A 55971-nucleotide genomic window follows, 5' to 3' on the forward strand; every position below is an offset into this window, starting at 1 on the left:
GGGTGTCCGGACTGCGAGCTTCCCTTCGCTTCGCTCGGGAAGGTCGCCGCCACGTCCGGACACCCCCACCCCCGCTCCGGCCCCGCACCCCTCCCGCCGCCGGACACCTCACGCCAGCCCCAGGGCGAAGACCGCGAACCCCGCCGCCAGGACCCCCGCGGCGGCCCGGCGGACCGTACCGGCCCGGGTCCACGGGGACTCGAAGCTCCGCGCGTACCGCCCGATCAGGACGAGCAGCCCGGCGAAGAGCGGCATCCAGGCCAGTCGAGCCAGGATCCAGCCGACCGAGTCCGGCGCCCCCACCAGGCCCGGGACCCCGCCCAGATACGAGGCGGGGACCGCGGCCGCCAGCATGGCCGTCTGGTGCCAGCACAGGACTGTCATCGCCGACAGGTTGATCACGACCACCGGCGCCCACAGCGCGGGCCGCCGCAGCAGTCGGCCGAGCCGCTCCCGCAGCAGGATCGCGGCGCCGCTCTGCGCGGCGGCGAGGGCCAGGACCAGCAGCGACGGCGGGTGCGAGTTGGTACGGGCCTCGCCGGGGACCCCCACCATCGACATCGGGTAACCGCACCACACCAGCAGGGCCGCGAAGAGCGCGGCGCCGCCGAGCAGCAGCCCCCAGGCGTGCCGTCGGCCCACCCGGCCCTCGCCCCAGGACACACCCAGCTGATACGCGAAGAGCCAGCCCGGCAGGATGTTGAGGACGCTCAGCCAGGACGGCACGGCGTCGGCGTACGGCCCGTAGCGGAGGAAGTCGACGACGGCGACCGAACCGAGCAGCGGGGCCGCCGCCCACACGCCGAGCCGGCGGGCTGCGCGCACGCAGAACGGGGTGAGTGCGGTGACGACGGCGTAGACGCCGACGAACCACAGCGGCTGGATCACCAGCGTCGACGCCGTCCGCAGCGTGTCGCCCGGCACCCCGAGGCCGTAGTGGAGCAGCGGCAGCAGCGCCGCCCACACGGCGGTCACCCCGAGCACCGGCCGGCCGAGCCGGGCCAGCCGACCCTTGAGCCACTCGCCCGCGGGCCCCTCGTGGCGGCGGAAGGACAGGACGGAGGCGTAGCCGCCGACCAGGAAGAAGATCCCCAGCATCTGGAGGATCCAGCTGACCGGCGCGAAGCCCCCGAAGGCGGACAGCGGGCTGGCGTTGTGGAGCGCGCCGTCGGCCGAGAGCGTGAACCCGCCGAGCAGCCAGTGCCCGGTGGGCACGGCGAGCAGCGCGAGCGCGCGCAGTCCGTCGATCGCGCGGTCACGGTGGGCGGGAGTACGCGCCTCGATCTTCCGGACCAGCGTCCGCGCCTGCGTGCTCATCGGACGTCCCCCTCGGCGATCGCGGCGAAGGCGCGCAGCGACGCGGTGCCCGGCGTGAAGTAGCCGTCGTGGCCCTGCGCGTCGGCGGCCGGCACACTGCGGGCGCCGAACTCCGGCGCGGCCGGGTCGGTGCCGTGGCCCAGGCCCGCGAACTCGATGTAGGGCACCCGGTCGATCCAGTCGGTCGGGTCCTTCGCCGCCCACACCCGCGCCGACGTGTTCAGCGCGGCCACGTCGTCGGCGCGCATCCCGGGGGAGGCGATGGCCACCAGGTCCTTGGCCTTGAGCTCGTGCGCGGCGAGCCCGCAGACCACCGATCCGTAGCTGTGGCAGAAGAGCGCGGGCTCGGCGGAGCCGACGGCCCGCAGACCCTCCGTGAAGCGGGTGAGCCGGTCCGCCCCGGCCTCGGCGAGATCGCCGGTGGCGGCGTCGAGACCGACCCCGACGGGGGTGGTGTACCCGGCCCAGGCGACGACGGCCGTCCGGTCGCCGGTCGCGGCCCGCAAGGCGGCCGCCTTGCGGGCGAGCGGCGCGAAGTTCCGCGCGTCCACGTCGGAGCCGGGCACGATCACTGCCACGTGGGCGGCCCGCCCGAGGTCCCCGTAGACGAGCACGGCCTGACCGCGGCCCCGGGGGTCGTACGCGAGGACCTGCTGCCCGGCGAACCGGGCGCCCGCGGCACGGGCATTGGCGGCATAGCGCAGGGCGAGCGGGGCGCCGTCCAGGTTGCCGACGACGCCAGGGTGCTCGCGCAGCAGCTGCGTCCGCCGGCTCTCGCTCAACCCGGTGAAGTACGCAGTGACCTGAGCGGGCGTCATGCCCTCCGGGTCGGGCAGGCCGTCGGCCCGCCAGGCCGCGGTGCCGACCGGCGCGCCGGTCACGGGCTGCTGGGTGGTCCCGGACGCCCAGCCGGCGGTCCCCGCCACAACGGTGGCGGTGAGCGCTGCGGCCACCAGGGTCCTCGTGAACCGGCGCATGCGGTCCTCCGTTCCTGTCTCTCTCGGCGATCTCGTCGCTGGCGAGAGGAAGGTAGGAACGGAGTGGGTGACGGCACGTCACACCGGGGCGCCAACCGTGAGGTGATACCTGGGTAGGGGCGGGACGAGCAGCCAACCCGAGGGCGGGGGGTGGGGTTTTCCCCCGGATGCGGGGCCCGGACGCCGGCCGACCGGAGCGCGGACGCGGTCGCGGTCGCGGTCGCAGTCGTCCGAGGACTGGGAGTGCGGTCGACCAGGCCCCGGCCGGTGGGTCATCGGACTGGCTCGCGGGCGGGGTGGGGACGGGGTCGGGCTCGCGGTGGTCCCGGGGACCGGTTCGCGGGTGATCGGGCCGGGTTGGTGGGTGTTCGGACGGGGCTCGGGGCCGGTCGGACCGGGTTGGCGGGGATGCCGGGTCCGGGCCGGTGGGTGTGCGGACGGGGTTCGGGGCCGGTCGGACCGGGTTGGCGGGGATGCCGGATCCGGGCCGGTGGGTGTGCGGACGGGGCTCGGGGAGGGGCGGATCGGGTTGGCGGGGGATGCCGGTCGGACCGGGTCGGCGGGGATGCCGGGTCCGGGGCGGTGGGTGTTCGGACGGGGCTCGGGGCCGGTCGGAACGGGTGGCGGGGGCCAGGGACGGGCTCGCGGGCGTCTAGCGCCCGCTGCCGCCCGGCGTGACCAGGCCCGACTCGTACGCGAAGATCACCGCCTGCGCCCGGTCGCGCAGGTCCAGCTTGGCGAGGACCCGCCCGATGTGCGTCTTCACGGTCTGCTCCGCGAGGATCAGATGGTCGGCGATCTCCTGGTTCGACAGCCCCTGCGCGATCAGCTCCAGGACCTCCGTCTCCCGGGGCGTCAGCCCGTTGAGCCGCAGGGCGGCCCGATCGGCGCGGGGCGCCGGCCGTGACGCGGCGAAGTCGGCGATCAGGCGCTTGGTCACCGAAGGCGCCAGCAGCGCCTCGCCCGCCGCGACCACACGTACCGCGGCGATCAGATCGGCCGGCGGCGCGTCCTTCAGCAGGAAGCCCGAGGCGCCCGCCCGCAGCGCCTCGTAGACGTAGTCGTCCACGTCGAAGGTGGTGAGCATCAGCACCTTGGGCCGGTGCACCACGCCCGGCGGCGGGTCGAGGATCTGCCGCGCCGCCGCGAGCCCGTCCAGCTCGGGCATCCGCACGTCCATGAGTACGACGTCCGGGTGAACGGCCCGGGCCACCTCCACGCCCTGCCGCCCGTCCGGGGCCTCGCCCACCACGTCGATGTCGGGCTGCGCCGACAGGAGGGCGGCGAAACCGGCCCGCACCATGGCCTGGTCGTCGACGATGATCACGCGGATGGTCACAGGGCGCCCTTCGTCAGGGGTTCGTCAGCGGAAGCCGGGCGGCGACCCGGAAGCCCCCGTCCGGCAGCGGCCCGGTGTCGAGCGAGCCGCCGGTCAACCGTACGCGCTCGCGCATGCCGACCAGCCCGTGCCCCGTGCCCGAGCCGCCCTCCAGCGGCGAAGTCCGCTGCTCTGCAGGACCGTTGACGACCAGGACGTTCAGCCAGCCCTCCCCGTCGCCCCGTACGGACACCCGGGTGGCGGCGCCGGGTGCGTGCCGGACGACATTGGCCAGCGCCTCCTGCACGATCCGGTACGCCGACAGGTCCACCGCCTGCGGCACGTCCCCCAGGTCGGCGGCCATCGACAACTCGGCCGGGACGCCCGCCCGTACCGTCGCCTCGACCAGCTGCTGCACCCGGTCCAGACCCGGCTGCGGCGCCCGCTCGCCCTCCGACCCGTCGCTGCGCAGCACCGCGAGCAGCCGCCGCATCTCGGCGAGCGACTCACGCGCCCCGGACGCGATCGACGCGAACTCCTCCCGGGCGGCGTCCGGCAGCTCCGGGATGCGGTACGGGGCGGAGTCCGCCTGCACCGTGATCACCGACATGTGGTGGGCGACCACGTCGTGCAGCTCGCGGGCGATCCGGGCCCGCTCCTCCAGGAGCGTGCGGTGGGCCCGTTCGGCCTCGCTGATGGTCGCCTGCTCGACGAGCCGTCGCTCGGCCTCGCCCCGCCCGCGCAGGGTCGCGGTGAGCAGCAGCACGACACCGCTGAGTACGAAGAGCAGGACGACGACCCCGTCGCCGGGCCGGTCGGGCGCCAGGAGATGGAAGACGGCCCCGGCGACACCCGTCACCAGCCACACCCCGAGCAGGGCGCGCCGGGACTCGCGGAGCCCGAGCGCGAGCATCAGGAACAGGTAGCCGACCACGACCATGGGCGTCCACGGCCAGGGGAGTTCGTCGGAACGGTCGGCGGCGAGCAGCACGAGGCCGCCGGCGACGTCCGCCGTGAAGATCACCCACCAGGCCTGGAGCGGCCGCGTGACGGCGAGCAGCAGCGGCGCGGTCTGGGCGGTGGCGAGGGCGCCGGCGAGGGCGCCGTTGACGTGGTAGTCGTTCACGAGCACGGCGACGGTGACGGGCAGCAGGGCCGAGACGAGGGCGAGGGCGACTCCGTACGGCAGCAGCCGCACCCAGCGTGAGGACGCCCGCCCGAGCAAGGCCTCACCGGGGCCGGTGGGCGTGGCGAGCGCGATCCCGAAACTCCGCACGAGCGCCTGCGCCCGTGCCCCGACCCGTGGCATTCGCGGCCGACGCCGCTGTTCATCCTTCATGGCCCGCCCAGGGTAGGCAGGACGGGCGGGGCGGGACGTCATACCGGGGTCTCGGCCGGGGGGTCATACCTGGGTACGGGGCGGGCGCGGGTTCGCGCCCGGGCGGGCCGCGTCCGGGCGGGCCGCGTCCGGGCGGGCGGGCTGCGTCCGGGTGGGCGGGTCGCGTCCGGGCGGGCGGGTCGCGTCCGGTGGGCGGCGTCCGTAGGGGCGGGGCCGTGCCCGCCCCGTCCGCTACAGCTCCGCGAGCAGTTCCGCCTTCTTCGTGGCGAACTCCTCGTCCGTCACCAGCCCGGCCCGGTGCAGATCGCCGAGGTGGCGGATCCTTTCTGCGACGCCGGCGGGATCACGGCGAGACACCGCCGCGGCGGGGACCCGCACGGAGGCGCCGCGGATCGCGGCCAGGACCGCCGCGGCGAACGGCAGGGACTCGTGGACCAGACCGTAGCCCAGGCCGAAGACCACGGACGCGGGGTCGTGGTCGGGCTGCTCGGGCCGGGTGTCGTGCCCGTCCCGGGGCACCAGCCGCAGATAACCGTCCAGGATCTCCGGCGAGCGCCACTCGACACCGCTGAGCTCGCTCACCCGGAAGGTCCGGTCGCCGGCCTTCCACTTCTCCGAGGACGCCCCCGTCCAGAACCACCGGAACGCCACCTCGCTCTTCCCGTCGAAGCTCGCCTTCCCGTCGTACGCCTTGAAGGACTGCGGTCCCTCCGGCGGCGCCACCAGGAAGCGGTCCGCGGGCTCGGAGGCCTCGTACGGCCTGAGCACCGAGCGCAGTTCGTCGCGGTAGTACTCGGCGAGCGTCTCGCGATCGGCGGGCAGCACGAGCCGGTACGGGTCGGACCCGTCCTTCAACTGCCCGCCCGCCGCCTCCATCAGGGGATCGGCGCCCGGCCTCGGCTCGGCGTGCAGCACGACGGTGCCCCGCTTGCCCGGGGCGAGCGTCACCGACGCCAGCGCCTCGTACGGGACACGTCGTTCGCGCAGCGCGTGGAACAGCCTCGGTGTGCGGATCCCCCGGTCGAAGCGGATGACGACGGCGTCGCTCTCGAACTCCCAGGTGGCATGAATTCCGGCCAGCACATCACCCATACGCCTCATCGTATGCGGCGTATGCCCCGACGTCGCCCCTCCGCAACCACGGTAAATTCGCCGTGATCTACGCGCGTCGGACAGGTCACGCGCCGGAGATTCCTCCGAGGCAAGCGCTGTCCGCGCCCGCACAGGTCAGATCGGCGTACGCGCCCACCCCTATCGCGGCGAAGTTCTCGACGCTCGTGGTGTCCGGCTCGAAATAACCGGCATGTCCGCTCGCGCCGGCCGCCGAGAGCAGCCGGGCACCGAACTCCGGGGCCACCGGGTCGGTCCCGTGCCCCACCCCGCCGAGCTCCATGTGGGGCACGTCGGCGATCCAGTCGTCGGCGTCCCGCATGGCCCAGATCCGGGCCGAGGTGCCCAGGTCGGCGGCGCGTTCGGCGCGCATGCCGGGGCTGCCGGCGACGACCACGTCGGTGACCCGTGCGGGCAGCCGGGGCGCCGCGACCCCGCACAGCACGGAGCCGTAGCTGTGGCAGAAGAGGCTCACCGGCGCGTCGCCGGGCAGGGCGTCGGTCAGGCCGACGAGCCGCACGGCGCCGCTCTCGGCCAGCCGTCCGATGGCCGCCTCGATGCCGACGCCGACGGGCGCGGTGTAGTCGGCCCAGGCGATGACGGCGGTACGCGCCTCGGGGTCGGCCCGGTGCTCGGCGGCGTACAGGGACGCGGCCATCCCGGCCGGCGCCGAGAAGCGGCGTGCGGACTTCTGGAAGGTCAGCAGGTTGGTGTCGACCCCGGGGACGATCACCGACACCCGGCGGGCCCGGTCCAGATCGCCCAGGACCTCCGCCGTCCGGCCGGCGCCCCTGGGGTCGAAGGCCAGGATCTGACGGCCCGGGCTCATCAGGCTGGTGAAGCGGTGCACCCTGCGCAGCGCCTCGTGACGCCCGTCCGCAGTGAGCCGCGGATCGTCCACCCGGCCCCGCTCGGCGGCCAGGGCGCGCGACAGGGATCTGCGGTTGGCCCGGTAGCGCAGGGTCACCGGGACGCCGTTGAGGTTGCCCATGACGAAGGGGTGGGCGTCGGCGAGCCGGGCGCCCTGCGCGGGCCCTATTGCGGCGAAGAAGGCGGCGATCGTACGGGCCGGACCCTTCGGGTCGGGCAGGGCGCGGCCGCCGATCCTGTCGTGCGCCCAGGCGGCCAGCGCCTGCTCCCGGGTCTCCCCTGGCGTGCGCTGATGCCGGATCGTGGTCCATCCGGTGGTCGCGAGGAGCACGAACACCACGCCGAGCGCGAGCAGGATCCGCCAGACGGAGAGGGTGGGGGAGGAGTCGAAGGAAGGCATTGGGGGTCACCCTAGGGGGCGCCCTACTACGCCCGGACAGGCGAGTGACGCGGATCACCTCGGGGGGAGGGGCGCGGTGACGGTACGTGCGCGCGGTCGCACGCGGAGCTTGCGCGGTGGCGCACGGAGCTCGGGCGGTGGCGCACGAAGCTCGGGCGGGGGGCGCACGGAGCTCGGGCGGTGGCGACGGAGCTCGGGCGGGTTGGGTGGAGGTGGCCGGCGGCTCGGGTGGCGGTGGCTGCCGGGTCGGGTGGCGTTGGCGGGTCGGGTGGCGGTCGCTGCCGGGTCGGGTGGCGTTGACCGGTCGGGTGGCGGTGGTCGCGGGCCCGGGTGGCGTTGACCGGCTGGTTTGGCGTGGGCCGTTGGCCCGGGTACCTCGCGTACGGCTCAGAGGGCTTCGTACGGCTCACGCACCTCGTACGGCTCAGGCGGCTTCGTACGGCTCACGCACCTCGTACGGCTCAAGGCCGCCAGTGCGGCTCCAAGGCCGACGTCAGGTGGTCCAGGTAGTGCTCGGTGAGCGCGCGGATGGCCTCCAGGGTGGGGTCGGCGCTCCGGCCCCACAGCTGTCCGGTCACCCGCATCACCCCGCTGAACGCGGCGACCGCGATCCGCGGGCGCGGGTCCTCGTCCACGTCCAGCCCCTCGCGTTCGGCGATCAGGCGGGCGATGGACTCCTCCATCTCCGTGGAGCGGCGCAGGTGGACGGCGAGGAGGGCCGGCGTCGACTCGATGACCTGGAAGGAGCGGACGTACAGCTCGACGGGCACGACCTCGGCGATCGCCTCGCCGATGGTGTCCCAGGCGCTGAGGACCGCGTTGCGCATCGCGTCGAGCGGGCCCTCCTCGGGCGGCCGCCCGGCCAGCGCCTGCATGAACCGCTGCTCCACCATCTGCTGGACGGCGAAGGCCACGTCCTCCTTGGTGGCGAAGTAGCGGAAGAAGGTGCGCTGGGAGACGTCCACGGCGTCGACGATCTCGTCGACCGTGGTCCGCTCGTATCCCTGGGAGGTGAAGAGCTCCAGGGCGGCCCTGATCAGCGCGTCGCGGGTGCGCTGCTTCTTGCGCTCGCGCAGACCGGGAACGGTCACGTCTCCATCCCCATTTCCGCGTTTTCCCGCCACTTCTTCCGGGCCAGGCTACCTGTGAGCTACGTGACAGTTACCGCCGTGTGAAACGCTTTGTCAATTGTCAGTGACTGTCATTAGCCTGCTCGCATGACTAGTCAGACCACCGTGGAAAAGGCCCCGCAGGGTCAGGGGGGCGACCGGGTGCCCGTGGCGGCCCCGGCGAAGGGACTGCGCGGGCACCCGTGGCTGACCCTCTTCAGCGTTGCCGTGGGCGTCATGATGGTTGCGCTCGACGGCACGATCGTCGCGATCGCCAACCCCGCCATCAAGGAGGACCTGCAGGCCTCGCTCGCCCAGGTCCAGTGGATCACCAACGGATACCTCCTCGCGCTGGCCGTCGCGCTGATCACCGCGGGCAAGCTCGGTGACCGCTTCGGCCACCGGCAGACCTTCCTCATCGGCATAGCCGGCTTCGCCGCCGCCTCCGGCGCGATCGGCCTGTCGGGCTCGATCGGCCTCGTCATCGCCTTCCGCGTCCTGCAGGGCCTCTTCGGCGCCCTGCTCATGCCGGCCGCGCTCGGTCTGCTGCGCGCCACCTTCCCGGCCGAGAAGCTCAACATGGCCATCGGCATCTGGGGCATGGTCATCGGCGCCTCGACCGCGGGCGGCCCGATCGTCGGCGGCCTGCTCGTCGAGAAGGTCAGCTGGCAGTCCGTCTTCTTCATCAACGTGCCGGTCGGCGTCCTCGCGCTCGTCCTCGGCCTGGTGATCCTCAAGGACCACCGTGCCGAGAACGCCCCGCGCTCCTTCGACGTCCTCGGCATCCTGCTGCTCTCCGCCGCGATGGCCTCCCTCATCTGGGGCATCATCAAGGCCGGCGAGTCCTGGGGCTGGGGCAGCGGCAAGACCTGGGGCTGCCTGATCGGCGCGGTGCTGCTCTTCGCCGTCTTCGCCGTCTGGGAGACCAAGGTCAGGGAACCGCTCATCCCGCTGCAGATGTTCCGCTCCGTGCCGCTCTCGGCCGGTGTGGTCCTCATGGTCCTCATGGCCTTCGCCTTCATGGGCGGCCTGTTCTTCGTGACCTTCTACCTCCAGGGCGTGAAGGGGCTCAGCCCCGTCGACAGCGGTCTCGCCCTGCTGCCACTGACCGGCATGATGATCGTCTCCTCGCCGCTGGCCGGCGTGCTGATCACCAAGCTCGGCCCGCGCGTCCCGCTGGTCGGCGGCATGGTCTGCACGGCGACCGCGATGTTCGGCATGCTCACGCTCACCCCGGACACCGGCGCGCTCGCGATGTCGCTCTGGTTCGCCCTCCTCGGCCTGGGCCTCGCCCCGGTCATGGTCGGCGCGACCGAGGTCATCGTCGGCAACGCGCCGCTCGAGCTCTCGGGCGTGGCCGGCGGTCTGCAGCAGGCCGCCATGCAGGTCGGCGGCGCTCTCGGTACGGCGGTGCTCGGCGCGGTCATGTCGTCCAAGGTGTCCAGCGCCTTCGCCGACAACTGGAAGGACGCCGGCATCCCGGTGCCCGCCGACCCGCGCCTGGAGCAGGCGGCCGAGTTCGGCATGGTGCCGCCGGAGCTGGCCAAGGCGCCCGGCATGACGCCGGACCTGACCGCCGCGATCGGCAAGGTCATCCACGACACGTTCATGGAGGGCATGGGCCTCGCGTTCACCGTGGCCGGTGTCGTCGCCGTCGGCGCGGCCCTCGTCGCCATGCTCACCAAGCGCGGCGAGAACGCGGAGGCGGGCGCGGGCGCGGCCCATATCTGAGGCTGGTGGGCCGGCCGGGGGCTGGTGGGCCGGTCCGGGAGGCTGCTGGGCCGCCGGTCCGGAGGCTGCTGGCCGGTCCCGGAGGCTGCTGGGCCGCCGGTCCGGGAGGCTGGGCCGCCGGTCCGGGAGGCTGCCGGGGCGGTCCCGGAGGCTCGGGGCCTCCCGGGCGCGGCGGGCCTCTCAGGGTTCCCGTAGGGGGCCGTCACCCGTTCGTGTGAACGGGGGCGGCCCCTCTTCCGTTCGTGGGGTGGGCTCCGCCATGCTCTTGGTTACAGAGAGTGACGAAACGGGGGTTCACCAGCATGAACACGAAGACCGTCCTGGCCCTTGCGGCCGTCCTGACCGCCCTCCTCGCGGCGCCCGCGAGCGCCGCGCCCTCCGGCACGGCCCTCGGCGCCTGCGGGCCGGGTCAGCTCTGCCTGTGGCCCAAGGCCGACTTCAAGGGTCGCGCGCAGAACCAGGAGCTGGCCTCGGTGGACGTCGAGAGCTGCGTCGCCCTGCCGGCCGGGACGAGCGCCCAGTCGCTCGCCAACCGCACCGGGCGGCCGGTCACGACGTACCAGTCGGCGGTGTGCGCGGAGACCGGCGAGTTCGAGACCTATCCGGGCAGAGGGGTGTGGGTGCCCCAGACGCCGTATCAGATCCGGGCCTTCAAGATCTGGGAGAGGTAGGGGCCGGGACCTCGGGTCCGTCCGGGGTGCCCGACGGCGGGGCCGAGAGACGCGCGACCTCGGCCCGCAGCTCGCGCACCTCCACGGTCAGCGCCTCCAGGAGTTCGAGCTGCCGGCGCTCGGCCTCGTCGTCCCGGTCGAAGCGGGAGATGAACCAGGCGGCGATGTTCGCCGTGACCACACCCAGCAGGGCGATCCCGGACAGCATCAGGCCCACCGCGAGCACCCGGCCCAGGCCGGTGGTGGGGGCGTGGTCGCCGTAGCCGACGGTGGTCATCGTGGTGAAGGACCACCAGACCGCGTCCCCGAGCGTCTTGATGTTCCCGTTCGGGGCGTCCCGCTCCACGTGCAGCACCGCGAGCGAGCCGAACATCATCAGCCCGATCACCGCGCCCGCCACATACATGGTGAGCGTTATCTGCGGGGCCATCCGGGCCCGACGACCCACGAGGAGGAGCGTGGCGACCACCCTGAGCAGCCGCAGCGGCTGCACCATCGGCAGTATCACCGCGAGCAGATCCAGCGGATGCCCGCGCACGAAGGCCCATCGGGACGGCGCGACGGCCAGGCGTACGAGGTAGTCCAGGGCGAAGGCCGCCCAGACCGCCCACTCCACATGGGTGCACAGCCGGTGCACCCATGGCGCGGCGTCCGGCGCCACGATGGGTACGGCGTAGGCGATCCCGAACGCCACGGCCAGCACCAGCAGCGGCATCTGGGTGCGCTCTTCCCAGCGATCCTTCATATGCCGCATCGTAAGGAACGCCGAAGGGCGGCAGGACCATCGGTCCCACCGCCCTCACCAGCGGATATGGCCTGAGCGCCATTCCGCCCGCGCTGTCGGGTCCGGGCCGTCAAGCCCGCGCTGTCAGGCCCGGGCCGTCAAGCCCGCGCTGTCGGGCCCGTGCTGTCAGGCCCGCGCTGTCAGGTCCGGGCAGCCAAGCCCGCGCTGTCAGCTCCGAGCCGTCAAGCCCGCCCTGTCGGGCCCGCGCTGCCAGGTCCGGGCCGTCATGGCCGCTCCCACGGCCGGACGGCCAGGCCCGTAGGGCCCGGCCGGGTGGCCGCGCCCGTACGGCCGCGCCGCACCGTCACGCGTCGCCGCCCGCGGCGCCGGGGTCGGCGGCCGAGACGTCGAGCAGCTGGTAGCGGTCCACGGCCTGCTTCAGGGCCGAGCGGTCGACCTTGCCCTCGCGGGCCAGCTCCGTGAGGACCGCGAGCACGATCGACTGCGCGTCGATGTGGAAATAGCGACGGGCCGCGCCCCGGGTGTCCGCGAAGCCGAAGCCGTCCGCGCCCAGGGAGGTGTAGGGGCCCGGCACCCAGCGGGAGATCTGGTCCGGCACCGAGCGCATCCAGTCGGAGACCGCCACGAACGGGCCCTGGGCGGACTGGAGCTTGCGGGTCACGTACGGGACGCGCTGCTCCTCGTCCGGGTGGAGCAGGTTGTGCTCCTCGACGGCCACGGCCTCGCGGCGCAGCTCGTTCCAGGACGTGGCGGACCAGACGTCGGCGCGGACGTTCCACTCCTCGGCGAGGATCCGCTGGGCCTCCAGGGCCCACGGCACGCCCACGCCGGAGGCCATGATCTGCGCGGGGATCGCCCCGGCCTCGCCGCGCCGGTAGAGGTGGATGCCCTTGAGGATGCCGTCGACGTCCACGTCCGCCGGCTCGGCCGGGTGCTGGATCGGCTCGTTGTAGACGGTCAGGTAGTAGAAGACGTCCTCGGCCTGGGGGCCGTACATGCGGCGCAGACCGTCCTGGACGATGTGCGCGATCTCGAAGCCGAAGGCCGGGTCGTAGGCGACACAGGCCGGGTTGGTCGAGGCCAGCAGGTGCGAGTGGCCGTCGGCGTGCTGGAGGCCCTCGCCGGTCAGCGTGGTGCGGCCGGCGGTGGCGCCGAGCACGAAGCCGCGGGCGAGCTGGTCGGCCATCTGCCAGAACTGGTCGCCGGTGCGCTGGAATCCGAACATCGAGTAGAAGACGTAGACCGGGATGAGCGGTTCGCCGTGCGTGGCGTACGCCGAGCCGGCGGCGATCAGCGAGGCGGTGCAGCCCGCCTCGGAGATGCCGTCGTGCAGCATCTGGCCGGTCGGGGACTCCTTGTAGGAGAGCAGCAGTTCGCGGTCCACCGCCTCGTACTGCTGGCCGAGCGGGTTGTAGATCTTGGCGCTCGGGAAGAACGAGTCCATGCCGAAGGTGCGGTACTCGTCGGGCGCGATCAGCACGAAGCGCTTCCCGATCTCCTTGTCCCGCATCAGGTCCTTCAGGAGCCGGACGAAGGCCATCGTGGTGGCGATCGACTGCTGCCCCGAGCCCTTCTTCACCGCGGCGTAGGTCTGGTCACCGGGCAGGACCAGCGGCTTGGCGCGCACCACGCGGGTCGGCACGTACCCGCCGAGCGCCTTGCGGCGGTCGTGCATGTACTGGATCTCCTCGGAGTCCCGGCCCGGGTGGTAGTACGGCGGCAGGCCCTCCTCCAGCTGCTTGTCCGTGATCGGGATGTGCAGCCGGTCGCGGAAGCGCTTGAGGTCGTCGACCGTCAGCTTCTTCATCTGGTGGGTCGCGTTGCGGCCCTCGAAGTTGGGGCCGAGGGTCCAGCCCTTGACGGTCTTGGCGAGGATCACCGTCGGCTGGCCCTTGTGCGCCTTGGCCGCCGAGAACGCCGCGAAGATCTTCTTGTGGTCGTGACCGCCACGGCCCAGGTGCAGGATCTGGTCGTCGGTCATGTTCTCGACCATGGCCCGGAGCCGCTGGTCGTCGCCGAAGAAGTGGTCGCGGATGTACGCGCCGGTCTCCGTCGCGTACGTCTGGAACTGCCCGTCCGGCGTCGTGTTCATCCTGTTGACGAGGATGCCGTCGCGGTCCTGCGCGAGCAGCGGGTCCCAGGAGCGGTCCCAGATCAGCTTGATGACGTTCCAGCCGGCGCCGCGGAAGACCGACTCCAGCTCCTGGATGACCTTGCCGTTGCCGCGCACCGGGCCGTCGAGCCGCTGCAGGTTGCAGTTGACGACGAAGGTCAGGTTGTCGAGGTTCTCGCGGGCCGCGAGGGTCAGCTGGCCCAGCGACTCCGGCTCGTCCATCTCGCCGTCGCCGAGGAAGGCCCACACGTGCGACGCGGAGGTGTCGGCGATGCCGCGCGCCTCCATGTAGCGGTTCATCCGGGCCTGGTAGATCGCGCCGAGCGGGCCGAGGCCCATCGACACCGTGGGGAACTCCCAGAAGTCCGGCATGAGCCGCGGGTGCGGGTAGGAGGACAGGCCGTGGGGGTACTTCGACTTCTCCTGGCGGAAGGCGTCGAGCTGCGTCTCGTTCAGCCGGTCCAGGAGGAAGGCGCGGGCGTAGATACCGGGGGAGGCGTGTCCCTGGAAGAAGATCTGGTCGCCGCCGTCGCCCTCGTCCTTGCCGCGGAAGAAGTGGTTGAAGCCGACGTCGTACAGCGAGGCGGAGGAGGCGAAGGTCGCGATGTGGCCGCCGACGCCGATGCCCGGGCGCTGGGCGCGCGAGACCATCACGGCCGCGTTCCAGCGGGTGGCGTTGAGGACCTTGCGCTCGATCTCCTCGTTGCCGGGGAAGAAGGGCTCGTCCCGCGTGGCGATGGTGTTCACGTAGTCCGTGCTGCGCATCTCGGGCACCGCGACGCGCTTCTCACGGGCCCGTTCGATCAGCCGCAGCATGAGGTAGCGGGCCCGCTCCCGGCCCCGCTCGTCGACGGCGGCGTCGAGGGAGTCGAGCCATTCCAGGGTCTCTTCGGGATCGAAGTCCGGGACCTGGCTGGGAAGGCCGCCAATGATGATCGGGTTGCGATCGGATGCGGAAGCCACGCTGTTCCTTCGCTGGTCGGTGGAGCCCGCGGGGGACCGGAGCCCCGTGGAGGTCGGGATGTCCATCGTGTACCCCGCCGACGTCAAACGTCATCTTTACCGAGGGGTAACCCCCGCGGGGTGCCTTGTTCGGTCAAATCGCAACCTTACGCCCATCCCGCGCATGCGTTCCGGCAGCATGTTCGGCAGACTGAAGCCGCAGAGGCCCACAATGCGGGGCGAAGAGTGCACGAATCGTCACGGAGCGCGACGGTCGTCCGCCGGAAGTTGCGGCGAGACGGCCCCAAACGTCACCGTTTCGGCGGTCTCATGGGCCGGGTACTTGCGCGATCCGCCCCGGCACGTGTGGACTACGGCCAGCGCCGCGCGTACGCGCGTGGCCCAAGCATTTTCCGATACATGATCAGGAGGCAAGCCGTGAGCGCGACCGCGGACCACGCGGAGGAGCGGACCAACCCGGCAGCGAGGCTGGGGTTCGAGCCCGGACAGGTGGTCCAGGAGATCGGCTACGACGAAGACGTCGACCAGGATCTCCGTGAGGGCATCGAGTCCATCATTGGCCAGGATCTCGTCGACGAGGACTACGACGACGTCGCCGACGCCGTACTGCTGTGGTTCCGCGACGAGGACGGTGACCTCACCGACGCCCTGGTGGATGCCATCGGTCTTCTGGAGGACGGCGGCAACATCTGGCTGCTGACGCCGAAGACCGGCCGCGACGGCTACATCGAGCCGAGCGACATCCAGGATGCCGCGCAGACCGCTGGTCTCTCCCAGACCAAGAGCATCAGCGTCGCCAAGGACTGGGTCGGCACCCGCCTGGCAGCCCCCAAGCGCTGATCCCCCAACGCCGCATGGAGCCCCCGCCGGTCACGCCGGCGGGGGCTCCGCGCATCCCGGACGCCTCCGCCCCCGGCGGCCCCCTTAGGGTGGGTTCCACCGATCGGTCCAAGGGCTGGGCCGCCGGCGAAGGGATGCGTACGCGATGGCGATCGAGATCGGCGCCGAGGCCCCGGACTTCGAACTGAAGGACAACCACGGCCGCGCCGTCCGGCTGTCCGCCTTCCGCGGCGACAAGAACGTGCTGCTGTTCTTCTACCCCTTCGCCTTCACCGGGGTGTGCACCGGCGAACTGCGCGTGCTGCGCGACCGCCTCGACACCTTCGTCAACGACGACACCCAGCTGCTCGCCGTCTCCAACGACTCCGTCCCCACCCTGCGCGTCTTCGCCGAGCAGGAGGACCTCGAGTTCCCGCTGCTCTCCGACTTCTGGCCCCACGGCGCGGCCTCCCGCGCGTACGGGGTCCTCGACGAGGACAAGGGCTGCGCCGTGCGCGGCACCTTCGTCATCGACAAGGCGGGCGTGGTCCGCTGGTCGGTCGTCAACGCCCTGCCGGACGCCCGGGATGCCGACGCGTACGCCGAGGCGCTGGCGGCCCTCTGAGAACCTCGCGGACGCTTCCGGCGTCTTCCCGGGCGATCGCCCGCCAACACTCGGGCGAAACGTCTGTTTCGACTGGGAACCCGTCACTAGGATCCAGACGTTGATCCGATGCCAACGCACGACTGGGGGCGCTGCCCCTGGAAACCAATGGAGGGACTCGTGGGAGTCAGCCTCAGCAAGGGCGGCAACGTCTCGCTGACCAAGGAGGCCCCTGGCCTGACCGCCGTGACCGTCGGTCTGGGCTGGGACGTCCGCACCACCACCGGTACGGACTTCGACCTCGACGCCAGTGCCATCCTGGTGAACGAGGAGGGCAAGGTCCGCAACGACGGGGACTTCGTCTTCTTCAACAATCTGAAGAGCGCCGACGGCTCCGTCGAGCACACCGGTGACAACCTGACGGGTGAGGGCGAGGGCGACGACGAGCAGGTCAAGGTCAACCTGGCCACCGTCCCGGCCGATGTCGCCAAGATCGTCTTCCCGGTCTCGATCTACGACGCCGACAACCGCCAGCAGTCCTTCGGCCAGGTCCGCAACGCGTTCATCCGCGTCGTGAACCAGGCCGGCGGCGCCGAGATCGCGCGGTACGACCTGTCCGAGGACGCCTCGACCGAGACCGCCATGGTCTTCGGCGAGCTGTACCGCAACGGCGCGGAGTGGAAGTTCCGCGCGGTCGGTCAGGGCTACGCCTCGGGTCTGCGCGGCATCGCGCAGGACTTCGGCGTCAACGTCTGAGCCGACGCACCGCATCCCGTCCGGCGCCGCACCTCCGTGCGGCGCCGGACGTGCCTCATCACGCGACCGGCCCGGCACGCCGCCGCCGTCCCGCGCATTCGCAGAACCCTCGGGGAGGAACCACCGTCATGGGCGTCACGCTCGCCAAGGGAGGCAATGTCTCCCTCTCCAAGGCCGCACCCAACCTCACCCAGGTGCTCGTGGGGCTCGGCTGGGACGCGCGCTCCACCACCGGAGCCCCCTTCGACCTCGACGCCAGCGCCCTGCTGTGCCAGTCGGGCCGCGTGCTCGGCGACGAGTACTTCGTCTTCTACAACAACCTCAAGAGCCCCGAGGGGTCCGTCGAACACACCGGGGACAACCTCACCGGCGAGGGTGAAGGTGACGACGAGTCGCTCATCGTGAACCTCGCCAAGGTGCCGGCCCAGTGCGACAAGATCATCTTTCCGGTCTCGATCCACGAGGCCGACAACCGCGGCCAGACCTTCGGCCAGGTCAGCAATGCCTTCATCCGCGTGGTGAACCAGGCGGACGGTCAGGAACTCGCCCGCTACGACCTTTCCGAGGACGCCTCCACCGAGACCGCGATGATCTTCGGTGAGCTCTACCGCTACAGCGGCGAATGGAAGTTCCGGGCGGTGGGACAGGGGTACGCGTCCGGCCTTCGGGGCATCGCTCTAGACTTCGGGGTCAACGTTTCGTAAAGCCGCGTAAATATCACGATGGGGTAGACAGTGGTTCTGAAAACCTTCGGCTGGTCGTTCGCGATCACCGCCCTCGGCCTGGTCGCCGCGGTGCTCTACGGGGGGTGGGAGGCTTTCGGGGTCGTCGCGATCCTCTGCATCCTCGAGATCTCGCTCTCCTTCGACAACGCGGTGGTCAACGCCGGAATCCTGAAGAAGATGAATGCCTTCTGGCAGAAGATCTTCCTCACGGTCGGTGTGCTCATCGCCGTCTTCGGCATGCGACTCGTCTTCCCCGTCGTGATCGTCGCGATCAGCGCCAAGATCGGCCCGATCGACGCCGTCGACCTGGCCTTCAACAACCCCGACCGCTACGAGGAACTGGTCACCGACGCGCACCCGTCGATCGCCGCCTTCGGTGGCATGTTCCTGCTGATGATCTTCCTCGACTTCATCTTCGAGGACCGTGACATCCAGTGGCTCCGCTGGATCGAGCGCCCGCTGGCCAAGCTCGGCAAGGTCGACATGCTGTCGGTCTGCATCGCGCTGGTCTTCCTGCTGATCGCCTCGATGACCTTCGCGACCCAGGCCCACCAGCACGGCGGCGTCCACGTCGACAAGGCGCAGACGGTCCTGGTCTCGGGCATCGCCGGCCTCATCACGTACCTCGTCGTCGGCGGCCTCTCCGGCTACTTCGAGAACAAGCTGGAGGAGGAAGAGGAGCGCGAGCACGAGGCCGAGGAAGAGGCCAAGCGCTCCGGCAAGAAGGTTTCGGCAGTCCAGCTCGCCGGCAAGGCCGCCTTCTTCATGTTCCTCTACCTCGAGGTCCTCGACGCGTCCTTCTCCTTCGACGGTGTCATCGGCGCCTTCGCCATCACCAACGACATCGTCCTGATGGCCCTCGGCCTCGGTGTCGGCGCCATGTACGTGCGTTCGCTGACCGTCTACCTGGTCCGCCAGGGCACCCTCGACGACTACGTCTACCTGGAGCACGGCGCCCACTACGCCATCGGCGCCCTGGCCGTGGTCCTCATGATCACCATCCAGTACGAGATCCCCGAGATCGTCACCGGCGGCATCGGCGTCGCGCTCATCGCCTGGTCCTTCTGGTCCTCCGTGCGCCGCAACCGCAGGCTCGCGGCGGCCGAGGGAAACCCTGACGCCTCGGGCGACAAGACCGAGGTGACGTCGGGGGTGTGACAGCACCGACAATGAGGAACGCTTCTCTGCGGGGCGGCCGGAGCACCCGGCCGCCCCGCGGCGCGTGACCGGGGGGCGCGGCGACCGCGACAGTGACGGTGGGGACCAGTGGGGGGTGCGGAGCCATGGGCTTCCTGGACAATCTCTTTCCGGGCAGGGGAGAGCCGTTCGACTCGGGAAGTGCCGCGTCGAACTCGATCGACCTGACGAAACGCCGGCCCAGCGTCTCCCTGTCCAAACAGGGCGCCGCCACCGGAAACCTCCGCGTCAACCTCTCCTGGCGGATGCGGACCTCCGACATCGAAGGCCCGCGCCAGTCCGCCGGCCTGCTGCGGAACCCCCTCAAGCTCTTCAAGCCCGACGAGGTCCAGGCCCACACCCAGGGGGTGGTCAACGTCGACCTCGACCTCGGCTGCCTCTACGAGCTGGCCGACGGCAGCAAGGGCGTGGTCCAGCCGCTCGGCGGCTTCCTCGGCGAGCTGAACGAGCCCCCCTACGTACGCCTCAGCGGCGACGACCGGTTCGGCGCGCCCTCCGGCGAGACGATCTTCGTCAACCTGGACCACCGCGACGAGATCAAGCGGCTGCTGTTCTTCGTCTACATCTACGACCAGACCCCGGCCTTCGACCGCACGCACGCCAAGGTCACGCTCTACCCCAGCAACGGCCCGCGGATCGAGATCGAGCTGGACGAGCGCGCCCCGCAGGCCCGCTCCTGCGCGGTGTTCACCGTCGAGAACGTCAAGGACGAGCTCGTCGTCCGCCGCGAGGTGCGCTTCGTGTACGGCTTCCAGGCCGAGCTGGACCGGCTCTACGGCTGGGGGCTGCAGTGGGGCCGCGGCTACAAGTCGAAGACCTGACCGGGCGGCCCCGCGTCAGCGCCCGACGAACTGCGGCCCCATCGGCGGCATCCGGAAGTCGGGCGCCGCGTGCGGATAGCCGTACGCGGGAGCCGGCACCGGGGCCCCGGCCGGCTGCGGATAGCCGTAGGCGGGCGCCGGGGCGGACGTGGGCTGCGGCGGCACGGACGGCGGCGTGGCGGGCACCCCGGAGGCCGGGGACGGCGCCGGTTCGGCCGGGAGAGGGGCGGGTGGCTGCGGATGGACCATCGTCGCGTCCGGGTCGTGCGCGGGCGCCGCGGGAGCCTCCTCGGGGCCGCCCTCGGCCGCCGCGTCGTCGACGGACACCCCGTAGTCGGTGGCGAGCCCGACCAGGCCCGTCGGATAGCCCTGGCCCACCGCGCGGAACTTCCACGCGTCCCCGCGCCGGTACAGCTCGCCGCAGATGATCGCCGTCTCCTCGCCGGTCTCCGCCGACACGTCGAAGACCGCGAGCGGCTCCCGGTCCGCCGCGCCCGCGGCCGCGTCGTACAGCAGGATCCGCAGGTCGGACACGGAACGGAAGGTGCCGCCGTCCGAGGAGGCGGCGATCACCACCTGGTCCACCGCGGCGTCGAGCCGGCCCAGGTCGGCCTCCACGGTGTCGGTCAGACCCTCCGGACCGCGCTGCTTCGCCAGGTGCCGTACGAGACCCGAGGGGTGCCGTGGCTGGTTGTAGAACACGAAGTCCTCGTCGGACCGCACACGCCCGTCCGGGCCGACCAGCAGGGCCGAGGCGTCCACGTCGGGCACCCCGGGTCCCGGAGTCCAGCGGAGCACGGCCCGTACGGCCGCGGTGTCGAGAGGGACGTTGGAGCCCTTCAGCATCGCGTGCGTCATGCCCGTCATCTTCCCTGCCCGCCCGCCTTCCGGACAACGCGGGGGGCCCGAAGCGGACGAGTTACCTGAACTTCACGTACGCGGGGAACTACGGACACCCTCACCTACGTACTATTACCGGCCACATGTCGTCAGTGCCGTCCAGGCCAGTCGGGGGAGATACATGCGTCATTTCGGGCACATCCCGGCCGCGGTGCGGACCGGGCTGTTCCATCAGGAGCCGGCCGCTTTCACGGCCGACTCCGACGCGCGCACGCTCGCCGTGGCCCTCGGGGCCACTCTCTACAGCCCGGCCACCCGGACCCGGCTGGCCGACGCCGTTCGCAAACAGGCCGCCCGCGGAGTCGTCTCCATGGTCCTCTGCCTGGAGGACTCCATCAGCGACGCCGAGGTGGAGGCGGGCGAGGCCAATCTGGTCCAGGAGTTCGCCGACCTCGCTGCCCGGGCCCCCGGCGACGAGGCCGCCGACCTGCCCCTGCTCTTCATCCGGGTCCGCGAACCGCGCCAGATCACCGACCTCGTCGACCGGCTCGGCGACACCGTGCGCCTGCTGTCCGGATTCGTACTGCCCAAGTTCACCGAGGTCCGCGGCCGCCCCTTCCTGGAGGCCCTCACGCTCGCCGAGCGGGCCTGCGGCCGCCGGCTCTTCGCCATGCCCGTCCTGGAGTCCCCCGAGCTGCTCCACCTGGAGTCCCGGGCCGAGACCCTGGCCGGCATCGCCTCCCTCACCGGCAAGTACCGCGAGCGGATCCTCGCCGTCCGCCTCGGCGTCACCGACTTCTGCTCCAACTACGGGCTGCGCCGCTCGCCCGACATGACCGCATACGACGTCCAGATCGTCGCCTCCGTCATCGGCGACGTCGTCAACGTCCTCGGCCGCTCCGACGGCACCGGCTTCACCATCACCGGCCCCGTCTGGGAGTACTTCCGGCCCGGTGAGCGCATGTTCAAGCCCCAGCTGCGCCGCAGCCCCTTCCTGGAGGGCCGCGCCGAGGACCTGCGCACCGCCCTCATCGAGCACGACCTCGACGGACTGCTCCGCGAGATCGAACTCGACCGCGCCAACGGACTCCTCGGCAAGACCTGCATCCACCCCACCCACGTCCTGCCGGTGCACGCACTCTCCGTGGTCACCCACGAGGAGTTCAGTGACGCCCAGGACATCCTGCGGCCGGAACGCGGTGGTGGCGGCGTGCTCCGATCGGCTTATACGAACAAAATGAACGAAGTGAAGCCGCACCGCGCGTGGGCCGAACGAACCCTGCGGCGGGCCGAGGTCTTCGGCGTCGCCCGCGAGGACGTCGGCTTCGTGGAGCTGCTCACCACCGGTCTCGCCGCCCTCACGGCCGACCGGCCCGACAGCTGACGAAGGGACGACAACGACGTGGTGTGGACCGGAACCTGGGTCGCGGAGCGACTGGGCGTCGAACTGATCGGCGACGAGGCGCTGCCCGACCTGCTCGGCCTCGCACTGCGCCGCAACCCCAGGCGCGCCCACCTGCTGGTCTCCAACGTGCTGGGCAAGCACGTCCCGCAGCGCCCCTCGGTGGTGCGGGAGGCGGGCCACGGCCTGGGCGTACGGGTACGGCAGCTGCTCGGCGACGAGGAGGCGGCCCGCGCCGTCGTCCTCGGCTACGCCGAGACCGCCACCGGTCTCGGCCACAGCGTCGCCGACGGCCTCGCCCTCGCCCCCTACCTCCACTCCACCAGGCGCCCCGTCGAAGGCGTCCCCACGGCGGGCGGCTTCGAGGAGTCCCACTCCCACGCCACCTCCCACCTGCTCCTCCCCGAGGACTCGAAGCTCCTCGCCGGCGACGGCCCGCTCGTCCTCGTCGACGACGAGTTCTCCACCGGCAACACCGTCCTCAACACCATCCGCGACCTCCACGAGCGCCACCCCCGCGAGCGGTACGTGGTCGTCGCCCTCGTCGACATGCGCGGCCCCGAGGACCGCGACCGCCTCACCGCCTTCGCCGCCGAGCTCGGCGCCCGCGTCGACCTGATCACCCTGGCGGCCGGCACGGTCGCCCTCCCCGACGGCGTCCTGGCCAAGGGCCAGGAGCTCGTCGCGCGCCACGACACCCCCACGGCGCCCACGCCCGCCCGACCCGCCGCGGCCACGGCGCCCGCCGGCCCCCCGACCGCGGCACCGAACCCGGTCCCCGGCCCCCGGGCCCCGCGCCGCCCCCCGGTCCGCGTCGAGCTCGGCTGGCCCGCCGGAGTCCCCGACGGCGGCCGGCACGGCTTCGACCCCGACCACCGGGCCCGCCTCGAGGCGGCCCTGCCCGCCATGGCCGCCCGCGTCACCGAGGCCCTCGGCCCCCGCCCGGCCGCCGGCCGCGCCCCCCGCGTTCTCGTCCTCGGCTTCGAGGAGCTCATGTACGCGCCCCTGCGGCTCGCCGACGAGCTCGAACGGACCGGGACCGACGTCCGCTACTCCACGACCACCCGCTCGCCCGTCCTCGCCGTCGACGACCCCGGCTACGCCATAAGGACCCGGCTCGTCTTCCCCGCCCACGACGAGCCCGCCGACGGCCCCGGCGACCGGTACGCCTACAACGTCGCGGGCGGCGGCTTCGACGCGGTCGTCGCCGTCGTCGACTCCGTCGCCGACACCCCCGAGCTGCACGCGCCGGACGGGCTCCTCGCCCAGCTCGCCGCGCACATACCGCACGTCGTGCTCGCCGTCGTGCCCTCCTACGTACCCCAGGCCCCCGAAGCTCCCGAAAGGAGCTCCATGCTGCCCGAGCCCCTCCGCGGCCCCGCCTTCTCCTCGTACGCGCCCGAAGAGGTCGGCTGGCTGCTCCAGGACCTCTCGGACGTCGAGCTCGAAGCGCCGACCGAGGAGCGCGAAGAGGCCATCCAGAGCGGCGGCGCCCACTACGCCGAGTCGCTGCCCGTCGAGTACCAGCCCGACGCGCGCTACCAGGAGCTGTTCCACGCCGCTCTCGACGCCTCCGCCGCCCGGATCGCCCGCGCCGTCGGCACCGTCACCGAGACCGTGCTCGCCGAACGCTCGCCGCGGCCCGTCCTGGTGTCCCTGGCCCGCGCCGGCACCCCCGTCGGCGTGCTGATGCGCCGCTGGGCCCGGCACCGGCACGGCCTGGACCTCCCGCACTACGCCGTCTCCATCGTCCGCGGCCGCGGCATCGACGCCAACGCGCTGCGCTGGCTCGCCGAGCACCACGACCCGGCCGACGTCGTGTTCGTCGACGGCTGGACCGGCAAGGGCGCCATCACCCGCGAACTCGCCGACGCCCTGCGGGCCCACCAGGAAGCCGGCGGCGCGACCTTCTCGCCCGAGATCGCGGTCCTCGCCGACCCCGGCTCCTGCGTCCGCACCTACGGCACCCGCGAGGACTTCCTCATCCCCTCCGCCTGCCTCAACTCGACCGTCTCCGGCCTGATCTCGCGCACCGTCCTGCGCTCCGACCTGGTCGGCCCGCACGACTTCCACGGCGCCAAGTTCTACCGGGAGCTCGCCGGCGCCGACGTGTCCGGCGCGTTCCTCGACGCCGTCGCCGCCCGCTTCGACGAGGTCGCCGCCGCCGTCGACGCCGACGTCAAGGAGCTCCTCGCCGCCGACCGCACCCCCACCTGGGAGGGCTGGGCCGCCGTCGAGCGGATCAGCACCACGTACGGGATACACGACGTCAACCTGGTCAAGCCCGGTGTCGGCGAGACCACCCGCGTCCTGCTCCGCCGCGTGCCCTGGAAGATCCTGGCCCAGCGCGGAGCCGGCGCCGACCTGGCCCATGTACGCCTGCTCGCCGAACAGCGCGGCGTACCCGTCGAGGAGGTCGACGACCTGCCGTACACCTGCGTCGGACTGATCCACCCCCAGTACACGCGCGGGGCGACCGGCGCCGACGGCAGGGCGGTGGTGTCCCAGTGACCGCCGACCGCACCGTCCTCGTCGCCAGCGACCTCGACCGCACCCTCATCTACTCCACGGCCGCGCTCGCCCTCGGCATGCCCGACCCACAGGCGCCCCGGCTGCTGTGCGTCGAGGTCCACGAGTCCAAGCCGCTCTCGTACCTGACCGAGCACGCCGCCGCCCAGTTGCGCCGACTCGCCGCCGAGACCGTCTTCGTGCCGACCACCACCCGCACCCGCAAGCAGTACCAGCGCATCCGGCTGCTCGGCGACCACACCCCCGCGTACGCAATCTGCGCCAACGGCGGGCACCTCCTCGTCGACGGCGTCTCCGACCCCGACTGGCACGCGGGCGTGCTCCGCCGGGTCGCCGACGCGTGCGCCCCGCTCGCCGAGATCCGCGCCTACTTCACCGCCACCACCGACCTGTCCTGGGTCCGCAAGCACCGGGTCGCCGAGGACCTGTTCGCCTACCTCGTCGTCGAGCGCGAGCGGATGCCGCTGGACTGGCTGGAGCGGTTCACCGACTGGGCGGGGGAACGCGGCTGGACGGTCTCGCTGCAGGGCCGCAAGGTCTACGCCGTGCCGAAGCCGCTCACCAAGAGCGCGGCCGTCCGCGAGGTCGCCCGCCGCGCCGGTGCCACCCTCACCCTGGCCGCCGGCGACTCGCTCCTCGACGCCGACCTGCTGCTCGCCGCCGACCGGGGCTGGCGCCCGGGCCACGGCGAACTCGCCGACACCGACTGGACCGCGCCACACGTGGAGGCGCTGGCCGAGCGGGGCGTGGCCGCGGGCGAGGAGATCGTCCGCCGCTTCCGGGCCGCCGCCGAGGCGCACCTGGCACCGCGGATCAACGGCGCGCCCGCCGCCCTCCCGGACCCGGCCTGACCGCCCGCACGACCCGCACGCCCACGAAGCACGCGGCCGCCGCCGACGCCGTCACGAGCACCGCCTTCGAGGAGACCGACACGTAGTCGGTGACCTGCTCCCAGTTCTCCCCGAGGACGTACCCGGCGAGGACGAAGGCGGTGTTCCACAGCGCGCTCCCCAGGGTCGTCAGGGCCAGGAAGACCGGCAGCGGCATCCGCCCGACCCCGGCCGGCACCGAGATCAGGCTCCGGAAGACCGGCACCATCCGGCCGAACAGCACCGCCTTCGTGCCGTGCCGGCCGAACCACTCCTCCGTGCGCTCGATATCCGCGACCTTCACCAACGGCAGCCGGGCGGCGGTCGCGAGCACCCGCTCCCGCCCGAACAGAGCCCCCACCCCGTACAGGGCGAGCGCGCCGATCACCGAACCGGCGGTCGTCCACAGCAGCGCGGCGAGGAGGCTCATCCGCCCCGTGGAGGCGGCGAAGCCGGCCAGCGGCAGGATCACCTCGCTCGGGATGGGCGGGAAGAGGTTCTCCAGGGCGACGGCGAGGCGCACCGGGTGCGCCGAGGGTGTCCATGAGGCTGTTGATCCAGGTCTCCATGGCCACGACGCCAGAAACGCGCCGCCCGCGGCGGACTGCTGCGGGCCGTAGGAACGTGTGCGGTTTTCCGCAGGGTGCGCGGGGCGGGCCCCGGCTAGCGTGGCCGATCATGAAGTCATTCGACGGACCGGTCCGGACGGCGACCGCGCTCGCCCTCGGCGCCGTCCTCACGCTCCTGGAGGCGGCGGCCGGGCTCCTGCTGCTCCCCCTCCTGGCGTGGCCGCGCGGCCGGCGGGCGGCCACGGGCGCCGCGGAGCGGCTCGTACGCCTCGAACAGTGGCGCCTGGAGCGCCTGCTGGGCGTCCGCGTGCCGCCGTACGGAAACCGGCGCACCCTCGCCTACCTCACCGCGCGCTGGCCGATCGGCCTGCTCGGCGGCGTGGTCCTCGGCTGCGCGCTGACCGGAGCCGCGTATCTGCTCTTCGCCCTCGGCGGCTGGCTGTTCGTCGACCTGCGACGGCCCCTCATCGTGGCCCTCGGCGGCCTGGGCGGCCTGCTGCTCCTCTTCCTCGCCGCCCAGGGCATCGGCCAGGTGGCGCGCACGGAGCAGGAGTTGGCCATGCGCATGCTGGGCCCCAGCCACGCCGACGCCCTCCAGGCCCGGATCGCCCAACTCGCCGCCAGCCGCAGCGAGATCATGCACGTCGTCCACGACGAACGCCGCCGCATCGAACGCGACCTGCACGACGGCGTCCAGCAGCGCCTCGTCGCCCTCGGCATGCTCATCGGCCGCGCCCGCCGCGCCCAGGACCCCGAACGCGCCGCCGCACTCCTCCGCCAGGCCCACGAGGAGAGCCGCCACGCCCTCGCCGAACTCCGCGAGGTGGCCTGGCGGGTGCACCCCGCGATCCTGGACCAGGCGGGCCTGCGCACCGCCCTGGAGGCCGTGGCCGAGCGAAGCCCGCTGCCGCTGAAACTGACCTGCGCCGTTTCCCGCCCGCTGCCCGGGCCGGTGGAGACGGCCGCGTACTTCGTCGTCGCGGAGGCCGTCACGAACGTGGCCAAGCACGCGGACGCGAGCGCAGTAGACGTACAAGTGACCTGGCACGACGGGATGTTGGACGTACGCATACGGGACGACGGGACGGGCGGTGCGGACGCCGCCGCGGGCAGCGGCCTGGCCGGGCTCGCGAGCCGGGTGGCCGCGCTCGACGGCCGCTTCACGGTCGACAGCCCGGCGGGCGGGCCCACGCTGATCGGGGCGCAGCTGCCGTGCGCGTGATGCTCGCCGAGGACTCCACCCTGCTGCGCGAAGGACTCGTACGGCTGCTCGCCGAGGAGGGCCACGAGATACGGGCCGCCGTCGGCACCGCCGTCGAACTCCTCGCCGCCGTCGAGGCCGACCCGCCGGACGTCGTCGTCGCCGACGTCCGCATGCCGCCCACCCACACCGACGAGGGCCTGCGCGCCGCCCTGGAGATCCGCGCCAGACTGCCGGAGGTGGGCGTCCTGGTGCTCTCGCAGTATGTGGAGAAGCGCTACGCGACGGAGCTGCTGACCGACGGCACCGGAGGCGGCGTCGGCTACCTCCTGAAGGACCGCGTGGCCCAGGTCGACGACTTCCTGGACTCCCTGGACCGGGTCGGCCAGGGCCGCACCGCCTTCGACCCGGAGGTCGTCCGCCGCCTCCTGGCCCGCTCCACCCACACCGACCCCCTCGCCCGCCTGACCCCGAGGGAGACGGAGGTCCTCGCGGCCATGGCCCAGGGCCACACGAACGCGTCGCTGGCGGGACGCCTGCACGTGTCGCAGAGCGCGGTGGAGAAACACGTCAACGCGATCTTCGACAAGCTGGAACTGACGGGGCGGAGCGAGGGGTACAGCAGGAGGGTGCTGGCGGTGCTGAGGTATCTGGACAGTTAGCCCTGACGAGGGGGCGGGAAGGGCGGGCGGTGGCGGCATCGGCTGGGGCGGCAGGGGCCGGGGCGGCAGCGGCCAGGGCGGTAGCGGCCAGGGCCGCGGCCGGGGCGGCAGAGGCCGGGGCGGTCCGGTTGTCCTCGGCCGGGGCGGCCCCTGGCGGGGCGGTCGGCAGTCTTCGACCAGAGCCGCCCCCCGGGGCGCTGTCAGCGGATGTGGGCCGCAGCGGTCTCGGGCGGGGGGTCAGTGGACGTGGGCCGCGGCGGTCTCGGGCAGCGCGGTCAGCGGACCCGGGCCGCACCGGTCTCTGCCGGGAGCTGTCAATCGACCTGGGCCGGAGCGGTCTCGGCCGGGGGCTGGCAATCGACCTGCGCCGGAGTGGTCTCTGCCGGGGGAGTGGTCTCTGCCCGGGGGCTGTCAACCGACCTCAGCCGCAGCAGCCCCCGCCGCAGCAGCCACCGCCGCCACCCCCACCTGCGGGCGCCCTGCCGGCGGCGGACGCGGTGCCGCCGACGGCGACGGCGGAGAGCATCTTGACGGTGTCGTCGTGTCCGGCGGGGCAGGCGGCGGGGTCGCTGGACTCGGCCATGGGCCTGCTGAGCTCGAAGGTGTCGTCGCAGGTCCGGCAGCGGTACTCGTAACGAGGCATGGGCACAGGTTACGGCTTGCCCCGCTCGTCACGAATCCGTTCGACGACGTGGCCGACGGTCGTGCGGATGGCCTGCAGCTCGGTGAGGAAGGCCCAGTAGTCGGGGTGGCGGCCGCTGTCGAGCGTGCCGACGGCCCGGTCGAGCCGGGCGACGGCCTCGTCGAGGGGCTGTGCGTGCCGGGGCTCGGGGGTGGTGCGCCCGGCCATCGCGAGCCGCTGGGCGTCGCGGACGACGAAGCGGGTGCGGTCGATCTCGGCCTGGGGGTCCTTGGCGACGGCGTTGAGGCGGCGCAGCCGCTCGCCGGCCGCGGAGACGCCCTCGTCGGCGGTGTTGAGCAGGGCGCGGGCGGTGGCGAGCAGGGAGGTGGCGTCCGGCCAGCGCTGCTCGGCGCGGGCCTTGGTGGCCTCGGCGAGCCGCTCCTCGGCCTGGTGGGCGGCGGTGGCGGCCTGCTCGGGCACGTGCTGGAGGTCCTGCCAGCAGGCGGCCGAGAAGCGGCGGCGGAGCTCGGACAGGACCGGCTCGACGCCCTCGGCGCGGGTGGAGAGGGCCTGGGCGCGGGTACGGAGGGAGACGAGCCGCTTGTCGATCTCGGCGGCCCGCTCGGGCAGGCGGGCGGCCTCGGCCCGTACGCCCTCGGCCTCGCGCAGCACGGTGTCGGCACGCTGGAGCGTCTCGGCCACGCCGTGCCGCCCGGCGCCTTCGTTGAGCTTGGTCAGCTCGGGGCCGAGCGCGGCGAGCCGCCCGGCGAGATCGTCGGCGCGAAGCCCGGCCTCGCGGGTGGCGTCGAGGGCATCGCTCGCGGCCCGGAGCGCCTGCCGCGCCCGCTCGACGGCGGGCGCGAGCCGGGCGAGCTGGGTCTCGGCGCGGCCGAGCAGTGGGGCGAGCCCCTGCTCGAAACGGTCGAGCTCGCCCTTGACGCGGTCGAGCTCGACCTTGGCCCGCTCGAGCTCGGCGCGGGCACGGCCGGCGGTGGCGGCGTCCAGCTCGACGCGGTCGAGGTCATGGGCGTCGACGGCGGTGATGTAGATGTGGCTGACCTCGTCGATCCGCCGCCCGAGCGCGGCGAAGCCCTCGACGGCCCGGCGGGCGTCCGCGGAGTCGTCGGCGGCGGTGATCGTCTCGATGGAGATCACCAGCCCGCGCTGGGCGGTGTCGAGCTCGTAGAAGGCGGCAGCGGCGGCATCCTTGGCTGCCTGCGCCTCGGCCCGCCGACTCTCGTCCCGCCCCCCGAACCACCGCCGGGTCCCACCGCTGGCGAAGGCCTGCGGCAACAGCGCCCCGACCAGCAGCGGCAAGGCGATGGCCAACCGCAGAGTGCTGGTGATCCCGGGCGCCGTCCCACCCCTGTCCTCGGTCGCCGCCACGTTCCCTCTCCCGTGCTGTGTCCACCGCGCTGCCCGGTCCGCTTCATTCTCCCACCAGCCAAGGACGAAGACACGGCCCGATCAGTTCACCCCGCACCCGACCCACTACACCCCGGTATCCGTTTGCGGGACCCACCCGTCGGCCATGTACGCTGTTGCCTTATTCCACGGGTGCGTAGCTCAGGGGTAGAGCGCTGCTCTTACAAAGCAGATGTCGGCGGTTCGAAACCGTCCGCGCCCACCAGTAGGTAGATAGGCAAAGGCCCAGGTCACCGGTGCTGAACCGGGAACCTGGGCCTTGTCCGTTCCCTGGCGGCAGGGGCGGGGGAGAGGCGTCGTGCCAGTCGTGCCAGATGCCTCGCCGGGCTCTCTCGGCCGGACCTTCCTGATCTGCTCGTCGACGTGGGCGGCGATGGCGTGGTCACGCCCGTTCACCAGGTGTTGATAGATCAGCGCGGCTCGCACCGACGAGTGCCCCATCCACTGCATGAGCTCACGTGTCGTGGCGCCGCCGGTATCGGCGAGGGTGTTTCCGGTGGGGCGCAGATCGTGGAAGTGGATGTCTCGGAGGCCGGCGGTCTTCAGGGCTTTCAACCACAGCCGGCGGAAGTTGTTCCGCCGCAGCTGCCCACCGCGGGCTCCGGTGAAGACCAGCCCGGTTCGACCCGGCTCAGCGTAGACCGCGAGATGAGTGGCCAAGCTCTCCGTCAGCGAGTCCGGGAAGGCGACGGTGCGTACACCGGCCGCGCTGCCGAACTCTGGTGTATTGAGATCGAGATCAGCGGGCGCAGGCCCCGTAGCGCTACCCACTGCTACTTGAAGGCTTCAGCGCTGTCTCACGCCTGCTCGGCGTAACGGTGGTGAGTGTCTGACTGCGTGACAACGCCGACGAACAGCGGCGGACGAGCGCGAACGTCTGCGGACCATCAGCGCAGGTGAGAGGCGCAGCAGCCTCAGGAAGCGCCCCCGCCCGAGTTGCTTAGGGGCGAAGAGGTCGCGGGTCAAATCCCGCCACTCTGGCTCAGAAGTACAAGGTCAGAGCCGCCTAGACCGCCAGATCGCCTTCCGTTGTAGGAGCCTCTAGCGGCTACGCTAGGCGCGCGATTGCCAGGGCAGCGAGCTGCGAGGTGGCGACAGAACTTGGGGGCGGAGTGCAGCCGGACAGTGGCCTGGGTGTTGGTCTCAGCCCGAGGGAGGCAGCCGCCCTCCTGTTGGACAAGATTCGTCAGGGCAACGGCTACGCCCGCGGCAAGAAGAAGAGGTTCAGTCGAAGTGCCGCCGTCACCAAGGTGGCGACGCTTGTTCTGTCCGCTGCGTCCACCGTCATCCTGGGCCTACAGAACCTCAACGCGTGGGCTGGTCTGGCCTTGGCGTGTGTGGCGCTGGTGACGCTGCTGGGAGCCGTCGAACCGTTCTTCAACTGGCGCTCCCGGTGGGTTCTGATGGAGGAAGCGCAGTACCGGTTCCAGCGGCTTGCCGAGGACCTCGAATACCTCGTGGCATCGACGTCCGCCGACGACCTCACGTTCGATCAACTGAACGACATCTTTGATCAGTATCAGGCGATCTGGGGCGACCTGAGCCGCACATGGCTGGAGCATCGTCGAGAACCCGCGCTGTCGACCAACTCCTAGAAGTGATCGGCTGAAGTTCAGACGGGGCGCATCGAACGCGTCGGGCCGCGTGCAGCCGCATCACCCGGCGATCGGCGTTCTTTGCTACCCGAGTCAAGGCACGCGGCTGCGATACCGCTCCGCCGGGCGGGCTTCCAGGCTCCGCTCGCGGCGCCGCTCCTGCCTTCGGCCCGCTCCGCCCCCGCTGCGCCGACGCCTGCCCCTGCAAGACGGGATGGGACCGCTCTCCATCGTCATGCTCGACACGGACGTCTTGGCCGTCAACGTGGGCTGGCGCGCGGGAGTTCGGGCGTGTGGTGGGCTGAACACCGAGTCTGCTTGCGGGAATCGGATCGCCATCAACGGGGTTGGTGGGGGACGAGCCGTTATTGGAGGGGTCATGCGAGCGATTCAGGTGTACGAAGTGGGCGGTCCCGAGGTGCTGCAGGAGGCCGAGGTTGACCAGCCGCGGCCGGGTCCGGGCGAGGCGGTCGTGGAGGTCGCCGCATCCGGGGTCAACTTCCTCGACGTCTACCACCGCGAAGGCCGGTACAGCCTCCCGTTGCCCTTCACCCCGGGCGCTGAGGGCGCCGGCACGGTCGTCGACGTCGGACCCGGCGTCGCTGACGTCGCGGTCGGGGACCGGGTCGGTTGGGTGGAGATTCCCGGCACGTATGCCGAGCGGGCCGTCGTGGACTCCTCTCGGCTGGTGCCGCTGCCCGACGACATCGGCTTCGAGACAGCCGCCGCCGTGCTCCTCCAAGGCATGACCGCGCACTATCTCGTCAAGGACGCCTACCCGGTCCAGGCGGGCGACACGGTGCTCGTGCATGCGGCTGCTGGTGGCATGGGGCTGCTTTTGACCCAGCTCATCACCCATCTCGGCGGCAGGGTGATCGGCACGACGTCGACCACGGCGAAGGCCGAGCTGGCGAAGCGTGCCGGGGCCGCCGAGGTGATCCTTTCCTCCGCAGTCGACGATCTCGCGGCCGAGGTGAGGCGGCTCAACGGCGGTCAGGGACTGCCGGTTGTCTTCGACGGCGTCGGCGCGCACACCTTCGATGCGAGCCTCGCCAGCCTGCGAACCCGCGGCCATCTCGTGCTCTTCGGGGCGGCGAGTGGCGCCGTGCCTCCGTTTGATCCGATTCGGCTCGCCCATGGCGGTTCGCTGACCCTGATCCGGCCCAGCCTCGGGGACTTCATCGCCGATCGGTCCGAACTGCTCCGACGGGCCGCCGATGTGTTCGAGTGGGTGCGCTCCAAGGCGCTTGAGGTCACCGTAACGGGCCGCTACGCATTGTCCGAGGCCGCCCAGGCCCACAGCGATCTGGAGGCTCGGCGTACCACCGGCAAGCTGCTCGTCATACCCGATGCGGCCGCTATCGGACGCCACGATGAGACGCAGAGCTGATCGCGGGTGACGAGGTCGGGGATCTCGGAGACGGAGATGTCGAGGCAGGGCCGACCGTCATCGCCAAGATCCCCGAGAGCGTCAGGCACTCAGCAGGCAGGTCAACTGTCCCGTTCCGGGCACGACCGTGCTGGCTCCGGTCGAGAAGGCGGGCGGGTGGGCAAAGGCCAGGCAGGATGTCAGCTTCGCGGGCTACCTTGGTGACCGCCCGGCGGGTTGCCAAGCTGCCGAAGGATACGGCTGCTCGCGGTCAATGACGGAGCCAGCCGTCGCATGCCGGATACGTGCCGGAGCGAACGGTCACCCCAGGTCACTGCAGGACCGTTACGGCGTCCACAGCTTGTGACGCCCTTTCGCAGTACATAGAGCGACTGCTGCCATGACGGATCAGCTTCGGGTGCCAGGCATGCGAAGCAGATGTCGGCGGTTCGAAACCGCCCGTGCCCGCCGGGGCTCAGGCCCCTCGCCGGCCATTGACATTGATACTTGAACGTGTTCAAGATGAGGCTCGCCGCTTCCTTGCGGCGTCGCTACGGGCATGTGAGAGACACGAGAGCAGGGTCGTATGGCTGCCGGCCGGCATCAGCGGATTCGACGCGCATTCAGCGGTGTCGCGTTGGGGTGCGCGGTGACGTTTCTCCTGGCCTCCTGCTCCGACTACCCGGTCGAGGTCGACTCCGTCGAGCAGCTGACGGGGGTGTGGTCGGACTTCGCCGGGAGGACGGTCGAGTTCAAGGATGACGGCACGTTCACGGCCGAAGGCCTGGACAAGGCGGATGTCGGCTCCGACTGCGCCGGGATCGCCGACCGGCAACAGGGAACCGTTTCCCTTTCCGGATCGTCTGACGAGGTCACCTTCGACGGCGTGGAATGCGAGGGCATGAAACTCGCCTTCTACGGTTCCCCCAGCTCCTTCGTGTTCTGCTTCACCCAGGACATGACGTCCGGGGGGTGCGCAGGCGAATTCAGCCGGAAGGAAGGTGCTCCCGCTGCGCCGAGCGCTTCGGGTGCCGCTCCGAGGGCTCCTGGTCGCGGGCCGACTGGTTGATTGCTTGCGGTGCGGTGAGTGCGTGGCTCATCGTCCGGGCGGGGGCCATGCGCCGAACCACTGCTCCGCCCCGTACTCCTCGAAGCGGTCCACCTCGGTGAAGCCCAGCGTGGCCGCGAGGCGCATCGCGCGGAGGTTGGCGGTCTGGGTGGTGAGGACGACCGGCTCGCCGGGGAGCGTCTCGGCGAACCATGTGAGTGCTGCCGTGCATGCCTCTACTGCGTAGCCGTTGCCCCAGGCGCTGGGAAGGAGCATGTAGCCGAGTTCCGCCTCCCCGGCCTCCGGGCGGACGTGACCCCGGCGCTCCGCTGCGCGCGGGTCGAGCGTGATCACGCCGATCATCGCTCCATCGCGCTCGATCACGAAGAGGCCCGGGCGCCGCCCGGGTATCTCGGGCATCCCGCCTTCGAGATCGGCACGGGGGCGGGCGCCACCGATGTAGGTGCCCACTTCCGGCGACGAGAACAGCTCGATGAACCCCTCACGGTCCCGGGCCTCGGACGCGCGGAGTACCAGCCGTTCCGTCGTGATCGGCGCGGGAGGCCAGGAGTTGGGGCCGAGTTCGGTCATGACGGTCAACGTACCCCAGGAGTCCGTGGGGAGGGCGGGGCGTGGTGGGCGTGGGGCGCAGGTGCCGGTCCGCCGAACTCCTTCGGCGCCTCGTCCTAGGCTTCCGGCCATGGTGATCGCATCCGTCCGTGACTCCGATGGCGTCGGGCGCGGCGTGGTCGCGCCAGAAGTTCGCCCACGTCTGGTTTCGCTGCGGGTTCGTGAAGTAGACCAGCGGAAAGCACGGGTTCGGTCCCAGCGGGAATCCGTCGGAGAAGGGCACCCCTTTCGATGTGTATCGCGTTGAGGATTTTCTGGGAATTCGGGAGGGGAAGTGGGGCAGTGGGAGGGGTGCGGGGATAGGAGGGGAGGGGGATGGGCTGCGGGTCGGGACCCCGGGCCCCGGGGCCCGGAGCGGCTATGGGCGCGCCGCTTCGAGCGGGAGCTGTCGCGGTCGGGCCCGCGGCTGGGCAGGGGGACTCAGGGCGCCAGGGATGCGTAGCAGCAGAGATGCGGAGCGGCAGGGATGCAGAGACCTGTGGCTCGGGGGCGTGGGCAATGCGGGCAACGGGGGCCGTCCGGATTGCGGTGCCGGTCCGGAATGCTATACGGCGTTTCGTCGGATTACGTCTCGACGTTCCGTCGGTAATCGGTCGGGCCCTCTGTCGAATGCGGCGGATTTGTGAAGTCGGTTACCGGGTCCTCAGGTTATCGCGAAATCGGTGTCAGCTATCCGCAAAATCATGGACCCCTCAGGACGGTCGTACCTACGGTTCAGCTGCTCGTCACAACGCCTGGCGGCGACGGACGTCCTTCAGCTGATTCGGGCCTTTCGCCGCCCTGTAGCGAAAGAGGGATTACATGGGCAGGTCCACGTTCACCCGCATGGCCATGGCCGGCGTGTTCGCCGCCGCAGTGATCGTCACGTCGGCGGGACCGGCCTCGGCCGTGTCCGACAAGACCATCTATCTGCCGAACGGCCGCGGCTACATGAAGTTCATCGACGACGGCGACGTCTTCGAGATCTGTGACACCAAGGCGGACGGCCATGGCGTCAAGGGGGTGCTGAAGAAGCAGTACCTCACCGGCAACATCTCCACGATATTCACCGAGGAAGACGGCGGTGACTCGGGTTGCGACAAGCACCCGTACAACATCGGGAACGACGGCTGGTACCAGATGGAGCTCACCTGGAACGGCGGTGGCGGTCTCGTCGAGTCCGGGTGGTTCAACGAGTAGGAGAGCGGGTCGGGTTCGGTCGCTCCCGCTGCTTGTTCTTCGGGGGTCCCCCGCCGACGTGGGTTGTCGGCGTGGGGCCCCCGGTGCGTCCCGGGAGGGCCGGATGCGGGTCGAGAGGTGGGTATCCGGCGGTTCCGGACGTGCGGCCGGCGGGTGCCCGGACGGTCGCCTTGACGTGCTCACGTGGCGGGGGATGTACTCCAGCGCATGGAAGACGTGGGGGACGCACCCGAAGTCGGGGCGCAGAGTGGTGAAATGACGCCGCAGGCCTATCTCGACGGGCGGCTCGCGCAGTACCAGGAGTGGTACGACTGCAAGGCCACCAAGATGAAGGCGATGCACCTGCGGATGCGGACCGTTTCGGTGGTCGGCGGTGCGCTCGTGCCCGTGCTCGTGAATCTGGACATGGGGTTCGCGCGGATCACCGCCACCGTCCTCAGCCTCGTCGTGGTCGCCTCCGTCTCCCTGGAGAGCGTCTACCGCTATCGCGAGCAGTGGAAGAACTACCGGTCCACCGAGCAGTTGCTCGGGCACGAGCGCGTGTACTTCGCCGCCCGCGTCGGGCCGTACCACGGTCTTTCCGACCGGGACTCGTTCACCACGCTCGTCGCGCGCGTGGAGAAGGCCATCGCGAGCGAGAACTCCGCCACGCTCAACGTCATGACCCTCGGCGGACAGGTCAGCGCCGAACTCCAGCAGTACGGGCTGCCCGCGCAGCGGGTGCCGGCCGGGGCCGGGGACGGGGAGAAGACGGGGGAGGGGGACGGGGGCGGGAAGGCCTCGGCGTCCTCCTAGGGTCCGACCATGAGCCGTTCGCTTCGTGTCACCGTGCTCGGGTCCGCCACCCCGTATCCCGCCGCCGGCAACCCCTGTTCCGGGTACCTCGTCGAGGGCGGCGGCGTCCGCGTCTGGGTCGATGCCGGCAGCGGCACCCTCGGGGAGCTGCGCCGGTACGTCGGGCTCGACGAGCTCGACGCCGTGTGGATCTCGCATCTGCACGCCGATCACTCGGCCGATCTGCTCACCGCCTATTACGGGTTGCTCTACGCCGACGTCCGACGCGATGCCCCGCTCCCGCTGTTCGGGCCGCCCGGTATCGCGGACCGGCTCGCCGGCTTCCTGACCAACGGGCCGACTCGCAGCCCGATCGAGAGCGCTTTCGACGTCGTCGAATTGTTCGACGGGCATCGCGTGCGGGTCGGAGGGCTGACGCTGCTCAGCCGCCGGGTCGAGCACGGGGGGCTCGACGCCTTCGGGCTTCGCATCGACGGGAGCGAAGCGGCCGATGCGAGGGATGCGAGGGTTGCGAGCGATGCGCTGGATGTTTGCGCTGCGAATTCCGGGGGCGCCGGGAGCGCCCGGGGTGCCTGGGGTGCCTGGGGTGCCGGGAGCGAGGGGGACGACGGAAGCGACGATCGCGATGCTAGCGACGGGCGCGACGGGCGCGACGGGCGCGGCTGTCGCGGTGGGGATGCCATGGGAGAACGTGGCGACGGGGCGCCGGGGGATGGAGTAGGTGCCGAGGGCGATCCGGTCTCGCTCGTCTACTCCGGCGACAGCGCCCCTTGTTTCTCCCTCGTCGAACTCGCCCTCGGCTGCCAGCTGTTCCTCTGCGAGGCCGACGGCGCGGGGGACGGGCACCACTCGCCCGAGGAGGCCGGCCGGACCGCCGCCGAAGCCGGGGTCGGACGGCTGCTGGTGACCCATGTCGGGCCCCCGATCGACCCCGAGGAGGCCGTCCGGCGGGCGGCGACCGTCTTCGACGGGCCCGTCGAGTACGCCGGGCCCGGGCGGACGTTCACCGTCACGCGTCGAAGTCGTACTCGAGAACGTACGACGACGAGTCCAGCGTCATCTCGTTGAGCTCCACCGGAACGCCCGCCTCGGTCAGGGCCGTTCGCGCGATCAGGATCACCGGCGTGCCGAAACCCAGGTCCAGGCGCGTGGATTCCTCCGCCGTCGGCATCCGGCAGCGGATCTCCTCGCGGAAGTGGACCGGCCGGTGGCCCAGCTCCGTCAGCCGGGCGTAGGTGCCGCCGGGGCCCGTGTCCGGCTCCGTGATGGACGTGCCCCTGGCGAGGCGGGCCGGCAGGTACGAGACCGAGAGCAGCACCGGCTTCTCGTCCAGCACGAAGCGCCGACTGCGCACGCAGACCGGGTCGTCCGGTGCCGCCAGGTCCAGTACCCGGGCCACCCGTGGTCCCGCCGGTGCCGCTGCGGTCACCTCGATCTGGTCCACGACGAGGGCACGGTCCTCGATGTCCGCCGACCAGACCGAACGCCCGTTGCCCCAATGGTCCCGGGCGAGCCGCGGGATGCCGCGGCGGCGCAGCGGACGGAACGAGCGCACGAACACCCCGGCCCCCTTGCGGGCCTCGGCGAGGCCCTCGTTGCGCAGGACGGACAGGGCCTGGCGGGCGGTCATTCGGGCCACGTCGTACGTGGACATCAGATCGTTCTCGCCGGGGAGCCGCTCGCCCGGCGCGAAGTCGCCCGACTGGATCGCGGTTCTCAACTCGTCGGCGATGCGCTGGTACTTGGGCCGACGACCGCTTTCCTGGTCAGTCATGGGTGGACCACTCCCTTCCGTCTGCGGGACACCCTACGGCGCGCTTCTCGGCGGTCGTGCACACGTGTGCGCCGTCCTGCGTCGCCGATCCATCCTTCGGGGGACATCTCTAGAGATGCGTTGACAGAGGGGGGTCACGCGGCTTCTCTGGGTGTATCTATCTGATCTCTGCGTAAACGGAACGGAGGGATACGTGCAGCCGAAGCCCGAGGTAGGTGACCTCGTCCGCGACACCACCACCGGACGGGTCGGCTTCTACGTCGACAGCGTCGCCGGCCGCTTCCTGATCCGGCCCGTCCACGGCGGCTGCGAGTGGGAGGCGGACCCCTCCGACGTCCAGCTCGCCACACCCCTGCACGAGCTGCGCGCCCGCGCGGCCGAGATCAACGCCCGCAGTCGGCGGAGTCTCGGGCCCTGATCGGTTCTCGGTCCGGCAGGCCGTCGGGGTTCTCGGGCCGGCAGGCCGTCGGGGTTCTCGGTCCGGCCGGCCGTGGGGGCTCCCGGTCCGGCCGCGCCGTCGGGGTCCTCGATCCGGCAGGCCCTCGGGCATCCGGCGTCGGACGCCGGGTTCCGGTTCGGGTGCCGGATGCCGGCTGCGGGTCAGGGTTCCGGTTGGGGTGCCGGATACCGGGTCCCGGGTGCTGCCGGGCTTGCGGCTTCCGAGCCGCTCGGTGCTCGCCGCCCGCCCGCCGAGGTGTGGGGCGGTGGCGTTGTCAGTGGGGCGCGTCACACTTGAAGCATGTGCCGCAGCATCAAGACCCTTCGACCGCCCGTCCTGCCCCACGAGGCCACCGAGGACGACGTCCACGCCGCAGCCTTGCAGTTCGTCCGCAAGGTCTCCGGTTTCCGCGCGCCCGCCGCACACAACCGGGAGGTGTTCGACCGGGCCGTGGACGAGATCACGGAGGCCACCGCACGGCTCCTCGGGGGGCTGGAGATCCGTGGGGCCCACCCGGTCAGGACGCCGGAGCCGGAGCCGCAGCCGGACGCCGTATGACATAGGCCGCCAGGGTCCCCGCCAGGAAGAGCGCCAGGACGGGTACGCAGGCGCCGAGCCAGGTCGCGCCCAGCCAGCGGCCGCCGAGCCAGCCGAGGCCCACGCCGTACGTCGCCCAGACCGCGGCCGCGAGCACCGACCACGGCAGGAAGTCGCGCAGTCGGCGGCCGGTCGCGCCCGCTCCCAGTGAGACCACCGAGCGGCCGGCGGGAGCGAAGCGGGCCAGGACGACGAGCAGGCCGCCGCCCCGGGCCAGTGTCTCGCCGAGACGTTCCTGCGCCACGGTCAGGCGGCGCGAGCGGGCCACGAAGCGGCCGATCCGGGTGCCTCCCCGCCGCGCCAGCTGATACGCGGCGAGGTCGCCGAGCGCCGAGGCCGTGGCCGCGCAGAGCAGGAGCGGGATCAGGGAGGGGGCGTACGCGGCGGCCGAGCCGGCCGCACCGGCCGAGGCTGTCAGAGACGTGCTCGCGGCGGAGGCCGCCGTCGCGGCCGTCACCACCAGGATGCCGCTCGGCAGCACCGGCAGGAGGACGTCGAGAAGGATCGACGTCGTCACCGCCGCGTAGATCCACGGGCCCGCGGTCAGCGACTGCAGTGACCACCCCGTGCCGTCGAGCACGTTCACAGCGCCAGAGCCTACGCGGGGGCCGCCGCCGGAACGCCGACCGGGGCCGGAAACCGCGGCTTCGCGGTCTCCGGCCCCGGCGCGTGACTCAGGCGGTGACCGCCGAGGGCTTCTCCTCCGACCGCTCGCCGGCGCCGGAAGCCGTCGCGCCGCGCGCGCCGAACAGTCCGTCGAGCCCCAGCGCGCCGGAGCCGGTGAAGACCAGCAGGAGGAAGGCCCAGCAGAACATGGCCGCCCCCTCGCCGCTGTTCTGCAGCGGGAAGAGCGCCTGCGGCTGGTGGACGTCGAAGTACGCGTACGCCATCGAGCCGGAGGCTATGAACGCCGCGCCGCGCGTGCCCAGGCCCACCAGGACCAGGGCGCCCGCGACGAGCTGGATGACGGCCGCGTACCAGCCGGGCCAGGTGCCGCTCGGGAGGGTGGCACCGCTGCCGCCGGCGCCGCCGAGCACCCCGAAGAGGGAGGCGGCGCCGTGGCAGAGGAAGAGCAGGCCGACCACGATCCGGAAGAGGCCGAGCGCGTAGGGCTGGGCTTGATTCAGGCGGCTCGCAAGCGAGTTCATGAGGGGAGGGACTCCTTCGGTCTGGCCGGGCGGTACTCCCGGACCGGGGGACGGGAACCGATGAGGCCCACAGGTTAGGCACCCCTCACTATTACTTGCAAGTTCAACATTCGGCTGTTTGTCGCCGCTCATTTCCAGCCGCCGGTTTCCGGCTGTCCGGCCTTCTCGGGGTCGCGCCCTGCTCAGCAGCCGTTGAGGATCGACTGCAGGGCGCTCTTCTCGGCGGAGTCGACGGTGAGGTGGTAGTAGTACTTGACCTGCACCCACATCCGGGCGTAGGTGCAGCGGTACGAGGTGAGCGAGGGCAGCCACTCGGCCGGGTCCTGGTCGCCCTTGGCCTGGTTGACGTTGTCGGTGACCGCGATGAGCTGCGGGCGGGTCAGGTCGTTGGCGAAGCCCTGTCGCTGGGCGGTCGTCCAGGAGTTGGCGCCCGAGCGCCAGGCCTCGGCGAGCGGGACGACGTGGTCGATGTCGAGGTCGGAGGCGACGGTCCAGGTGGCGCCGTCGTACGCCGAGTACCAACTGCCGCTCACCGAGGCGCAGCTGGAGTCAGTGACGACGTTCACGCCGTCGCGCTTGAGGACCACCTCGCGGGTGTTGCAGGTGCCGGACTGGGTGATCCAGTGGGGGAAGAGGTCCCGGCTGTAGCCGGTGGAGGAACCTTCCGCCTTCACGGTCAGGGCGGCGAGATAGGTGCGGGCGGTGGCGGCGCTCACCGGGGTGGGCGGGGCGGCCTGCGCGGCCGGGGCGGTGGCGAGGAGGCCGGTGACGGTCAGGGCGGCGGAGGCGGCGAGGACGGCTATTCGACGCGCGTAGACACCTGCGACGGACATGTGAACTCCCTTGATGTGGGGGGACCTTGGCCGTTGCCGACACCCCGGGGCGCGGCCCCGGGTGCCGGGCGGCCCGGTCATCGTGGTGGCGCCAGGTTTCCTCGGGGGGTGCGCCAGGTAACAGAGTGGCGACATGGGCACGTCACATCAAGGGGTCTGAACGTGAAGGAGTGCGTGAGGGGGTGACGGGGCGTCAGGGCACCGTAGGTCGGAAGGGGGCCGGGTCGGAAGGGGTCCGGGTCGGAAGGCACCAGGTCGGAAGGCGCCATAGGTCGGAAGGGGTCTGGGCCGGAAGGCGTCGTGGGTCGGCAGGGGTCGTGGGCCTGGAGGGGGCGTGGGCCGGAGGGGCGGGGGGGCGTGGGCCGGAGGGGCCGGTGGCGGGTGCGGGATCGGCGGGCGCGGTGAGCGTCGGGTGAGTCGGCTGGCCCGGGGTTCGGGCTCTGTGGAGGTCTCGGGCGGCCCGGTGGCCTCCGGACGCCTGGCTTCGCGCGGCCCGGCGGGTTCAGGCGGCCCACGCCCTGGGGGCTCAGTTGACCCGATGGGGTCGCGCGGCCCGGCGCGTTCGGGTCCGAGGGCCCGGGCCGCCGGGGCCGCCGGGGCCAGGGCGACCCGGGAGGCGGGGCCAGGGCGGCCCGGGGGGCGGGGCGCCGGTGGGTGAGGTCCGCCGGGTCCCGGGTGCGGGCCGGGCGGGGAGCTGGAGGAGCGGCGCAAGACGCTCCTCGACGCACCGGAAGCCAGGTGCGGCCCGGTGGGGGAGGGTCCGGCGGGATCCCGTCGGTCGTGCCGGGCGTGGTCGGTGGGGCGCCTCTAGGGTGGGCGCGTGCTTCTGGACGTGAACGCGACCTTCGGGGCGGTGCTCGCCGTCCTGCTCGCCCTCGCCGCCGGAGTGGTCGCGTGGGCCCGTCTCGGCCGGGCCCGCGACACGTTGGTCGCCGGAGCCCGCGCTGCCGTCCAGCTCGTCGCCGTCTCGCTCGTCATCGGCTGGGTCGTCCGCGCGGTGCCGCTGCTGATCTGCTTCCTGCTGCTGATGTACGCCGTGGCCGTACGGACCGCGGGCCGGCGGGTGGTCCCGGCGCCCGGCCGCGCCTGGCCGTGGGTCGCCGTACCCATCGCCGCCGGGGTGGTCCCGGTCGTCACGGCGCTCCTGCTCACCGGCATCGTCCCGCTGCGCGGCATCGCGCTCGTCCCCGTCACCGGCATCCTCATCGGGGGCGCGCTCACCGCCACCGTCCTCGGTGGGCGGCGCGCGCTCGACGAGCTCGCGAACCGGAAGGGGGAGGTGGAGGCAGGGCTCGCGATCGGCCTCCTGGAGCGGGAGGCGCGCCTGGAGGTGGCGCGCGAGGCCGCGTCGGACGCCCTGCTGCCGGGCATGGACCAGACCCGGACGGTCGGGCTCGTCACCCTTCCGGGTGCGTTCGTCGGCATGCTCCTCGGCGGCGCGTCCCCCCTGCAGGCGGGCGCGGCGCAGCTCTTCGTGCTGGTCGCGCTGCTGCTCGTGCAGGCGGTGGCGGTCGCCGTCACCCTGGAACTGGTCGCCCGCGGACGCCTCGTCCGCGTGGAGCGCGGAGCCGGGGTTACGCCGCGGCGGAGGCCGCGAAGGTCAGGATGACCGTGCCGTCCGCGCCCGGCTCGACCCGCAGCTCGGTCAGGTCCCGTACATGGACGTCCGGACCGAACGCGGCCGCCCGCGGGCCCACGCCGACCACGCGCATCCCGGCCGCGCGACCCGCCTGGATGCCGGCCTCGGAGTCCTCGAACACCACGCAGTCGCCGGGCGCGTAGCCCAGCTCCGCCGCGCCCTTCAGGAAGCCCTCCGGGTCCGGCTTGCTCGCGCTCACGCCCTCCGCGGTGACCCGCGACTCCGGCATCGGCAGTCCCGCCGCGCCCATCCGCGCCTGCGCCAGGGCCTCGTCGGCCGAGGTCACCAGGGCGTGCGGCAGTCGCGCCAGCGAGGCGAGGAACGCGGGCGCCCCCGGCACCGGCACGACCCCGTCGAGGTCGGCGGTCTCCTCGGCGAGCATGACCCGGTTGTCGGCGTGGTTCTCCTCCATCGGGCGGTCCGGCAGCAGGACGGCCATCGTGGCGTACCCCTGGCGTCCGTGCACCACCTTCAGGGCCTCGACGGGATCGAGGCCGTGCCGCTCCGCCCAGCGCCGCCAGCAGCGCTCCACCACGGCGTCGGAGTTGACGAGCGTGCCGTCCATGTCGAGCAGGAGGGCGCGGGCGGTGAGCGACGCCGGGGTGGTGGCGGTCATCGGGGATCTCCAGGAGGGGTGTCGGAGATGGGGTGGGGCGACACGACGTGTACGAAGCGGTCCCGCTCGCCGGTCAGGGGGTGCGAGCGGGGCCACTTTGTTCCTCCACGATACAAAACGAGCGGCCCACCGCCAAACCCGTCCGCATGGCGGGCGCCGCAGCACCCGGCCCGCGGCCGTCCGGCACGCCCCCGTCGCCTCAGCCCCAGCCGCCGTCCCCGCTGCCGCTGTCGGTACCGTCCGTCTCCGCCTCCAGGGCCTGTCGCGTGGCCGGGCCGTAGACGCCCGCGGGATCCCCGGCGATGTATTTGTACGACTGGTAGACCTCGACGGCGTGCGCGACCTTCCGCGAGAACGAGCCGTTGATCGGGCCGTTGTAGAGCCACAGCTCCCGCAGGCGCCTCTGCAGCTCCTCCACCTCCGGGCCCGACGAGCCGAGGCTCAGGGTCGTCCTCTCCGGGGGCCGCGTGGTCTCCGTCGGGGCGATGGCACTCGGGCCCGTCGGCTGGGCGGCGGCCGTCGTGGTGGGGGCCGCGGGGGTGCTCGCGGAAGAGGGGGCGCGGGTACCCGCCGGGGAAGGGTACGACGACCTCGGGGCCCGCGAAGGCGTCGCCGACACCGAGGGGGAGGAGGGGGGCGTGGTCGGCGCCTCGGAGACGGCGACGTTCTCAGAGGCGCTCGTGGTGACCTCGGGGACACCGGCCCGGTCGTCGGCCTCGTCGCCGCCTCCGATCAGGGTGGCGGCGAGGGCGGCGGTGCCGACCACGGCCGCGGCGACGACGCCCGCGATCACGGCCCCCCGGCCACGGCCCCGCCCCCGCCCCTGTCCCCCGGGGATGTACGCGATCGTGTGCGCGGGGTCGTCGCCGTACGCCCCGCCGGCCTCGTCCGCGTACCCGGCCCCGCCCCGGGCCTCGTCCGCGTACCCGGCCTCGGCCTCGTACGCGCCGCCGGCCACGGCCCCGGCCTCGTACGCCGTCTCGGATCCGTACGCCCCTCGGGTCCCGTACGCGCCGCCGGCCCCGTGCGCCGTCTCGGTCCCGTACGCGCCGCCGGCCATGGCGGTGGTCCCGTACGCGGCATCCGCTCCGAACGCGCCGTCGGGGTCGGCCCCGGCCTCGTACGGCATCCCCTCGGCGTACGCCGTCGCCGGGGCGGTCGTCCCGGGCAGCAGCAGGGACATCGTCGCCGGTCCCTCGTCCGGACCAGCGGCCTGAGGACCGCTCCGGAGAGGACCGCCCCCACCGAGACCGCCCGCCTCCGAACCTCCGGCCTGGGACCCCCCGATCGGCGACTTCGGCGTCGGCTCGGGGTTCGGCACCGGCAACGGCACCGGCACCGGCATCGGCATCGCCGTCGCCGTCGGTGCCGACGCCGCGGGAGCCGGGGCGCGCGGGGGCACCTCCGGCGGGAGCGGCCCGGCCGGCGGGCCGACGGCCACCGGCGGCAGCACGGTCGTATCGGCCGTCCCCGGTGCCGCGTCCTCCGACGGGCTCAGCGTCACGTACGGCCGGATGCGCAGCGGATCGAAATCCTCCGCCGCTGCCACGCGGGCGGCGTGCGCCTGTGCTCGCTCACAGGCGCAGCCGGGTCTGTGTACACCGCATTCAAGACACACGTGTCCGGACATCGTCGGGTCCCCTCCCCATTTCAACTGCGAGCGATTATGCAGTCAGCTCGCCTCCACAGGGTGAACACCTGTGCTCCTCCGCAGGCCGGAACGGGACAAACACCCCAGGATGGTCTCCAGGACGGACCCCGGACGGAGGACGAGGAGGCCGCATGGCCCAGGAGACACGCGCGCCGCAGGCCGGCGGCGGCCCCGTGCCGGGGGAGGGACGGAGTCACCGCACCGTCGTCGTCGCGATCGGCGCGCTGCTGCTCGGCATGCTCCTCGCGGCGCTCGACCAGACCATCGTCTCCACCGCGCTGCCGACCATCGTCAGCGAACTCGGCGGCATGGAACACCTGTCCTGGGTCGTCACCGCCTACATGCTGGCCTCGACCGCCGCCACGCCGCTCTGGGGCAAGCTCGGCGACCAGTACGGGCGCAAGAAGCTCTTCCAGGGCGCCATCGTCCTCTTCCTCATCGGCTCCGCCCTCTGCGGCATCGCGCAGAACATGCCCCAGCTCATCGCCTTCCGCGCGGTCCAGGGACTCGGCGGCGGCGGGCTCATCGTGCTGTCGATGGCGATCGTGGGCGACCTCGTCCCACCCCGCGAGCGCGGCCGCTACCAGGGCCTCTTCGGCGCCGTGTTCGGCAGCACCAGCGTGCTCGGGCCGCTCCTCGGCGGCCTGTTCACCGAACACCTCTCCTGGCGCTGGGTCTTCTACGTCAACCTGCCGATCGGCATCGTCGCACTCTTCGTCATCGCCGCCGTGCTGCACATCCCGGTCGGCACCCGCCGCCACACCATCGACTACCTCGGCACCTTCCTCATCGCCTCGGTGGCCACCTGCGTGGTCCTGGTCGCCTCTCTCGGCGGCACCACCTGGGCCTGGGGCTCGCCGCAGATCGCCGTCCTCGCCGTGCTCGCGGCCGTGCTCCTGGTCTGGTTCGTCCGGGTCGAGCGGCGGGCGGCCGAACCGGTCCTCCCCCTCAAGCTGTTCCGGATCAGGACGTTCACCCTCGTCTCCGTCATCAGCTTCGTCGTCGGCTTCGCCATGTTCGGCGCGATGACCTATCTGCCGACCTTCCTGCAGCTCGTGCAGGGCGTCACCCCGACCATGTCCGGCGTGCACATGCTGCCCATGGTCGCCGGCATGTTCCTCATGTCGACCGCCTCCGGGCAGATCGTCTCCCGCACCGGCCGCTGGAAGGTCTTCCCGGTGGCCGGCACCGCCCTCACCGCCGTCGGCCTGCTGCTCCTGCACCGGCTGACCGAGACCAGCTCCACCTGGGAGAAGAGCGTCTACTTCTTCGTCTTCGGCGCGGGACTCGGCCTCGTCATCCAGGTCCTCGTCCTCGTCGTGCAGAACGCCGTCTCCTACCGGGACCTCGGCGTCGCCACCTCCGGGGTCACCTTCTTCCGCTCCATCGGTGCGGCCTTCGGCGTCGCCCTCTTCGGCACGATCTTCACGAACGGCCTCACCGAGAACCTGACGGCCGCCCTCGCCGGCCAGGACGTCCCGGCCGGTGCCGGAGCCGCGCAGCTCGCCGCCGACCCGCGCGCCCTCGCCGCGCTCCCGCCCGAACTGCGCCCGGCGGTCCTCCACGCCTACGCCACGTCCATCACCGACGTGTTCCTCTACGCGGCCCCGGTGGTCCTCGTCGCCTTCGGCGTCGCCTGCTTCCTCAAGGAGGACCGGCTGCGCGGCTCCGTCACCGCGCCCGAACCCGGCCAGACCCTGGCCTCCCACCCCGTCCAGCGCTCCTCGTACGACGAGTGCGCCCGCGCCCTGTCCGTCCTCGGCTCCCGCGAGGGCCGTAAGCAGATCTACGAGAAGATCACCGCACGCGCCGGACTCGACCTGCTGCCCGCCGCGAGCTGGCTGCTGCTCCGGGTCCGCCGCCACGGAACCGTCGAACCCGCACGCCTCGCCGAGGCCACCCCCGTACCGCTGCGGGCGATCACCGACGGGGCCCGGCAGCTGGAGGAACAGCGGCTCGTGGAGCGCGAAGGGCTCCAACTGGTGCTCACCGAGCGGGGGGCCGAGACGGCCGTACGGCTCGCCAAGGCGCGCGAGGACTCGCTGTCGGAGCTCCTCGGCGACTGGTGGGGGCCGGACCGGCCCACCGACCTCGCCCATCTGGTGGAGGAGCTCACCGCCGAACTCGCCGGCTCGGACCCGGAACCCCCCGGCTCACCGGAACCGCCCCCCGACCACCGGACGTAGGACAGGCTGGGGAGGGCGGCGGACGCGGCCGGAGAACCGCGGGCCCGGAGAACCGCGGGCCCGGAGAACCGCGGGCCCGGAGAATCGCGGGCCCGGAGGAACGCGGTCCGCGAGGCCGGAGAACCGCTCCGGCCGGGGCCACCGGCCCGGAGCCCTGACCGCCGGCCATGAGCTCCTGCCCGCCGGCCCGGAGCTCCTGCCCGCCAGCCCGGAGCTCCTCGCCGCCTGCCTAGAGCTCCTTGCCGTACCAGATGTCCATGTACGGCCCCGAGCAGTACGCCGGTATCTCCCCGTAGCCGTTGCGCGTGTACAGCGCTCGCGCCTCCACCAGGTCCAGGCGCGTGTTCAGCACCATCCGGCGGGCGCCGAGCTCGCGGGCCGCGTCCTCCAGGCGCGTGAGCAACGCGTCCGCGCCGCCCTTGCCGCGGAAGTCGCGACGCAGGAACACCCGGGTCAGCTCCGCCCGCTCCCCGTCCAGCAGAAGGACGCCCCCGCACCCCGCCGCCAGGCCGTCGTGGCGCGCCACCAGGAACTGCCCAGTCGGCGGCGTCAGCAGCTCGACCCCGTCGTCGGTCAGCCCCTCGTCGATCTCCGCCTCCGTCGCGGGGCGCTTCCAGTAGCTGCTCGCGACATCGCCGTAGTAGTCGCGGCGCAGGGAGGTGGCGTCCGGGGTGTCGACGCGTTCGGGGGTGAAGATCCAGGTCATGCGCGCCATTCTGGGCGCGCACGCCCCGCGGCGCCCCCGAATTTCGCGGGGGCCGCCGCCCGGGGGCCCGCCGGTCGCCCGGCGAGCGTGCGCTACTTGGGGGAGGCCTGCTGGACGACCTCGAAGGACCACAGGGTCGAGCCGGTCGCGGCGGGCTTGGGGCGCTCGCCGCCGCCCTCGCCGCCGGCGGTGCCCTGGTGGGCGGCCCGCATGGAGCCCTCCATCCAGTTCTGGAAGTCCTCCTCGCTGCGCCAGCGGGTGTACACCAGGTACTGGTCGGTGCCCTCCATCGGGCGCAGCAGCTCGAACCACTCGAAGCCGTCGGAACCCTCGACGGAGCCCGCGCGGGACGCGAAGCGCTGCTCCAGGACCTCGCGCTGTTCGGCCGGGACGGACAGTACGTTGATCTTCACGATGCTCATGGGATGCAGGATATGACCGGTACGGGAACGGCGGCGGAGGCGATCCGGGAACTGGCCGGGGCCCGGGACGGAGCAGGAGCCGAGGGACACCTGGCCGCCGCAGCCCCCCGGACGGACGGAGCAGCGGCCGAGGGGCACCCGGTCGCCGCAGCCCCCCGGACGGAACAGCAGCCGAGGAGCACCGGGCCGGCGGGGCGGGCCCCGGGCCTGCGGGACGCCCCCTAGCTCAGCACACGGGCGACCAGCAGTCCGTCGTAGCCCTTCGTGCCGACCACCTGGAAGGCCGTGGCGTCCAGGCGCGGTTCGCGGGCGACCAGTTCGATCATCTCGCGGGTGCCGGTGACCGCCGGGTCGTCCGGGTGCGGTGTGGCCACCTTGCCCGCGCGGCCGACGTTGTCGACCACGATGAGGGTGCCGGGCCTGGAGAGCTTCAGGGCCCAGGAGACGTAGTGCGGGTTGTTGACCTTGTCCGCGTCGATGAAGACGAAGTCGAACGGGCCCGCGCCCTCCTGTTCCAGGAGCGGCAGGGTGTCCAGGGCGGCGCCGACGCGGACCTCGACGGTCTTGTCGAGCCCGGCGCGGGCGAGGTTGCCGCGGGCGACCTCCGCGTGCTTCGGGTCGTACTCCAGGGTGATCAGCCGGCCGTCGGCGGGCAGTGCGCGGGCCAGCCAGATGGTGCTGTAGCCGCCGAGGGTTCCGATCTCCAGGACGTTCCTGGCGCCCTGCGTGGCGACGAGCAGATGGAGCAGCTTGCCCTGGTTGGGGGCGACGGCGATCTCGGGCAGTCCGGCCGCCGTGGAGTCGGCGAGCGCGGCGTCGAGCGCGTCGTCGGCCGGGGCGAGCAGGTCGGTGAAGTAGCGGTCGACGGTGGTCCATTGGGCGTGGTCGTTGCTCATGGGGCCGAACGTACACCGGCCCGCACGCGCCGTTCCCGCGCCGCGACGTGCCGTGTCCGGATCGCGGCGTAGGCGCCCGCCGTCAGGAGCAGCAGACCGCCGGTCACGGTGATCAGCCAGACCGGGATCTCGCCGACCGTCCACAGCCGGTCGTGCCAGACGATCTCGCGGTACGGGGTGTCGGCGGACGCCCGGATGAGTTCGTGGTCGCCGTCGATGCGGGAGGGCTCGGGGAAGGACTGGTCGACGGCGGTGAGGAACACCGGGCCGGTTCCGGTGAGTTCGGCGACGGCGCCGGACGGCTTGTCGACCGGGCCGGCGAAGAGCACCTCGGGCCGGTCGCCGCCGATGCCGTCGCGCGGTTCCATCCGGTGCCCGGCGAGCACGAAGAGGCCGAGGGACTGCGGGGTCCGGGCGAGCCGGGAGAGCCGCATCGGGTAGACGGGCCGGTCGTTGGCGAAGCTGATCCGCAGCGGGTCGAGGGCGCCGTACAGCTTCTCGCCGGCCTTCTCGGGGGCGAGGCGGACGGCGACGTACTCCCACTTCCGCTCGACGTACGGGCGCAGTTCGGTGGAGAGCCGGTCGGAGAGCTCGAAGCCGTTGCGGTGCAGCCAGTCGCTCAGGGCCGTCGGGTCGGTGGCGGTGAGGCGGGCCACGTCGAACGGGCCCAGCCGTTCGCGGCCGACGACGCCGACGCCGGAGCCGGCCTTGCCCGGGGCCGCGGCGGCGCCGTCCGTGTCCCCGTCGGCGAACGGCCAGTCGTCGCCGCGCGGCCAGAAGTAGTCGCGGTCCCGGTGCTCGGGGGCGGTGAGCCGTTCGAGCTCGTCGAAGAGCTTCGGGTCGCCGAGGGTGACGTCCGCCCGGTGCGGCACCGGCATGATCCAGGCGGCCCGGTCGGCGTCGCCGTGGACGGTGAAGCGCATGACGATCTGCTCGGTGCCGGTCCGCTCGTCCCAGCGCACGGCCGAGGTCTCCCGGTCCACGCCGATCCGCGCCATCCTGTCGGTGACCATGGCGCCGCAGCCGCAGGCGTAGGCCGGCGCGACGAGCGAGCCCAGCTGGAGCGCGAGCAGCGCGACGATCATCGTGAGAAGTCTGTGTGTCCCCCGCATGCCTGCTCGGACGTGCAAGGGGAGCGCCCGGTTCCCCCCCGTTCGTCGGCACCGGAACTCCGCACGCGGGGCACCCGGAACTCCGCACGCGGGGCACCCGGCAACTCCGCACGCGGAGCACCCGGCGTTCGCGCGGGAGGCGGGGCACGGGCGTGGGGTGGTGCCCCGCCTCCTCGGGGTCAGGCCACTCTGACCTGGAGCTCCTTGATGCCGTTGAGCCAGGCCGCGCGCAGCCGGCGCGGGTCGCCGGCCAGGGTGAGGTCGGGGAGTTCGTCGGCGAGCGCCTCGAAGATCAGCTCGATCTCCTTGATGGCGAGGGACTTGCCGAGGCAGAAGTGCGGTCCGCCGCCGCCGAAGCCGAGGTGGGGGTTGGGGTCGCGGGTGACGTCGAAGGTCCCGGGGTCGTCGAAGACCTCGGGGTCGTTGTTGGCGGAGGAGTAGAAGAGGCCGATGCGGTCGCCCTTGCGGATCTTCTGGCCGCCGAGTTCGGTGTCCTGGGTGGCGGTCCGCTGGAAGGAGACCACCGGGGTGGCCCAGCGCACGATCTCCTCGGCGGCGGTCGCCGGCCGCTCCCGCTTGTACAGCTCCCACTGGTCGGGATGGGTGAGGAAGGCGTGCATGCCGTGGCTGATGGCGTTGCGGGTGGTCTCGTTGCCCGCGACGGCGAGCAGCAGGACGAAGAAGCCGAACTCGTCGGAGGAGAGGTTGCCCTGGCCTTCGGCGGCGACCAGCTGGCTCACGATGTCCTGGGCGGGGCATTCCTTGCGGGCGGCGGCGAGGTTCATGGAGTAGCCGATGAGCTCCATGGCGGCCTCGGCGCCGATCTCCTCGGTGATGGCGTATTCGGGGTCGTCGTACGCGACCATCTTGTTCGACCAGTCGAAGATGCGGGCGCGGTCCTCCTGCGGTACGCCGATGAGTTCGGCGATGGCCTGGAGGGGCAGTTCGACGGCGACCTTGGTGACGAAGTCGAAGGCGCCGTCCCGTCCCGCGGCCTCCCTGGCCTCCGCGACGATGGCGCGGGCGCGGTCGCGCAGCACGGTCTCCAGGCTGCGGATGGCGCGCGGGGTGAAGCCGCGCTGCACGATCTGGCGGACCCGGCTGTGTTCGGGCGGGTCCATGTTGAGCATGATCAGCTTCTGGACCTCGATCTGGTCCCGGGTGATGTGCTCGTTGAAGCGGATGACGGCGGTGTTCTCGTTGGACGAGAACAACTCCGGGTGGGTGGAGACGTACTTGACGTCGGCGTGGCGGGTCACCGCCCAGTAGCCACCGTCGTCGAAGCCGGTGACGCCGGGGGGTTGGGCGCACCACCAGACGGGGGCGGTCTGCCGCAGCTGCGCGAACTCCGGATGGGGGACGCGACTCTGGAGCAGGTCGGGGTCGGTGGCGTCGAACCCTTCGGAGAGATGGGGGCAGGGCATCGGCAACACACTCCATATCTGATGGCCCATCAGAAGTTGCCGGGAAAGGTAGTAACGAGTTCTACAAGTAGCAAGGCGCGCGGCGTGAACTGTTGCGTCCCGGACCCTTGCGTACCGGCGGTAGCAGTCATAAGACTGCACTCAGAACTAGAACGCGTACTAGTTCCACGTGACGTCGACCGGCAAGGGTGCCGGGACACCCCCGCCGGGCGAGGAGAGGACGAGCTCATGGCCGCGGAACCCGTCATCGTCGAAGCCGTACGCACTCCCATCGGCAGGCGCGGAGGCGCCCTCGCCAACCTCCATCCCGCCTACCTCCTCGGTGAGACCTACCGTGAACTCCTCGGGCGCACCGGCATCCACGCCGACTGCGTCGAGCAGATCGTCGGCGGCACGGTCACCCACGCCGGCGAGCAGTCCATGAACCCCGCCCGCACCGCCTGGCTCACCATGGGCCTCCCCTACGAGACCGCCGCCACCACCGTCGACTGCCAGTGCGGATCCTCGCAGCAGGCCAGTCACATGGTGGCCAACATGGTCGCCGCCGGCGTCATCGACATCGGCATCTCCTGCGGCGTCGAGGCCATGTCCCGGGTGCCGCTCGGCTCCGGCTCCAAGCACGGACCGGGCAAGCCCTTCCCCGACGAGTGGAACGTCGACCTGCCCAACCAGTTCGAGGCCGCCGAGCGGATCGCCCGCAACCGCGGCCTCACCCGCGAGCGCGTCGACTCCCTCGGCCTGCTCTCCCAGGAGCGTGCCGCCGTCGCCTGGTCCGAGGAGCGCTTCAAGCGCGAGACCTTCGCCGTCCAGGTGCCGACGACCGAGGAGGAGCAGGCCGCCGGGCAGGGCATGTGGCGGCTCGTCGACCGGGACGAGGGGCTGCGCGACACCAGCATGGAGGCCCTGGCCCGGCTCAAGCCGGTCATGCCGACCGCGATCCACACCGCCGGCAACTCCTCGCAGATCTCCGACGGCGCCGCCGCCCTCATGTGGGCCTCCAAGCGCATGGCCCGCGCGCTGAAGCTGCGGCCCAGGGCCCGGATCGTCGCCCAGGCCCTGGTCGGCGCGGACCCGCACTACCACCTCGACGGCCCCGTCGACGCGACCCGCGCCGTGCTCGGCAAGGCCGGCATGTCCCTCAGGGACATCGACCTCGTCGAGATCAACGAGGCCTTCGCGTCGGTCGTGCTGAGCTGGGCGCAGGTCTTCGACCAGGATCTGGAGAAGGTCAATGTCAACGGCGGCGCCATCGCCCTCGGCCACCCCGTCGGCGCCACCGGCGCCCGGCTGATCACGACGGCCCTGCACGAGCTGGAGCGCACGGACAAGGAGTTCGCGCTGATCACGATGTGCGCGGGCGGTGCGCTGGCGACCGGGACGATCATCCAGCGGCTGTAGCGGCTGTAGCGGCTGTAGCGGCTGTAGCCGGATCCGCGGGCTTCCGTGCCGGCCGGGCTTCCGTGCCGGCCGGGCTCCCGTGCGGGCTGGCTACCGTGCCGGCCGTGCTCCCGTGCCGGCCGTGCTCCCGTGCCGGGCGTGCTTCCGTGCCGGGCGGGCTCCCGCCCCGGGCTGGCTCCCGTGCGGGCCGGCTCCCGAGCCGGCCGTGCTCCCGTGCCGGCCGTGCTCCCGAGCCGGCCGTACTCCCGCCCGGCCTGCCGACAGGCACGCGCACGCCCGGATGCGGTGCGCGCGAAGGCGTGCGGCGCAGAACGTCCGGGAATGCCGCAGGCCCCGCCCCTCCGAGAGGAGGGCGGGGCCTTGCGAGGTCTGCGTGTGCGCGGGCCGGCCGTGCGGCAGTGTGGCTTAGTACCAGCCGTGGGTCTGCCAGAAGGCCCAGGCGCCGTTCGGGGAGCCGTAGCGCTCGTTCATGTAGTTGAGACCCCACTTGATCTGCGTGGCGGGGTTCGTCTTCCAGTCGGAACCGGCCGAGGCCATCTTCGAGGCCGGCAGGGCCTGGACGAGGCCGTAGGCGCCGCTGGAGGAGTTGGTGGCGGTGTGGTTCCAGCCGGACTCGTGCTCGACGATCTTGCTGAAGGAAGCGAACTGCGACGGCGGGACGATCTGGCGGGCGATCTCCTGCTCCGTGGCGGCCGAGGCCGAACCCGTCGAGCCCAGCACCGCGCCGGACGCGCCGAGCAGCACGGCGGCGGAGACGGCGAAGGTCTTCTTGCGGGAGTTGACACGCGTGGCGATCGAGCGGAACAAAACGTCATACCTAACGTCGGGGGCAAAGGTCGCGCCAGGCGGTTTCGGCATGCCGGAACCAGGGCCCGGGAGTCCCGGGAACTGGGGGGAACCGGCCTGCCGTGGTGCTGCGGTGAGCACCGGCTGCCTGGCGACGTCCACCAGACAAACAGGCCTGGCGGGGCGATGCAACGACCCCCTGTACGAGGAGGGTTCGGACACGGCCCGGTGGTCCCGGTCCCGTCCCGTCCTCCGTTTCCGCAGGTCAAGTCGGTGTATGGGGTGATTTGACCGGGTCGTCCGGTCTCCTATTTCCCTTCGTAAGTGATCTGGGTCCTATGAGGGGCCTCACCCTGGAGGGCCCTCTCAGGGGACTCGAATGTGACCTGGGCCTCGAAGTTCGCCCGCCGGGTAGCCCTCCGGAGCGCCTTCAGCAGGGCGCCGCCGACGGTCAGGGTGAGCACGACGGTGAGGACGGCGCGGCCCAGGTCCCAGCCGAGGGAGGTGGCGGCCACATAGGCGAGGAAGCGCACCAGGTTCTCGTGCGCCGGTTCCCCGGGCCGGAAGGAGATCCCCTGGCCGATCCCGCCGACCGTGACCCAGCCGTAGAGATTGGTGACCGTGCCGTACGCGAACGCCGCCACGAAGCCGTACGCGGACAGCATCAGCAGCTCGGCCCGGCCCCGCACGCCCGCCGGCAGCAGCCCGGCGCCCATCGCGAACCAGCCCATCGCCAGCATCTGCGTCGGCATCCACGGCCCGACCCCGCCCGTGAGCAGCGCGGACGCGAACATCGTCACCGCGCCGAGCACGAAGCCGAAGCCCGGCCCGAGGACCCGCCCGCTGAGCACCATCAGGAAGAACATCGGCTCCAGGCCGGCCGTCCCCGCCCCCAGCGGCCGCAGCGCCGCCCCCACGGCGGCCAGCACCCCGAGCATCGCCACCGCCTTCGCGTCCATGCCGCAGTCGGCGATCGTCGCCACGACGACGGCGATGAGGAGCGGCAGGAGGAGGGCGAAGAACCACGGCGCGTCGGCGGCGTGGTCGGTCAGCGCGGAACCGGCGTCGGCGAAGAGGGGCCAGCCGATGGCGACGAGCCCGACAGCGGAGACCAGGACCAGAGCGGCGACGGAGCGGGGGCCGAGCCGGATCGGCCTGCCGGCCGCCCTCACCGCGCACCCGCCAGGACGCTCTCCACCTGCTCGACGGTGAGCCAGGGCTCCGGCGCTAGGATCTTCGCGACCTGGGGGGAGAAGGCCGGCGAGGACACGACGACCTCGGCCGTCGGGCCGTCCGCGACGACCTCACCGCCCGCGACGATCACCACACGGTGCGCGAGCTCCGCGGCCAGCTCCACGTCGTGCGTGGCGAGCACGATGGCGTGCCCGTCGGCGGCGAGACCGCGCAGGTGCGTGACCAGACGGGCCTTCGCGGCGTAGTCGAGACCGCGGGTCGGCTCGTCCAGCAGGAGCAGCGGCGGGCGGGCGGTCAGGACCACGGCCAGCGCGAGGGCGAGGCGCTGCCCCTCCGACAGGTCGCGCGGATGCGTCCCGTCCGCGACCCCCGGCAGCAGCTCCGACACCAGCGCCCGGCAGCTCCCCGGCGGGGCCCCGGCGTCCGCGTCGGCCGCGGTGCACTCGGCCGCCACGGTGTCCGCGTACAACAGGTCCCGCGGCTCCTGCGGGACCAGCCCCACCTGCCGGATCAGCGTGCGCGGATCCGTCTCGTGGGGCACCAGCCCGGCGACGCGGACGGTGCCGGACGTGGGCGCGATCATGCCGACCAGCGTGCCGAGCAGCGTCGACTTCCCGGCTCCGTTCCGTCCCATCAGCGCGACGGTCTCCCCGGCCCCGACCCGCAGGTCGACGCGCCGCAGCGCCTCGACCCGGCCGCGGCGGACGGCGAGGCGGTCGGTGTGGACGAGGGGGGCGGTGGGGGTGGCCGCGGGCGCGGACACGGCCCCGTCGGAGCGGCGGCCCCGGCGGAGCAGGAACCCGCCCCCACCCCGCCGCTTCCCGGAACCG

Annotated in this window: 51 protein-coding genes, 1 tRNA gene and 2 pseudogenes (1 of these 54 only partly in view); 25 read left to right on the top strand and 29 right to left on the bottom strand. The window is 72.2% G+C overall.

The features are described 5' to 3' along the window. Positions 1-108: 108 nt before the first annotated feature. The 7 genes from ACIRQF_RS23010 to ACIRQF_RS23040 form a co-directional block, all read right to left on the bottom strand. Positions 109-1317: an acyltransferase gene (locus ACIRQF_RS23010; RefSeq protein WP_404094585.1), complete on the bottom strand. Its 1209-nt coding sequence runs from the start codon at positions 1315-1317 to the stop codon at positions 109-111. Beyond that, on the bottom strand, positions 1314-2294 hold the full coding sequence (locus ACIRQF_RS23015; protein ID WP_404094589.1) for an alpha/beta hydrolase: 981 nt from the start codon (positions 2292-2294) through the stop codon (positions 1314-1316). Before ACIRQF_RS23015 ends, ACIRQF_RS23010 begins: the two co-directional genes overlap by 4 nt. Before the next feature lie 652 nt (positions 2295-2946). Next, positions 2947-3633, bottom strand: coding sequence for a response regulator (locus ACIRQF_RS23020; protein ID WP_404094592.1), 687 nt, complete (start codon positions 3631-3633; stop codon positions 2947-2949). Between the two features lie 13 nt (positions 3634-3646). Then, positions 3647-4993 (bottom strand): sensor histidine kinase, encoded by a 1347-nt coding sequence (locus ACIRQF_RS23025; RefSeq protein ID WP_404094595.1) that lies wholly within the window; start codon positions 4991-4993, stop codon positions 3647-3649. 189 nt (positions 4994-5182) lie between these two features. Next, positions 5183-6052: a DUF4429 domain-containing protein gene (locus ACIRQF_RS23030; protein ID WP_376630051.1), complete on the bottom strand. Its 870-nt coding sequence runs from the start codon at positions 6050-6052 to the stop codon at positions 5183-5185. Positions 6053-6128: 76 nt separating this feature from the next. Beyond that, entirely contained in the window at positions 6129-7331 is a 1203-nt protein-coding gene (locus ACIRQF_RS23035) for an alpha/beta hydrolase (protein ID WP_404094598.1), read from the bottom strand. Positions 7332-7792: 461 nt separating this feature from the next. Continuing rightward, entirely contained in the window at positions 7793-8422 is a 630-nt protein-coding gene (locus tag ACIRQF_RS23040) for a TetR/AcrR family transcriptional regulator (protein WP_404094601.1), read from the bottom strand. A 126-nt stretch (positions 8423-8548) separates the two neighbouring features. On the opposite strand from ACIRQF_RS23040, the gene ACIRQF_RS23045 reads away from it, so the two are divergent. Together ACIRQF_RS23045 and ACIRQF_RS23050 are read left to right on the top strand one after the other, a co-directional pair. Further along, entirely contained in the window at positions 8549-10171 is a 1623-nt protein-coding gene (locus ACIRQF_RS23045; RefSeq protein WP_376630045.1) for an MFS transporter, read from the top strand. 302 nt (positions 10172-10473) lie between these two features. Beyond that, positions 10474-10842 carry a peptidase inhibitor family I36 protein gene (locus tag ACIRQF_RS23050; RefSeq protein WP_382483308.1) on the top strand — a complete coding sequence of 123 codons (369 nt, stop codon included), beginning with the start codon at positions 10474-10476 and terminating at the stop codon, positions 10840-10842. Here the strand turns inward: ACIRQF_RS23050 and ACIRQF_RS23055 are convergent. Both ACIRQF_RS23055 and aceE read right to left on the bottom strand, forming a co-directional pair. Continuing rightward, entirely contained in the window at positions 10823-11587 is a 765-nt protein-coding gene (locus tag ACIRQF_RS23055; RefSeq protein ID WP_404094606.1) for a potassium channel family protein, read from the bottom strand. The genes ACIRQF_RS23050 and ACIRQF_RS23055 overlap by 20 nt on opposite strands. A 343-nt stretch (positions 11588-11930) precedes the next feature. Further along, the gene (gene aceE / locus ACIRQF_RS23060) at positions 11931-14663 is read right to left on the bottom strand and encodes a pyruvate dehydrogenase (acetyl-transferring), homodimeric type (RefSeq protein WP_376630040.1); all 2733 of its coding nucleotides are present in this window, start codon (positions 14661-14663) and stop codon (positions 11931-11933) included. Positions 14664-15080: 417 nt separating this feature from the next. On the opposite strand from aceE, the gene ACIRQF_RS23065 reads away from it, so the two are divergent. The 6 genes from ACIRQF_RS23065 (at position 15081) to ACIRQF_RS23090 (ending at position 19585) form a co-directional block, all read left to right on the top strand. Further along, positions 15081-15503: a DUF3052 domain-containing protein gene (locus tag ACIRQF_RS23065; protein WP_376630038.1), complete on the top strand. Its 423-nt coding sequence runs from the start codon at positions 15081-15083 to the stop codon at positions 15501-15503. Positions 15504-15648: 145 nt separating this feature from the next. Then, entirely contained in the window at positions 15649-16107 is a 459-nt protein-coding gene (locus ACIRQF_RS23070; protein ID WP_376630036.1) for a peroxiredoxin, read from the top strand. Positions 16108-16266: 159 nt separating this feature from the next. After that, positions 16267-16842: a TerD family protein gene (locus ACIRQF_RS23075; protein WP_382483310.1), complete on the top strand. Its 576-nt coding sequence runs from the start codon at positions 16267-16269 to the stop codon at positions 16840-16842. A gap of 128 nt (positions 16843-16970) precedes the next feature. Further along, positions 16971-17546 (top strand): TerD family protein, encoded by a 576-nt coding sequence (locus tag ACIRQF_RS23080; protein WP_389749890.1) that lies wholly within the window; start codon positions 16971-16973, stop codon positions 17544-17546. A 30-nt stretch (positions 17547-17576) separates the two neighbouring features. Beyond that, positions 17577-18725, top strand: coding sequence for a DUF475 domain-containing protein (locus ACIRQF_RS23085; RefSeq protein ID WP_376630031.1), 1149 nt, complete (start codon positions 17577-17579; stop codon positions 18723-18725). 125 nt (positions 18726-18850) lie between these two features. Then, complete coding sequence (locus ACIRQF_RS23090; RefSeq protein ID WP_376630029.1) at positions 18851-19585, top strand: Tellurium resistance; 735 nt, start codon at positions 18851-18853, stop codon at positions 19583-19585. A gap of 15 nt (positions 19586-19600) precedes the next feature. Here the strand turns inward: ACIRQF_RS23090 and ACIRQF_RS23095 are convergent, their stop codons facing one another. After that, positions 19601-20452 carry a TerD family protein gene (locus ACIRQF_RS23095; RefSeq protein ID WP_404094612.1) on the bottom strand — a complete coding sequence of 284 codons (852 nt, stop codon included), beginning with the start codon at positions 20450-20452 and terminating at the stop codon, positions 19601-19603. 154 nt (positions 20453-20606) lie between these two features. On the opposite strand from ACIRQF_RS23095, the gene ACIRQF_RS23100 reads away from it, so the two are divergent. Genes ACIRQF_RS23100 through ACIRQF_RS23110 form a run of 3 tightly spaced genes read left to right on the top strand, consistent with a single transcriptional unit; the run spans position 20607 to position 25207 of the window. Beyond that, positions 20607-21809 (top strand): HpcH/HpaI aldolase/citrate lyase family protein, encoded by a 1203-nt coding sequence (locus ACIRQF_RS23100; protein WP_404094615.1) that lies wholly within the window; start codon positions 20607-20609, stop codon positions 21807-21809. Between the two features lie 18 nt (positions 21810-21827). Next, entirely contained in the window at positions 21828-24338 is a 2511-nt protein-coding gene (locus ACIRQF_RS23105) for a phosphoribosyltransferase (RefSeq protein WP_404094617.1), read from the top strand. Further along, positions 24335-25207, top strand: a complete 873-nt coding sequence (locus ACIRQF_RS23110) for an HAD family hydrolase (RefSeq protein WP_376630022.1) — start codon at positions 24335-24337, stop codon at positions 25205-25207. Before ACIRQF_RS23105 ends, ACIRQF_RS23110 begins: the two co-directional genes overlap by 4 nt. Here the strand turns inward: ACIRQF_RS23110 and ACIRQF_RS23115 are convergent. Next, a pseudogene (locus ACIRQF_RS23115) lies at positions 25170-25794 on the bottom strand (DedA family protein). The gene ACIRQF_RS23110 and the pseudogene ACIRQF_RS23115 sit on opposite strands and share 38 nt — an antisense overlap. 109 nt (positions 25795-25903) lie before the next feature. Here ACIRQF_RS23115 and ACIRQF_RS23120 point away from each other — a divergent pair. Further along, positions 25904-27016: a sensor histidine kinase gene (locus ACIRQF_RS23120; protein ID WP_404094621.1), complete on the top strand. Its 1113-nt coding sequence runs from the start codon at positions 25904-25906 to the stop codon at positions 27014-27016. After that, positions 27007-27657: a response regulator gene (locus ACIRQF_RS23125; protein ID WP_404094624.1), complete on the top strand. Its 651-nt coding sequence runs from the start codon at positions 27007-27009 to the stop codon at positions 27655-27657. Before ACIRQF_RS23120 ends, ACIRQF_RS23125 begins: the two co-directional genes overlap by 10 nt. A gap of 421 nt (positions 27658-28078) precedes the next feature. Here the strand turns inward: ACIRQF_RS23125 and ACIRQF_RS23130 are convergent, their stop codons facing one another. Continuing rightward, on the bottom strand, positions 28079-28300 hold the full coding sequence (locus ACIRQF_RS23130) for a zinc ribbon domain-containing protein (protein ID WP_376630014.1): 222 nt from the start codon (positions 28298-28300) through the stop codon (positions 28079-28081). A 9-nt stretch (positions 28301-28309) separates the two neighbouring features. Then, complete coding sequence (locus ACIRQF_RS23135) at positions 28310-29665, bottom strand: hypothetical protein (RefSeq protein ID WP_404094627.1); 1356 nt, start codon at positions 29663-29665, stop codon at positions 28310-28312. Between the two features lie 169 nt (positions 29666-29834). Here ACIRQF_RS23135 and ACIRQF_RS23140 point away from each other — a divergent pair. Beyond that, positions 29835-29909, top strand: a tRNA-Val gene (locus tag ACIRQF_RS23140). Positions 29910-30112: 203 nt separating this feature from the next. Here ACIRQF_RS23140 and ACIRQF_RS23145 read toward each other — a convergent pair. Beyond that, positions 30113-30475: pseudogene (locus ACIRQF_RS23145) on the bottom strand (tyrosine-type recombinase/integrase); the annotation flags it as partial. A gap of 401 nt (positions 30476-30876) precedes the next feature. Between ACIRQF_RS23145 and ACIRQF_RS23150 the strand changes: the two are divergent. The 3 genes from ACIRQF_RS23150 (at position 30877) to ACIRQF_RS23160 (ending at position 33737) form a co-directional block, all read left to right on the top strand. Next, positions 30877-31299 carry a DUF4231 domain-containing protein gene (locus ACIRQF_RS23150; RefSeq protein WP_404094630.1) on the top strand — a complete coding sequence of 141 codons (423 nt, stop codon included), beginning with the start codon at positions 30877-30879 and terminating at the stop codon, positions 31297-31299. Between the two features lie 379 nt (positions 31300-31678). After that, complete coding sequence (locus tag ACIRQF_RS23155; RefSeq protein ID WP_404094633.1) at positions 31679-32689, top strand: quinone oxidoreductase family protein; 1011 nt, start codon at positions 31679-31681, stop codon at positions 32687-32689. A 628-nt stretch (positions 32690-33317) separates the two neighbouring features. Continuing rightward, entirely contained in the window at positions 33318-33737 is a 420-nt protein-coding gene (locus ACIRQF_RS23160; RefSeq protein ID WP_404094635.1) for a hypothetical protein, read from the top strand. A gap of 27 nt (positions 33738-33764) precedes the next feature. Here the strand turns inward: ACIRQF_RS23160 and ACIRQF_RS23165 are convergent, their stop codons facing one another. Beyond that, a complete protein-coding gene (locus ACIRQF_RS23165; protein WP_404094638.1) occupies positions 33765-34307 on the bottom strand; it encodes a GNAT family N-acetyltransferase in 543 nt (180 codons plus the stop codon). A gap of 840 nt (positions 34308-35147) precedes the next feature. Between ACIRQF_RS23165 and ACIRQF_RS23170 the strand changes: the two genes are divergently transcribed. The 3 genes from ACIRQF_RS23170 (at position 35148) to ACIRQF_RS23180 (ending at position 37388) form a co-directional block, all read left to right on the top strand. Then, the gene (locus ACIRQF_RS23170) at positions 35148-35525 is read left to right on the top strand and encodes a hypothetical protein (RefSeq protein ID WP_376637329.1); all 378 of its coding nucleotides are present in this window, start codon (positions 35148-35150) and stop codon (positions 35523-35525) included. Between the two features lie 255 nt (positions 35526-35780). Then, positions 35781-36320 carry a DUF4231 domain-containing protein gene (locus tag ACIRQF_RS23175; protein WP_403530449.1) on the top strand — a complete coding sequence of 180 codons (540 nt, stop codon included), beginning with the start codon at positions 35781-35783 and terminating at the stop codon, positions 36318-36320. A 33-nt stretch (positions 36321-36353) separates the two neighbouring features. Next, positions 36354-37388 (top strand): MBL fold metallo-hydrolase, encoded by a 1035-nt coding sequence (locus ACIRQF_RS23180; protein ID WP_404094641.1) that lies wholly within the window; start codon positions 36354-36356, stop codon positions 37386-37388. On the opposite strand, the gene ACIRQF_RS23185 is transcribed toward ACIRQF_RS23180, so the two are convergent. Next, positions 37330-38094: a GntR family transcriptional regulator gene (locus ACIRQF_RS23185; RefSeq protein WP_403530452.1), complete on the bottom strand. Its 765-nt coding sequence runs from the start codon at positions 38092-38094 to the stop codon at positions 37330-37332. The two genes, ACIRQF_RS23180 and ACIRQF_RS23185, sit on opposite strands and share 59 nt — an antisense overlap. A 193-nt stretch (positions 38095-38287) precedes the next feature. On the opposite strand from ACIRQF_RS23185, the gene ACIRQF_RS23190 reads away from it, so the two are divergent. Together ACIRQF_RS23190 and ACIRQF_RS23195 are read left to right on the top strand one after the other, a co-directional pair. Further along, on the top strand, positions 38288-38512 hold the full coding sequence (locus ACIRQF_RS23190) for a hypothetical protein (protein ID WP_376637326.1): 225 nt from the start codon (positions 38288-38290) through the stop codon (positions 38510-38512). 321 nt (positions 38513-38833) lie between these two features. Continuing rightward, entirely contained in the window at positions 38834-39091 is a 258-nt protein-coding gene (locus ACIRQF_RS23195) for a DUF2277 domain-containing protein (protein WP_376637325.1), read from the top strand. On the opposite strand, the gene ACIRQF_RS23200 is transcribed toward ACIRQF_RS23195, so the two are convergent. The 3 genes from ACIRQF_RS23200 to ACIRQF_RS23210 form a co-directional block, all read right to left on the bottom strand. Further along, positions 39051-39716: a DedA family protein gene (locus ACIRQF_RS23200; protein ID WP_376637324.1), complete on the bottom strand. Its 666-nt coding sequence runs from the start codon at positions 39714-39716 to the stop codon at positions 39051-39053. The two genes, ACIRQF_RS23195 and ACIRQF_RS23200, sit on opposite strands and share 41 nt — an antisense overlap. Positions 39717-39804: 88 nt before the next feature. Beyond that, entirely contained in the window at positions 39805-40278 is a 474-nt protein-coding gene (locus ACIRQF_RS23205) for a DoxX family protein (protein ID WP_376637323.1), read from the bottom strand. 182 nt (positions 40279-40460) lie between these two features. Next, positions 40461-41111: an HNH endonuclease family protein gene (locus tag ACIRQF_RS23210; RefSeq protein WP_376637322.1), complete on the bottom strand. Its 651-nt coding sequence runs from the start codon at positions 41109-41111 to the stop codon at positions 40461-40463. An 820-nt stretch (positions 41112-41931) separates the two neighbouring features. Between ACIRQF_RS23210 and ACIRQF_RS23215 the strand changes: the two genes are divergently transcribed. After that, complete coding sequence (locus ACIRQF_RS23215) at positions 41932-42720, top strand: ABC transporter permease (RefSeq protein ID WP_404094646.1); 789 nt, start codon at positions 41932-41934, stop codon at positions 42718-42720. Here the strand turns inward: ACIRQF_RS23215 and ACIRQF_RS23220 are convergent. Then, complete coding sequence (locus ACIRQF_RS23220; RefSeq protein ID WP_376637320.1) at positions 42686-43366, bottom strand: HAD family hydrolase; 681 nt, start codon at positions 43364-43366, stop codon at positions 42686-42688. The genes ACIRQF_RS23215 and ACIRQF_RS23220 overlap by 35 nt on opposite strands. Positions 43367-43565: 199 nt before the next feature. Beyond that, complete coding sequence (locus ACIRQF_RS23225; RefSeq protein ID WP_404094649.1) at positions 43566-44549, bottom strand: peptidoglycan-binding domain-containing protein; 984 nt, start codon at positions 44547-44549, stop codon at positions 43566-43568. A 599-nt stretch (positions 44550-45148) separates the two neighbouring features. On the opposite strand from ACIRQF_RS23225, the gene ACIRQF_RS23230 reads away from it, so the two are divergent. Beyond that, positions 45149-47203, top strand: a complete 2055-nt coding sequence (locus tag ACIRQF_RS23230; RefSeq protein WP_404094652.1) for a DHA2 family efflux MFS transporter permease subunit — start codon at positions 45149-45151, stop codon at positions 47201-47203. 229 nt (positions 47204-47432) lie between these two features. Here ACIRQF_RS23230 and ACIRQF_RS23235 read toward each other — a convergent pair whose 3' ends face one another. The 5 genes from ACIRQF_RS23235 to ACIRQF_RS23255 all read right to left on the bottom strand — a co-directional run bounded on the left by ACIRQF_RS23235 (position 47433) and on the right by ACIRQF_RS23255 (position 51763). After that, complete coding sequence (locus ACIRQF_RS23235; protein WP_382483337.1) at positions 47433-47918, bottom strand: GNAT family N-acetyltransferase; 486 nt, start codon at positions 47916-47918, stop codon at positions 47433-47435. Positions 47919-48001: 83 nt separating this feature from the next. Next, positions 48002-48331: an antibiotic biosynthesis monooxygenase family protein gene (locus ACIRQF_RS23240; protein ID WP_404094655.1), complete on the bottom strand. Its 330-nt coding sequence runs from the start codon at positions 48329-48331 to the stop codon at positions 48002-48004. Positions 48332-48552: 221 nt separating this feature from the next. Next, positions 48553-49227 (bottom strand): O-methyltransferase, encoded by a 675-nt coding sequence (locus ACIRQF_RS23245; protein ID WP_404094658.1) that lies wholly within the window; start codon positions 49225-49227, stop codon positions 48553-48555. Then, positions 49224-50312 (bottom strand): DUF2330 domain-containing protein, encoded by a 1089-nt coding sequence (locus ACIRQF_RS23250; RefSeq protein ID WP_404094660.1) that lies wholly within the window; start codon positions 50310-50312, stop codon positions 49224-49226. Before ACIRQF_RS23250 ends, ACIRQF_RS23245 begins: the two co-directional genes overlap by 4 nt. A 206-nt stretch (positions 50313-50518) precedes the next feature. Continuing rightward, a complete protein-coding gene (locus ACIRQF_RS23255; RefSeq protein ID WP_382483339.1) occupies positions 50519-51763 on the bottom strand; it encodes a cytochrome P450 in 1245 nt (414 codons plus the stop codon). A gap of 228 nt (positions 51764-51991) precedes the next feature. Between ACIRQF_RS23255 and ACIRQF_RS23260 the strand changes: the two genes are divergently transcribed. Further along, entirely contained in the window at positions 51992-53161 is a 1170-nt protein-coding gene (locus ACIRQF_RS23260; RefSeq protein ID WP_376637312.1) for a steroid 3-ketoacyl-CoA thiolase, read from the top strand. A 405-nt stretch (positions 53162-53566) separates the two neighbouring features. On the opposite strand, the gene ACIRQF_RS23265 is transcribed toward ACIRQF_RS23260, so the two are convergent. The 3 genes from ACIRQF_RS23265 to ACIRQF_RS23275 form a co-directional block, all read right to left on the bottom strand. Further along, on the bottom strand, positions 53567-53968 hold the full coding sequence (locus ACIRQF_RS23265; RefSeq protein WP_376637311.1) for a transglycosylase SLT domain-containing protein: 402 nt from the start codon (positions 53966-53968) through the stop codon (positions 53567-53569). A 287-nt stretch (positions 53969-54255) separates the two neighbouring features. Further along, positions 54256-55119, bottom strand: coding sequence for an ECF transporter S component (locus ACIRQF_RS23270; protein WP_376637310.1), 864 nt, complete (start codon positions 55117-55119; stop codon positions 54256-54258). Then, positions 55116-55971, bottom strand: the 3' portion of a protein-coding gene (locus tag ACIRQF_RS23275; RefSeq protein ID WP_404094667.1) for an ABC transporter ATP-binding protein. Its footprint extends 914 nt past the window's final position; the window shows 856 of its 1770 coding nt (coding positions 915-1770); its start codon lies beyond the right edge, outside the window; it ends in the stop codon at positions 55116-55118. The genes ACIRQF_RS23270 and ACIRQF_RS23275 overlap by 4 nt, the downstream gene beginning before the upstream one ends.

Origin of the sequence: Streptomyces sp. NPDC101191, assembly GCF_044767915.1 — a bacterium.
Classification (GTDB): Bacteria; Actinomycetota; Actinomycetes; order Streptomycetales; family Streptomycetaceae; genus Streptomyces.

Excerpts from the sequence above, each read along its gene's own strand:
- ACIRQF_RS23010 (WP_404094585.1), bottom strand. The coding sequence starts at position 1,317 with ATGAGCACGCAGGCGCGGACGCTGGTCCGGAAGATCGAGGCGCGTACT.
- ACIRQF_RS23015 (WP_404094589.1), bottom strand. The coding sequence starts at position 2,294 with ATGCGCCGGTTCACGAGGACCCTGGTGGCCGCAGCGCTCACCGCCACC.
- ACIRQF_RS23025 (WP_404094595.1), bottom strand. The coding sequence starts at position 4,993 with ATGACGTCCCGCCCCGCCCGTCCTGCCTACCCTGGGCGGGCCATGAAG.
- ACIRQF_RS23030 (WP_376630051.1), bottom strand. The coding sequence starts at position 6,052 with ATGAGGCGTATGGGTGATGTGCTGGCCGGAATTCATGCCACCTGGGAG.
- ACIRQF_RS23035 (WP_404094598.1), bottom strand. The coding sequence starts at position 7,331 with ATGCCTTCCTTCGACTCCTCCCCCACCCTCTCCGTCTGGCGGATCCTG.
- ACIRQF_RS23045 (WP_376630045.1), top strand. The coding sequence starts at position 8,549 with ATGACTAGTCAGACCACCGTGGAAAAGGCCCCGCAGGGTCAGGGGGGC.
- ACIRQF_RS23050 (WP_382483308.1), top strand. The coding sequence starts at position 10,474 with ATGAACACGAAGACCGTCCTGGCCCTTGCGGCCGTCCTGACCGCCCTC.
- ACIRQF_RS23055 (WP_404094606.1), bottom strand. The coding sequence starts at position 11,587 with ATGAAGGATCGCTGGGAAGAGCGCACCCAGATGCCGCTGCTGGTGCTG.
- ACIRQF_RS23070 (WP_376630036.1), top strand. The coding sequence starts at position 15,649 with ATGGCGATCGAGATCGGCGCCGAGGCCCCGGACTTCGAACTGAAGGAC.
- ACIRQF_RS23080 (WP_389749890.1), top strand. The coding sequence starts at position 16,971 with ATGGGCGTCACGCTCGCCAAGGGAGGCAATGTCTCCCTCTCCAAGGCC.
- ACIRQF_RS23090 (WP_376630029.1), top strand. The coding sequence starts at position 18,851 with ATGGGCTTCCTGGACAATCTCTTTCCGGGCAGGGGAGAGCCGTTCGAC.
- ACIRQF_RS23095 (WP_404094612.1), bottom strand. The coding sequence starts at position 20,452 with ATGACGGGCATGACGCACGCGATGCTGAAGGGCTCCAACGTCCCTCTC.
- ACIRQF_RS23100 (WP_404094615.1), top strand. The coding sequence starts at position 20,607 with ATGCGTCATTTCGGGCACATCCCGGCCGCGGTGCGGACCGGGCTGTTC.
- ACIRQF_RS23120 (WP_404094621.1), top strand. The coding sequence starts at position 25,904 with ATGAAGTCATTCGACGGACCGGTCCGGACGGCGACCGCGCTCGCCCTC.
- ACIRQF_RS23130 (WP_376630014.1), bottom strand. The coding sequence starts at position 28,300 with ATGCCTCGTTACGAGTACCGCTGCCGGACCTGCGACGACACCTTCGAG.
- ACIRQF_RS23155 (WP_404094633.1), top strand. The coding sequence starts at position 31,679 with ATGCGAGCGATTCAGGTGTACGAAGTGGGCGGTCCCGAGGTGCTGCAG.
- ACIRQF_RS23165 (WP_404094638.1), bottom strand. The coding sequence starts at position 34,307 with ATGACCGAACTCGGCCCCAACTCCTGGCCTCCCGCGCCGATCACGACG.
- ACIRQF_RS23170 (WP_376637329.1), top strand. The coding sequence starts at position 35,148 with ATGGGCAGGTCCACGTTCACCCGCATGGCCATGGCCGGCGTGTTCGCC.
- ACIRQF_RS23175 (WP_403530449.1), top strand. The coding sequence starts at position 35,781 with ATGACGCCGCAGGCCTATCTCGACGGGCGGCTCGCGCAGTACCAGGAG.
- ACIRQF_RS23185 (WP_403530452.1), bottom strand. The coding sequence starts at position 38,094 with ATGACTGACCAGGAAAGCGGTCGTCGGCCCAAGTACCAGCGCATCGCC.
- ACIRQF_RS23195 (WP_376637325.1), top strand. The coding sequence starts at position 38,834 with ATGTGCCGCAGCATCAAGACCCTTCGACCGCCCGTCCTGCCCCACGAG.
- ACIRQF_RS23205 (WP_376637323.1), bottom strand. The coding sequence starts at position 40,278 with ATGAACTCGCTTGCGAGCCGCCTGAATCAAGCCCAGCCCTACGCGCTC.
- ACIRQF_RS23210 (WP_376637322.1), bottom strand. The coding sequence starts at position 41,111 with ATGTCCGTCGCAGGTGTCTACGCGCGTCGAATAGCCGTCCTCGCCGCC.
- ACIRQF_RS23220 (WP_376637320.1), bottom strand. The coding sequence starts at position 43,366 with ATGACCGCCACCACCCCGGCGTCGCTCACCGCCCGCGCCCTCCTGCTC.
- ACIRQF_RS23225 (WP_404094649.1), bottom strand. The coding sequence starts at position 44,549 with ATGTCCCTGCTGCTGCCCGGGACGACCGCCCCGGCGACGGCGTACGCC.
- ACIRQF_RS23230 (WP_404094652.1), top strand. The coding sequence starts at position 45,149 with ATGGCCCAGGAGACACGCGCGCCGCAGGCCGGCGGCGGCCCCGTGCCG.
- ACIRQF_RS23235 (WP_382483337.1), bottom strand. The coding sequence starts at position 47,918 with ATGGCGCGCATGACCTGGATCTTCACCCCCGAACGCGTCGACACCCCG.
- ACIRQF_RS23240 (WP_404094655.1), bottom strand. The coding sequence starts at position 48,331 with ATGAGCATCGTGAAGATCAACGTACTGTCCGTCCCGGCCGAACAGCGC.
- ACIRQF_RS23245 (WP_404094658.1), bottom strand. The coding sequence starts at position 49,227 with ATGAGCAACGACCACGCCCAATGGACCACCGTCGACCGCTACTTCACC.
- ACIRQF_RS23250 (WP_404094660.1), bottom strand. The coding sequence starts at position 50,312 with ATGATCGTCGCGCTGCTCGCGCTCCAGCTGGGCTCGCTCGTCGCGCCG.
- ACIRQF_RS23255 (WP_382483339.1), bottom strand. The coding sequence starts at position 51,763 with ATGCCCTGCCCCCATCTCTCCGAAGGGTTCGACGCCACCGACCCCGAC.
- ACIRQF_RS23260 (WP_376637312.1), top strand. The coding sequence starts at position 51,992 with ATGGCCGCGGAACCCGTCATCGTCGAAGCCGTACGCACTCCCATCGGC.